Below are 57,671 nucleotides of genomic sequence, written 5' to 3'. Positions count from 1 at the left end.
AGACCCGCGAGGACATCGTCACCGCCTGGAGCCGCACCCATGCGCTGCGCTCGCTGAAGTACACCCACACCGATTTCTCGCCCGAGGCCCCGACCGCCGACATCAAGGGCGATGCCGTCCGCGACCCCGGCTACCCGAAGCCCAATGACCTGGAGGTATTCGACTATCCCGGCGGCTATGACGACCTGACGATGACGGCCGGCAAGACCAGCGCCAACGTCGAAGAAGCCAAGCGTCTGGCCAAGCTGCGCGTCGAGGCCTTCGAGTCGGGCCATGTCATCGCCTCCGGCCTGACGCCCTGGCGCCATATGTCCACCGGCTACACCTTCAATCTGCTGGATCATCCGAACAAGGGTGGCTATCTGGTCACCCGCTCCGACTACGAACTGGAATTCGCCGGCTACGAGGCCAATGCCGACGACACGAGCCAGGGCTTCAGCTGCCGCTTCGACGCCGTGCCCAAGGCCACCGCCTTCCAGCCCCAACCCTCGGCCACCCGGCCTCGGGTCCATGGTCCGCAGACGGCCACCGTGGTGGGCCCCAAAGGCGACGAGATCCATACCGACAAGTTCGGCCGCGTCAAGGTCCAGTTCCGCTGGGACCGCATCGGCAAGAAGGACGAGAAGGCCTCCTGCTGGATACGGGTCAGCCACCCCTGGGCCAGCAAGCAGTTCGGCATGATCGCGCTGCCCCGCATCGGCGACGAGGTGGTGGTCGAGTTCCTCGAAGGCGACCCCGACCGCCCCCTGATCACCGGCCGCGTCTACAACGGCGACAATATGCCTCCCTACGAGCTGCCGACCCAGGCCACCGTCAGCGGCATCAAGAGCCAGTCCAGCAAGGGCGGCGCGCTGACCAATGCCAACGAGCTCCGCTTCGACGACAAGAAGGACAGCGAGTACATCTGGTTCCAGGCCGAGAAGGACTACCACCAACTGGTCAAGAACGACGCCTTCGCCACCGTCAAGAACGATCTGTGGGTCGACGTGGTCAAGAACGTCGCGCACAAGATCGGCGAGAACTTCACAATGGACATCGGCAAGGTCACGACCATCGCCGTCAAGGAAGACACCCATGTCAAGCTTGGCGCCGACCTGAACATGGAAGTCACCGGCGCACTGAACCTGAAAGTCACCGATGCGGTGGCCTTCAAGGGCGCCGCGGCCATGGCCATCACCGCGGGTCAGGGCCTGGACATCTCGGCCGGTCAGGCGCTGAACATGGCCGCCACCTCGACCCTGCACATCAAGGGCATGGGCATCGTCATCGACGGTGGCACCCAGCTGTGCATCAAGGCCGGTGGCGCCTTCATCACGCTGGGCCCGGAGGGCGTGACGATCCAGGGCACGATGACCAAGATCAACTCCGGCGGCGGCGCCGGCAGCGCCAACAGCGCTGCCCAGGCCAGCCCTGCCGCGCCCAAGGAACCCGCAGCGCCCAAGGAAAACAAGGATCCGCTGGCCAAGTAAGCCCGGTCCTGCGCAGCCCAAACCCCACACCGTGACCACCACCGAGCCGACCCTCATCCCCCTGCCCGCGCTGGCGCCCGCCCAGCACAAGGCGCAGTTGTGGGCCGACGACAGCCAGCAGGTGTTTGCGGTGGTCATGGGCGACCGCGTGCCGGATCTGTCGGCCAGGCTGGCCGAGGCCGATGTGATCGACCATGACTGCCTGCTGCCAGGTGCGCTGGAGCCCGACCTGCAGCGTCGCGCCCCCTATCTGGTGCATCTCAAGCGGGAGTCCGCGTTCACCGACTGGCTGCTGTTCGAGGCCAGCGCCGGCCTGGGGCCCTGGGGCGTGTTGGTCTGCAGCCCGGCCAAGCGTCTGTTCCTGCGCAGCCATCTGCGCGGCCTGTTGCAGGCCCGCATACCCGGGGGCCAGCAGATCGCGCTCGATTGGATGGACCCGCAGATACTGCAGATCCTGCTGCCCCTGTTCGATGCGGCGGCGCTGAGCGCCTTCATGGGCCCGGTGCAGTCCTACGTGATCGCCGGTACCGATCACTGGTTCACGGCCAGCCTGAACCTGGGGCAGCTGCAGTCGCGCAGCGTCCCTCTGGCCAAGGCAGCCTGAGCACCATGCTGCTGCTGAATGCCGAGCAAACCCAGGCGCTGCAAGCGCTGAAGCTGGAGCGCGACATCCGCCGGCTGTCCGAGGCGCTGGCCACCGGTTTTCCGGAGATTCCTGGCCGTCTGGCCGAGCGCTACGAACAGCTGGTGCGCCACGGCGTGCAGCGCGGCGCCGTCCATGGCTTGACGCACGCCGTCTGTGTGGCCCGCTACCTGGCCTGCTGGTTCATGCTCGGCGCCGAGTTCGAGACCCGGCCTGGCTTTGTCTGGGCCCAGGACCTGTTGACCGACGGCGGTCGCCCCGAGGGTGCCAAGGTGTTCCAGCTGTGCCGCCGCACCCGCGAGGAGCTGGCGCGCCTGGCCCTGCAGGCCGCCCCGCCGCAGGGCCTGATGCCCCCCGCCCTGTTCGACCAGGCGATCGCCGGTCTGGATGCCGCGCTGATGGAACGCGGCATGCTGGGCTCCCTGCTGCCCGGCAGTCCGGTCCAGCTCGGCGAGGCCTGCGACATCGACGCGCTGGACCTGCGCCTGCTCGAATCCGGCATGGGCCTGCAATACCGCGTCGAGCAGGGCCAGTGGCGCCGCCTGCCCGCCGAGGTCGATCGCAGCCCGATCACGCTCAGCGCCGGCGCCGGTCCGCGCCATCTGGTGCCGCAGAGCACCGCCCCGGATGCCGCCGCCGTCTCGGCCCTGCCGGCGCGGCTCAATGTGCTCAGCCAGCCAGCCGGGCGCGACGTCACCCGTTTGCGCCTTCGCACCCGGGCCGCCGCCTGCTGCGACCCCAAGGTCCATCCGCTGGCGGTACTCAACGGCCCCCGCGGTGTCAGCGACTGGCGTGGCCAGCATGCCAACGACGTGCTGCTCAACCTCTATGCCGACTCCCCGGCCCCACCGCCCGGCGACGCGCTGCAGCCGGTCATTGCCGCCGAGGGCCCGGCGCAGATCAGCGTGCTGGAGCTCAGCTCCTGCGGCCTGCGCGATGCCGGCCAGTCGCTGGGTACCCTGAGCACACAGATCGCCGTCTATCCGGCCGAGCAGCACTTGATGGCCTGGAAGCGCGAGCCCGGCCCGGCGATGACCTGGCCCGAGACCCACGCCACGCCAACCACCACCCCGCCGTCGCGCTTGCGCATCGAGCGGGACGGCCTGGCGCTGGAGGCCTCGCGCTGGCAGGCCGGCCTGGAAGACCTGGACCGCCAGCTGATCGAAGGCCTGGGGCGCCTGGCCACCGCCTGGGAGCGCGAAAGCGGCGTCAGCCGTGGCAGCCTGCAGGCCCAGCCCATGCTGCTCAGTGGCACCGCCGGCCTCAGCTGGGGCTGGGCCGAGGGCGAGCAGGGCATGCGCTCGATGCCCTTCTACCGCGTCGCCGGCCTGATGGATCTGGTGGCCTGCCAGCTCAATCTGCGCATGAGTGGAGACCTGGCCCTGCATGGCTCGCTTAGCCGGCTGACCCTGCACTGCGCCGGTTCGGCGCCGCTGCAGCTGAGCTGGCAGCGCGGCGCCAAGGATGCCGATCTGATGGCCACGCTGGCGCCGGCACAGACCCAGTTCCGCCACCCCTTCGTCCTGCAGCTCGAGGCGACGGCCCGTGACGAGCTGGCCGTGCTGGACATCGGCTGCCCGGTGGTCGGCGCCCTGGTCGGCAGCTGCGGCCTGCGGCCCAAGGCCGAGGGCCCGGGCCTGCAATGGTTCGCCAAGCTGGAGATCGCACCGGCCAGCGTGATCCTGCTGCTGCACGACCCGCTGCTGGGCCACCGCGAGCTGGTGCGACCGCTGCTGCCGGCGATGAAGCTGCTCGACTGGAGTCTGGGCTGATGGAGCGCTTGCTCGTACTCAAACTCGACGCGCAGGCCTGCGAGGCCGAGGCGCGGCTCAATGGCATCCCGGTGGCGCGGGTCAACCCCGCCCGCCCCAGCGCCATCGTGCCGGTGCACGAATACACGCTGGCCGGCACCAACCGGCTGGAACTGGTGTTGTGGCCGCGTCCGCCCCAGGCGCCGGACCAGCCGGTCGAGCCACCGCTGCCCCTGGTCGCCAACGGACTGATGCGCGCCCATGCCCGCGTCATGCTGCCGCGGGTGGGTAACGTCATCGATGAGGCCAGTGCGCGCACCCTGGCCCAGCTGGACTGGGCACCGGCCGCCGGTCTGGCCTACGAGGCGCCGCTGACACTCAGCGAGGACGTGACCCTGCCGGTCAGCTTTCCGCGCTGGCGCTGGATGGACGCACCGCTGACCGCCATCACCCCCGCCCTGCTGCAACAGGCACTGGCCTTTGTGCAGCGCCTGGCCACCGACCTGGCCGCCGGCGAGACCGACAGTTTCATCGCCGCCACCCGTCTGCGCACCGAGGAGCTGGCGGTGGCCTACCAGCGCCAGCCCGCCGATGAGGCAGCCCGCCTGCGCGAGCACCTCCTGACCCTGCATGCCGCCAAGCGCCTGCTCTGGCAGCCGCTGGTGGCCGAGGGCTTTGTGCTGCGCAGCCTGGCCGGCGGGCGCCTGCTGGAGTGCCTGGATGCCGCCGGCCTGCCCGCCCTGCGCACCCTGCCCGACGAGCTCGGCCAGACCCTTTCTTTTCCGCTGCGCCTGACCGCCGTTGAGGGCAAACTGTATGTCCTACGCTGAGTACATCCAGCAAGACCCGTATCTGTTCGAGGACCCCAGCCCGTGATCACCCTGACCGTTACCTCCTTCAACGGCGCCCCCAGCGACATTCCCTTGAGTGCCAGCTTCGACGAGCTCGGCGGCACCATAGGCCGTGCCGACACCAATCAGCTGGTGCTGCCCGACCCGGACCGGGCGATCTCGCGCGTACATGCACAGATCGTGTTCCGCGCCGGCGGCTTTGCCGTCGTTGACCGCGGCAGCAATCCCATCCTCGTCAATGGCAAGGCCGTGGGCAGCGGCCGCGAGGCACCGGTGGCCGATGGGGATCAACTGCAGATCGGCGGCTATGTGCTGGCCATCAAGCGCAGCGCCACTACAGCCAAGTCCACGCCCGACGACCCCTTTGCCGATCTGCTGGGCCCGGCGGCTGGTGCCCGCGGGCCGGCCGCGGCCCAGGCCCCCGCAGCCCGCACACCTGGCCTTGTCGATCCGCTGGCCGCCTTCGGCTTCGAGCCGACACCGCAGACCAGCCCCGGCATCTACTCGCGGCCGCCGACGGCACCGCCTCCGGCCGCACCATCGGCCGGAGGCATCCCCGACGACTGGGATCCGTTCGCGCCCGACCCCGTGGCCGCCAGGCCCGCCGCCCAGGACCTGGCCCGCTCCTTGGGCAGCGGCGGCAATTTCGGCCTCGATGCCGGCTCCGCCGCGCCGTCGGCGCTGATTCCCGATCTGCCCTCCTCCGGCCCCGGCAATGACAACTCGCTGGACAATCTGTTCGGCCTCAAGCCCGGCATGGGCGGCGACCCGCTGGCCAATTCGGCGCTGGACGCGCCGATGGCCAAGCCGAATATGGCCGCCAGCCACGACCCGCTGGCCTCGCTGAACAGCGCGCCCAAGGCGAGTGCGGCCAGCGCCTCGGACGCTTTCTCCGATCTGAACCGGCCCTTTGTGCCGCCGCCGGCCATTGGCGCCAAGCCGGTGGCTCCACCGCTGCCTCCCGTCGAACTGATACCGCCGCTGACCGATATCAAGCCGGCCCTGCCATCGGGCGCCGTGCTGTCCTGGGACGCTCCCAGTGGCGACGGCCACACGGTGATACGGCCCTCGGCCAAGATGACGACCGAGGCACGCATCGCCCCACCAGCGGCGGCCAAGCCGGCTGCGCCACCACCCGCCCCGGCCCAACCCGACTACCCGCCCACCGGCATGGCACGGCCACCGGCGACCGCCCCTGCAACGCCGCCTGCGCGCGCACCGGTGGCCGCTGGCAGTGCCGATACCGAAGCCCTGCTGGCCGCATTCCGCGAAGGCCTGGCCACGCCGACGGTGCAGATCGACACGCTGACGCCCGAGCTGATGAAGCTGATCGGCCAGCTGGTCCACGAGTCGGCCAAGGGCACGGTCGATCTGCTGGTCGCCCGTGCGGCGCTGAAGCGCGAGGTGCGCGCCGAGGCGACGATGATCGTCGCGCGTGAAAACAATCCGCTGAAGTTCTCGCCGAGTGTCGAGGCCGCTCTGCAGCATCTGCTCAGCCCGCCGACGCGCGGCTTCATGCCGGCCGCACCGGCGATGCGCGACGCCTACGATGATTTGCGAGCCCACCAGTTCGGCTTCATTGCCGGCATGCGCGCAGCGCTCGAGGGCGTGCTGGCCCGCTTCGACCCGGCCGAGCTGGAGGGTCGCCTGAGCCAGCGCTCGGGCCTGATGTCCATCCTGCCCGGCAGCCGCAAGGCACGCATGTGGGAGGTCTTCATCGAGCACTATGCGCAGATTCGAAGCGATGCCTCGGACGACTTCCACACGCTGTTCGGCAAGGCCTTCCTGGAGGCCTACGAAGAGCATATCGACCAGCTCAAAGGAGATTCGCCTTGAGTGACGCCGGATCCGAGCTTCAAGCGCTGCTGTCCGATTCGGTCGGCACCCATGGTGCCCTGCCGCAGATCGAGCTGGCCATCCTGTCGCGCCGGGGCGGCCGCGACTACAACGAGGATGCCTGCGGCCACTGGCACTCGGACAGCCATCTGTGCGTCGTCGTGGCCGACGGCGCCGGTGGCCATGGCGGCGGCGACATTGCCTCGCGCCTGGCCGTCAGCCACATCATCGAGCAGTTCGCTGCGGCGCCGCTGTCCGAGGCCGAGGAGGTGAATGACCTGCTGGTCGACACCAATGCCAATGTGATACGCCACCGCGCCGATGGCGAGGCCCAGGCGAATATGCACAGCACCGTGGTCAGCCTGTTCATCGACCTCGATCGCGGCGAGGCGCTGTGGGGCCATGCCGGCGATTCGCGCCTCTACGTGTTCCGTAACGGCCAGATGCTGGCTCACACGCGCGACCACAGCCTGGTGCAGTCGCTGGTCGAGGCCGGCATCCTGACCACCGAGCAGATGCGCACCCACCCCAAGCGCAGCGAGCTGCATTCGGCCCTGGGCACCGACCCGGCCGATCTGCGCGTGACCACGGCCACAAGGCCCTGGGTGCTGCATCCCGGCGATGTGTTCCTGCTCTGCACCGACGGCCTCTGGGAATACGTGAACGAGGCCGAGATGTGCGCGGCGCTGAGCCGGGCCCATGATCCGGTGGCCTGGTTGTCCAGCCTCGAACAGCTGGTATTGCGCAATGCCAGGGAAGCGCAGAAACCCGGCCACGACAACTTCAGCGGTGTCGCGGTCTGGATCGGCCCGCCCTCTCGCTGAAAAGCCCCAGCAAAGGAACACACCATGCCCCAACAAGTCTGTACCGGCGCGATGATGATGTGCACCTTCGGCGCCGCACCGTCGACCTTCAATGCCACGCCCCGCCCGGTCATGACCAGCAATATGGTGGCCGGCGTGATCACCGACAACATACCGATGATGAATGTGCCGCCGTTCGGCGTGTGCATGTCGCTGGCCAACCCGCAGGTGGCCGCTGCCACCGCCGCCGCGCTGGGCGTCTTGACGCCCATGCCCTGCGTGCCGGTGCTGCCCGCGCCCTGGGTGCCCGGTGCGCCGACGGTGCTGATCGCCAACATACCCGCGCTGGACAATACCTGTAAGCTCATGTGTGCCTGGGCGGGGGTGATCAGCATCAGCTTCCCCGGGCAAGTCACCCACCAGATTCCCTGATCCGTAGATCGCTAGATCGGCAACTATGACCTGGTACAACAAAGTCATCTGGACGGAGGGAATGTTCCTCCAGCCCCAGCACTTCCAACAGCACGATCGCTTTCTGGCCCTGCAGGCGCACAGCCGCTTTGGCATGACGGCGGGCTATGGCTGGGGCTATATGAGCCTGGCGCTGGACAGCGCCGCGCTGAACCTGGGCAAGATCGCCGTCAGCGGCGCCCAGGGTGTGTTGCCCGACGGCCTGGTGTTCGACGTGCCCGGGCAAGACGCGGCCCCGGCCGCCTTCGATGTGCCCGCCGATGTGCGCGACGAGCTGGTGGTGCTGGCCGCCGTGCTGCAGCGCCCCGGCGTGGCCGAGAGCGATGCCGAGTCCGACGCCGGCTCGATGCCGCCGCGCTTTCGCTCGGCCGAGGTCGATGTGGGCGACACCAATGTCACCGGCGAGCGCGCCGCGCCGATCCAGGTCGGCCGCCTGAACCTGCGCGTGATGCTGGCCCGCGACGCGCAGGAGGGCTATGCCACCTTGGGCCTGTGCCGCGTGATCGAGCGCCGCGCCGACAACAAGCTGGTGCTGGACACGCAGTACGTGCCCCCGACCCTGCATGCCAGCGGCAATGACATCCTGGCCTCCTATGTGCGCGAGCTGCACGGCCTCTTGCACCAGCGCGGCGAGGCGCTGGCCTCCCGACTGGCCCAGCCGGGCCGCGCCGGCGTGGGCGAGATCGCCGACTTCCTGCTGCTGGAGGCCATCAACCGCACTGAGCCCTTGTTCGCGCAGCTGCGCCAGACCTCGGTGCTGCATCCCAAGGACCTGTATTTTTGCTGCGTGCAGCTGGCCGGCGAGCTGGGCACCTTCCGCGAGAAGCGCCGGCCGACACCGATGCCCGCCTATCTGCATGACGACCCGGTGCGCTGCTTCAAGCCGCTGATGGACGATCTGCGCCAGTCGCTGTCGATGGTGATGGAACAGACCGCGATTCCGATCGAGCTGCAGGACCGCAAGTACGGCATTCGCGTGGCCATCATTGCCGACGTCGAACTGCAGCGCAACGCCCAGTTCGTGCTGGCCGTGGCCTCGCAGATGCCCGGCGACGCGCTGCGTGCGCGCTTTCCGACCCAGGTCAAGATCGGCACCGTCGAGCGCATCCGCGACCTCGTCAATCTGCAACTGCCCGGCGTCACGCTGAGGCCGCTGCCGGTGGCGCCGCGCCAGATTCCCTACCACGCCGGCTACACCTATTTCGAGCTGGAAACGCGGGGCAACGAGATGTGGAAACAACTGGAAAGCTCGGGCGGACTGGCGATGCACATTGCCGGCGACTTCCCTGGCTTGGAGCTTGAATTCTGGGCGGTACGAGCATGAGTGATCCCAACGACCCGTTTGCCGCGTTCAATTCGGACCGGACCGTCATCAAGCCCAGCGCGGGCCGTGGCCCCAGGCCCGGCGCGCCCGAGGGCATGGCACCACCTGGCCCCGGCGGCGGTGGCGGTGGCGGCATGGCGCCGCCAGCCGCCTCCAGCAAGGATGCCCCGCTGGCCATGGACGCGCTGATGACGGCCAGCCTGAACCCCCTGGTCTCGGCCGCCGCGCCGCTGCTGGCCGCCGCACCGCGCGTGCGCACCACGGCCCGCCATCCGAACCCGGCCGGGCTGAAGGAGGCGCTGGCCGAGGGCATCCGCAAGTTCGAGGCCCAGGCCCGCGCGCAGGGCCTGCCCAATGAACAGGTGATTGCCGCCCGCTACATCCTGTGCACCCTGCTCGACGAATCGGCCGCCAGCACGCCCTGGGGCGGCTCGGGGGTCTGGTCGGCGCAAAGCCTGCTGGTGCAGTTCCACAACGAGACCTGGGGTGGCGAGAAGGTCTTCCAGCTGATGTCCAAGCTGGCCGAGAACGTCGAGGCCAACCGCAGCCTGCTGGAGCTGCTCTACGTCGTGCTGGCCTTCGGCTTCGAGGGCCGCTACCGCGTCATCGACAACGGCCGCGCCCAGCTCGACAGCGTGCGTGAGCGCCTGGTGCAGCTGCTGCGCCAGGGCCGGCCCACGCCCGAGAAGGCGCTGTCGCCGCGCTGGAAGGGTGTCGAGCAACAGGTCGCCAAAATCCGCGACGGCCTGCCGATGTGGGTCATCGCCTCGGTCACCGCGCTGATACTGGCCCTGGTCTTCATGGGCCTGCGCTTCAAGCTCGGTGACAACGCCGAGAGCGTGTTCAACACGCTGCAGTCCTTGGACGCCAAGGCCGCCACGGTGGCCGCCGCCAGTCCACCGCCTCCGCCGCCACCGGCGGCCTCGGCGCCGCGGCTGGCCGGCTTCCTGAAGCCCGAGATCCAGGCCGGCCTGGTACAGGTGCAGGACTTCGCCGACCGCTCGGTGGTGACGATCAAGGGCGACGGCTTTTTCGAGCCCGGCAGCGCCGTGATCTCATCCGAGGTCAGGCCGCTGCTGCCGCGCATCGCCCAGGCCTTGAGCGACACGCCCGGCTCGGTGCTGATCACCGGCCACACCGACAACCAGCCGATACGCACCCTGCGCTATCCGTCGAACTGGCATCTGTCGCAGGACCGTGCCGACACCGTCAAGGCCGAACTGGCCAAGACGGTCAAGGTGGCTCGGCTGCGCGCCGAGGGTCGGGCCGATGCCGAGTCGCTGGCCGACAACAGCACGCCTGCCGGCCGGGCCAAGAACCGCCGCGTTGAAGTCACGCTGTTCGTGCAGCAGGCTGCTGGCTCATGAGTGCCGCCTGCCCGCCGCCGACAACCCGATGCCTCTTGACTGACTCGCCCGCAGCATGAAGAAATTTCTGTCTGTCATCTTTTCCCCGCTCGCGCTGACCCTCTACGGTCTGCTCGCGCTGGCGGCCCTGATCTGGTGGATAGGCCCCTTGATCGCGATCGGCGAAAGCCGGCCGCTCGATGGCGTCTGGACCCGCGTGATCGTCATCCTCGCCATCTTCGGCATCTTCGCGCTGATCAAGGGCATTGGCGCCTGGAAGCGCAAACGCGCCAATGCCGAGATGGTGGCCGGCATGAGCGGCGGGGCCAGCGCCAGCGACCGCGAGGCCGAGGTGCTCAGCAAGCGCTTCACCGAGGCGCTGCAGGTGCTGGAAGACAGCGCCCGCCAGTCGGGCAAGCGCAGCTTCTTCAAGCGCGGCCAGTATCTGTACGAGCTGCCCTGGTACATCTTCATCGGCGCCCCGGGCTCGGGCAAGACCACGGCGCTGATGAACGCCGGCCTGACCTTCCCGCTGGCCGGCAAGATGGGCCAGGCCTCGATCAAGGGCGTGGGTGGCACGCGCAACTGCGACTGGTGGTTCACCGACGAGGCCGTGCTGATCGACACCGCCGGCCGCTACACCTTGCAGCAGTCCGACGAGCAGGCCGATGCCGGCGCCTGGGACAAGTTCCTGGACCTGCTGAAAAAGACCCGCCCGCGCCGCCCCATCAATGGCGTGCTGTTGACGATCAATATCCAGGACCTGCTGCAGCAAAGCCCGGGCGACCGCAAGGAGCATGCGTCCAAGCTGCGCCTGCGTCTGCAGGAGCTGCATGCCCGGCTGGGTGTGCGCCCGCCGGTCTATGTGCTGGTCACCAAATGCGACCTGATCGCCGGCTTCAACGAGAGCTTCGGCGAGCTGGGCAAGGAAGAGCGCGACCAGGTCTGGGGCTTTTCCTTCCCATACGATCCTCGTGGCCAGGACACACCGGTGCAGGAGTTCGGCAGCGAGTTCGCCGCGCTCGAGAAGCGCCTGCGCGACCGCCTGCTGGACCGCCTGGAAGCCGAGCGCGACACGCTCAAGCGCGCCGCCATCTTCTCGTTCCCGCAGCAGTTCGGCGGCATCAAGGGCCTGCTGGGCGGCTTCCTAGAACAGGTGTTCGGCGACGGGGGCTCGCTGGAAGAGCGCAGCCTGCTGCGCGGTGTCTATTTCACCAGCGGCACCCAGGAGGGCACGCCTATCGACCGCGTGCTGGGCACGCTGGCCCGCACCTTCGGCGTGGACAACCGCGCCGCCTCGGTGGCCTCGTCGCGGGGCAAGAGCTTCTTCCTGTCGCGGCTGCTGAAGGAGGTGGTGTTCAGCGAGCAGGGCCTGGTCGGCGAGAACCGCCAGGCCGAGGCCTCGCGCCGCCGCTGGCGGCTGATCGGCATGGCCACCCTGGGTCTGGCCAGCGTCGCCCTGCTGGCCGGCTGGACCATCAGCTTCATGCGCAACCAGGCCTATATCGCCGAGGTCGAAGCCCGTCTGCCCGAGGTCAAGACCGCCGTCGAGGCGCTGCCCCCGGCCAACAACACCGAGGTCGCCGCCCTGCCCCAGGTGCTGGATAAGGTTGTCGCTGCGCCCAAGCCCACCGCCTTCGAGCTGGAGCATCCGCCGCTGCTGAATGCGCTGGGCCTGTACCAGGGCGACTTTGTGAAGGCCGGCGCCGACATCGGCTACCAGCACCTGCTGGACCGGGCGTTGCTGCCGCGCGTGGCCAAGCGGCTGGAGGAGCGGCTGCGCGCCGTCAACCGCGAGAACCTGGAGCTGGCCTACGAGGCGCTGAAGGGCTATCTGATGCTCTACACGCCCGAGCATTTCGATGCCGAGGCGCTGAAGAACTGGGTCACCCTGGACTGGGACGTCAATCTGGCCGGCACCCTGAACGCCGAGCAGCGCGCAGCGCTCGCCGCCCATCTGGAGGCGGCACTGGCCAAGGGCGCGCCGGCCGCGCTGGCGCCGATGGACAAGGCCCTCGTCGCCCAGGTGCGCGAGATGCTGATCGCCTACCCGCTGGAGTACCGGGTGTTCAGTCGCTTGAAGCGGGCCCAGGTGGGCTCCGAGTTCCCCGAGTTCTCGGTCGCTTCGTCCGGCGGGCCCAATGCCATCCAGGTGTTCGAGCGGGCCAGCGGCCAGCCGCTGACCAAGGGCATACAGGGCCTGTTCACCCGCGACGCCTATTTCAAGGCCTTCAAGGGCGCGGTCACCAAGGTGGCCAAGCAGCTCGAAGACGAGCAGCGCTGGGTGCTGGGCACCGGTGTTCAGGGCAGCGCCGCCGACAAGGCCCGCGCGCTGGCCACCAATGCCCCCGACGAGATGGACCTGCGCGTGCGCCGGCTCTACCTGCAGGAGTACATCAAGGTCTGGGATGCCTATCTGGCCGATGTGCGCCTGGTCAAGCTGGGCGGTCTGGACCGCAGCCTGGCCGTGGCCCGCGTGCTGGCTGCACCCGACTCGCCGCTGGCCGCCTATCTGCGCGCCGTAGCCAGAGAGACCCAGCTCGCCGCAGCGGCGGCCGAGGCCAACACCTCGGGCCTGCCCGGCGGCAAGCTCGGCGAGAAGGCGGACAAGGCGAAGAAGGACCTGGCCGCGCTGATGGGCAAGCAGGCCGAGCCGGCCGGAAAAGCCGCCGCCGGTGCACCGCTGGAGACCCTGGTCGACGAGCACTTCGCCTATCTGCACCGCCTGGTGGCCGGCCAGCCCGCGCCCATCGACGAGGTGATGAAGATGTTCAACGAGGTGTTCGTGCAGCTCAGCGCCATCGATTCGGCGCAGAAGAGCAAGACCGCACCACCGCCCCCGCCGCCCGGTGGCGGCGCCAAGGCCGCCGCGGCCATGCAGCCCGAGCCGATCAAGTCGATGCTGGAAACGCTCAGCGACGCGGGCGCCAGCCAGAGCCGCACGGCCGAGCGCCAGGGCCTGACCTCGGAGCTGAAGCCGATCTCGGACTTCTGCGCCCGCACGATCTCGGGCCGCTATCCCTTTGCCCAGGGTTCCAAGTCCGACGTGCTGCCGGACGACTTCGGCCAGCTGTTCGGCGTCGGCGGCATGCTGGACGACTTCTACCAGCGCCGCCTCAGCGCGCTGGTGGACATAGGCGCCACGCCCTGGGTCTACAAGCCCCTGACCGACGGCACCAAGCCGCCGGGCGGCGCGGCGCTGGCCGATTTCCAGCGTGCCTCGCGCATCAAGGAGGCCTTCTTCCGCAGCGGCGGCAAGACGCCCAGCTTCAAGGTCGACGTGCGCGTGCTGGAGATGCTGGACGGCCTGAAGGAGCTGACCCTGGACCTGGACGGCACGGCGCTGAAGTTCACCGCCGGCAATACTGCGGCGCAGACCATCACCTGGCCCAGCGCCCGCGTGGCCGCGCAGATCAAGCTCAGCGCGCCCGGTGGCGCGGTGCAGCTGTTCGAGGGCCCCTGGGCACTGTTCCGCATGTTCGGTCAGTTCGAGATCCAGCCCTCGGCCCAGCCGGAGCGCTTCACCGTGCTCTTGAACCTGGACGGCAAGAAGGCCAGGCTGGAGGTCATCTCCAGCAGCGCCATCAACCCGCTGCGTATGCGCGAGGTGCAGACGTTCAGGTGTCCTGACGCGCTCTGACCGGTAGCCCCAAAGCACAGCGCCCGGTGCCGATCTGATCGGCACCGGGCGCTTTCACATTCCAGGCTCGGTTTCAGCCGCCGCGCGTCAACCTCAGCACATCGACAAACAGCCCGGCCGTGATCTGCTCGCGAAGCGGCTGCCAGTCCTCGGGTTCGGCCAGGATCTCGTCGTAGATGGCGCGCGGCACGCTCAGCTCCTCCAGCTCGCCGTCGGGATCGTCGGGCACAAGCAGCAGCACCAGCGCCGCATCATCGCCCTCGCCGGTGGCCTGCGTCAGGCGCAGTTCCTGGCCCGGCGGCAGATCATCCATGCCACGCATCAGGGCGATCTTGGTCAGCTCCAGCCCCGTGTCGTCCAGGCCCGCATCGGCGGCGACCAGCTTCTCGCGCAGGCCGCCCCAACCGAACACCAGGCGGGGCTTCAGCTCGGCGCCGATCTCGCGAGCGGCCGTGCCGGCCTGGGCCCCGAACGCCTTGTCAAAGGCCTGCTGCGCCGCGGCCTCCAGCTCGGCCCATCGGTCTACCCAGGCGCCGGGATAGGCGGCAATCCACTGGCCGCGGCCGACATCCAGATAGTTCAGCTGCGGGTCCAGCCGCAGGCCGGTGCCGCAATGCGGGCAGCTCTCGCGCTGGAAGCTGCCGTCGAGTATGGCCTCGCGCAGCTCGGGTGCGCGGTCGGCATTGACGCTGACGCTGGCCGAAAACTCCAGCGCCTTGCCGCAATGCGGGCAGTTCAGATTGACGGGATGGTAGAGAGACATGGCCTGACCTCAGGTTGGGTGCAGCAGCTTAGGTGCAGCGCAAGTTAGACGCCGAAAAGATTGTCCAGCCAGGTCTTGGCCGGATGAGCGGGTTTCATCTGCTCGGACTTGTAGGCCGCGTACAGCTCGGAAAACCATTCGCCAGGGGCGCGGAACTGGTAGCCGGTGATGCCTTCCGCACGTGCCGTCGCCTTGTAGCTGACCCAGCGATTGGCATAGGCCTCATGGTAGATGCAATCGCCGATGATGAAGCCACCGGCCTGGATCGTCTGGGTGCATTTGGCGCCGGCCTTCCAGGGGATCTGGCCATGGCGTATCGCATCGGCCCAGGTCGTCATCGTCGCCCAGTCGGTCGGCTCCGGCGAGGGAATGGTGCCGCCGTCCAGGTATTTGGCAATCGCCGCCTGGTCAATGCCTTCCAGGTTGAGTGCATCGGCGGCGGCCTTGGCCACCGCCGAGACGTTGCCGCCATGGTTGACCCAGGCCCCGTACTTGTCGACATTCTCGTTGCTGGCCATGAACTTCTTCTTGTCGTCCAGCGCATGGGCGATCTCGTGCTGCACATTCCAGTCGAAGAAGACAGGCGCCTCCTTGCCCTCCGGCGGCTTGCATCTGTCTTCGACGCCGGGCAGCTCGGTGGTGATCACCAGGCCGCGCTTGGAACCCTCGTTCAGCGCATCGCCCAGCACCACATTGCCACCGCCATAGGATGAGCCCCCGGCCGGCTTGCGCGTGACCTGGCGCATGCGCGGGTTCTCCTTGGTGTGCTTGTCCGGCACTTCGGCCATCAGCTTGTAGACACGCTTGAGCACCGCCACGGTGGATTTTTGCGCCCCGGTGCCCTCGTCCTGGGCACCCTGCTTCAGGTTGAAGCGCACGGCCAACGCGGCCAGCACATGGTCGGGCGAATCGGTGGGGCCGAGGCCGGCGATCAGCGCGTCCAGCAGCTGCGGGCCACCAGGCTGCTTGTTCAGCGTCTCCATCTGGTTCTTGAGCACCACCGGGTCAGGCGAAGGGGCCTTCAGCAGCTTCTTCACCTCCACTGATTTGCACTGCGCCTTGGCGCTGGCCAGCGCGGTGTCGGCGGCCTTGAAATCGAACAGCAGCGCCTTGGCCTTGGCCTCGGCCAGGGCGGTGTCCACCTTGGCCACATCGGCGCCTATGCCCGGCGCACCGGCCCGCGGCGAGACGTTGGTCAGGCCGGTCACATCGAGCTCGACCAGCAGCAGGCGCGCGTTGAAATCCTCGCTGGTCTTCTTCAGCGCGGCGGCGTCGGCGATGGCCAGCAGCGCCGCATCGAGGGCGGCCTGAGCGGCCACATAGTCCTGCTTGGCCGCCTGCTCCTCGGCCTTGCGCTTGGCCTCGGTCACCGCCGGCAGCCTGTGCTTGACGGCGGGATGCTCGGCATCAAGCAGGGCCTGCTGCTGCGCCACCTCGCCATCGCGACGCTTCTCGTAGGCCGCGTGGCGGTCGGCCAGCTGGGCGGCGAGCAGGCATTGATTCGCTGCGTCGGTGATCAGCTTCTTGGCCTTGACCAGATCGGGCATGGTGTGTTCCTCCTGTACTAGAGCGGAGCGTCAGGCGCTCAGCGCCGTGCCGGCCTCACCCAGCAGCTTCTCGATATCGGCCAGCTGCTTGGCAATGCCGGTATGGCCCTCGCGGACTTTCAGCGCCTCGAGCAGCTTGCGCACCTCGGCCAGCGCGGTGGCCGGCTCGCCATCCAGGCCGGTCAGCGCGGTGTCGCGGGCCAGTTCGTCCTTCTCGGCCGTGGTGGCCAGGGCCTTGCAACCATCGCAGTCGCCGCCGATGCGCTTGAGCAGCGCTGTGGCGCCCTTGAAGTCGCGACCGGGATCGGCCAGTGCCTTGGCCTGCTTCAGGCGCTCGCGCAGCGAGGCGGCCTCGGCGGCGCTGGGGGTGTCCGGCTCGTCGGGCACGGTGCTGACCAGGGGCTCCACTCGCGCCAGCTCGACGACATAGGCGGCGTGCTCCTGCTTCAAGGTCGTGACCGCGGCGCATTCGAGCTCCAGTGCCGCCAGCGTAGCCAGCGCCGGATCGTAGAAGCGCTTGGCCGCCTGCTTCTCGGCCTTGTCCAGCATCGTCTTCAATTTCGCCAGCTCGGCCGTCAGCACGGTATTGGACGTCACGGGCACGGCCTTCTCGACCTGCTCGACCTTGGGCTTGACGATGTCCAGGCGCAGCGCATAGCCGGTGTGCTCGTTGGCATATGCCAGCTGCTGCTGCGCATCGAAGTACAGCAGCGTCATGTCCATCTTCGCGCCTTCGATCGTGCCGGCCGTGACGCTGGCCTTGGCCGTGTCCATGCGCTTGCGCAGCGCGGCGACCTCGGGCGCGAAGGCGGCCACATGGGCATGATTCAGCAGCTGGACAAAGGTGTCGGTGGCGTTGCTGAAGGTCCGCGTCAGCAGGGTCGAGCCGCTGGTGTTGTCGCAATGGGGCTTGACCTGGGCCAGCAGGTCCAGCGCCGCCTGGCGCTTGCCGGCGGCGGCCTGCCGCTCGGCCGGCGCGATCATCTGCGTCTCGGCGATCTTCACGTCCACCGCCAGCATATTCGTCTTGGCCGTGTTCAGCGCCAGCTTGGCGGCGGCCAGGGCATCGGTGTAGGCCTTGGCCAGCAGTTGGGCCTTGGCGCATTCGGCATCGACCTTGCCCAGCAGGACGGTGGCCTCATCGCGCTTGTCCTCCTTGTGCAGCTTGACTGCGGCAGCTATGAAGTCTTTCTGGATCAAAGCCGCCTCGTCCTTGACCACCGCAGGCAGCTTGGCCAGCGCCGTCTGGGCTTTGAGCAGCGCATCGGCATAGGCCTTGGCCTTGGCCTTCTCGGCGCGTATTGGCAGCACGACCTTGTTGATATCGACGCGCAGCGCCTGGGCCGGCCCCAGCAGCTTGGCCAGGGCCTCCAGATTCTTCAAACTGGGGCCGGCGACGGCCAGGCCAAGCCCCTTCTCAAGCGTCGCCAGTTTCAGCGCCAGCGGGCCACTCAAGCCCTCATCGCTGATCTCGCTGATGTCCTTCTTCGCCTCGGCCAGCTCACGGCTCAGCGTCTGATGATCGGGCACCATGGTCTGGGCCTGGCCCAGGCGCTGCTCGACTTCGTCGACGCTGCCTATCAGCGACATCAGCCGGGACGATCGGGCCTCGATATCGGGCAGGCCGTCCAGGCCGGCTTCACCACGGAGCACCTCGTCCAGCGAGCCGATCAACAGCCCCTTCAAGCCGGTGAAGGGCAAGGCATTGACGTCGTTGCGCAGGGCAGCGACCCGATTGCGCAGCCGCTCACGCTCGGGGTTGACGATGTCGCGGGTGTTGCTGCCGTCGCGGATATAGCGCAGCAGACGACCAAACAGGGAACGTGGACCGGCCATAGTGCTGCTCCGAATCAGTTGCTCATCGCGCGCTGCATCGCCTGCAGTGCGTTGACCATGGGCGTGCGGATGTCACCATCGATATCGCACACATCGAGCACGATGTCGTCCTCGCTGACATAACGCATCAGCTCGTTCACCTGCTGGGCGGTGCGCGGCTCGGCCGTCAGGTTCTTCAGCACGGCGCTCATCTGGATGATGGCGGTGGCCGAGTCGGGCAGCTTGGCATCGGCCACCTCCTTGGCCAGGGCCTTGAGCTTGGTGACGGCGGCGCCGCGGGCGCTGCGCCAGCCTTCCAGCGCCAGCTCGAAGGCTGCATCGCCGGCCTCGCCTGGTGCCACCGGCGGCGCGCTACCCGGACCGGGCTCGGCCGGCTCGCCATCGTCATCGATGTCGTTCGGGTCTTCGCCACGCACGCGGATCTTGTAGCGCTGCTCGGTCTGCTTGAGCAGCGCCTCCTTGATCTTCTTGGCCATGCCGGCGGCCTGCGTCAGCAGCACAAAGGTGTGCGCGTTCTGCTCGAAGATGCATTCACCCGTCACGAACTTGACCCCGCTGGTCGTGCCCAGCTCGGCAGTCAGCAGCTTGCGCCGCGGCGAGCCTATGGGCTTGCGCGAAACCAGCACCACGCAGTCATTGCCGACCGTGGCGACCATCGCCTGCAGCACTGTGCCCTTGCGCACGTCGCGCAGCAGGGGCACCATCTTGGTCGTCAGCAGGGTCGGGCTTTCTTCTTCCTCGTCCCCCACCTGCTCGGCGGCCGCCTTCCTGGCCTCGGCCTCGGCGAGCTTGCGCTCCTTCACCAGGGCCTTGTCCAGATCGTCCAGATAGCCGGTGACTTCCTTGTCGGCCTTGTTGGCCTTGCGCAGCTGCTCGGACTGTTTCTCGATGTCGTCCAGGGCCGCCAGCTGGTCCTCGGGCGTCTTGGCCTTGTCAAGCTCGCCCATCGCCTTCAGCAGGGCCGCATCCTTGAGGCCGCGCCCCTTGGCAAACTTCTTCCATTCCGCTTCGGTCAGGGTCTTGTCGCTCACCTTGCGCCTCCATCACGCCTTGCAAAGCAGGCGATAGCTCGCCGGATCATAAGGTCGAGCGGACGCGGTGAAGCTCCGGGGAACCACCCAGCCGCCGCCGTGGCCTAAACTCCAGCGCCAAAACCTCGAACGGGATATGAAGAGCACCAAGAGCGCACGCAAGACCCCGGCCGCTGCGGCGGGCACGCAGGGCAAGAAGGTCACGCTGGAGATGGTGGCGGCGGCCTGTGGCGTGTCGCCGAGCACGGTATCGCGCATCCTCAATGGCACGGCCATCGTCAGCCCCGAGAAGCGCGAGGCGGTGGACCGCGCGATTGCCGAACTGGGCTTCATACCGAACCCTATCGCCCGCGGCCTGGCCGGCGGGCGCACCCTGAGCGTGGGCGTGGTCACCCAGGCGATCGACAGCCCCTTCTACGGCGTGGCGCTGCGTGGCATCGAGGAGGAGCTTAGCCAGGCCGGCTACAGCCCGCTGTTCGTCAGCGGCCACTGGAATGCCGAGGAGGAGCGCCGCTGCATCGAGGTGCTGCGCTCGCGCCGCGTGGACGGCATGATCATCCTGACCGGCCGCCTCAGCGACGACTCGCTGCGCAACCTGGCCAAGACCATGCCGGTGGTGATCACCGGCCGTACCTTGACGGCACCTGGCCTGTACGCGCTGGACTTCAACAACTTCGAGGGGGCAAGACTTGCCACCCACCACCTGCTGAGCCTGGGCCATCGCAAGATTGCCTTCATCTCGGGCGACCCCATACACCCCGACGCCGCCGAACGCCTGCGCGGCTACCGCGCGGCGCTGGAGGCCGCCGGCGTGCGCTACAAGCCTGCGCTGGTGATGCCGGGCAAGTACTTCGAGGAAAGCGGGCTGATGGCCGTCGAACGCTTGATCGACAGCCGCGAGCCCTTCACCGCCATCTTCTCCGCCAACGACCAGATGGCCTTTGGCGCCGCGCTGGCCCTGCACCGGCGCGGCCTGCGCGTGCCCGATGACATCTCGCTGGTCGGCTTCGATGACCTGGCCGGCGCCGAGCATTCGATCCCGCCGCTGACGACCATCCACCAGGCCGCCCATGAGCTGGGCCGGCTGGCGGCCGTGTCGCTGCTGCAGCTGCTGGCCGGCCAGACGCCCACCGGCACGCTGCCCGAGCCGCGGCTGATCGCCCGCGCCTCAACCCGCGCGCTCGCCTGAGGGCCCCCCGGCACTTACCCTCGATTGACAGCAAAACCGGGGCTGGCTACATTATGAAAGCGCTTTCAAGAATGCGAGAGCGGCCAAGATAATCGAGCCGCTTGCTACGGAGACATGGATGAGGGTTGGTGCGAGAACAGGGATGGAATTGAGCCGGCGGGGCGGGTTGCTGCTGTGCCTGGGATTGCTGGCCATGCAGGGCGCTAGCGCGCAGCGGCAGCAGCTGACCGTGGCCGCCTTCCCCGCAGTCGACGAGATCGTCAAGGCTGCGATTCCGGCCTGGAACAGGCTGCACCCCGATGTCGAAATCAAGTTGGTGAGCCGAGCACTGACCGACCATCACACGGCGATGACCACGGCCCTGTCCACCTCGGCCCATCTGCCCGATGTGATGGCGGTCGAGGTCGGCTACCTGGGCCGCTTTGCCCAGGGCGGCGGACTGGAGGATCTGTCGCGCGCTCCCTACTCGATAGCCCAGTACCAAAGCCGCTTCGTCGCCTATGCCTACCAGCAGGCGACCAACCGTCGGGGTCAGGTCGTGGCCGCGCCGACCGATATCGGTCCCGGCACCCTGCTCTACCGCAGCGACCTGCTGGCCAAAGCCGGTGTCGGCGAGGCCGAGCTGACCCGCACCTGGGAAAGCTATGTGGCCGCCGGTGTGAAGATCAAGGCCGCCACCGGCGCCTATCTGATGGCCCATGCGCGCGACATGAAGGACATCGTCATCCGCACCGGCATCCAGCCAGGCGAGGGGCTGTTCTTCGACAGCCGCTCGAATGTGCTGGTCAACACGCCGCGCTTTGCACGGGCCTTCGAACTGGCCCGCCAGGTGCGGCGCAACAAGCTCGATGCCAAGGTCAATGCCTGGTCCTCCGACTGGACCGAGGGCTTCAAGCGGGGCGGCATTGCCACGCAGATGATGGGCGCCTGGCTGGCCGGCCATCTGAACACCTGGCTCGCGCCCGACACGCGAGGCCTGTGGCGTGCCGCCCAGTTGCCCGAGGGCGCGTTCGCGGCCTATGGCGGCACCTTCTATGCCATCCCTCGCGCCGCCTCGGCCGCGCAGAAGCCCATGGCCTGGGAGTTCATCAAGCTAATGACCTTGACGCGCGAGCTGCAGCTCGGCGCCTTCAAGGCGCAGGACGCCTTCCCGGCCCTGCTGGAGACCTTCGACGACCCCTTCTTCGACCAGCCGATCGCCTTTCTGGGCGGCCAGCAGGCTCGCGTGGGCTGGCGTACGGCCGCGCGGCGCATCACCGCCGTCGACGTGCACAAGCAGGACGCCTTTGCCGACGAAGTCATCAACACCGAGCTCGACAAGGTGCTGGTGCGCGGCAAGGACATTGCCACCGCCCTGGCCGACGCCGAGCGGCTGCTGCGCCAGCGCGCCTTTCGTTGATCAAGGCTGACAGACAACACCCATGAAGCTGCCCCGCCTGTCACCCCGCCAGACCCCATACGTGTTGCTGCTGCCCTTTGTGCTGCTGTTCATCGTCTTCGGCCTGTTCCCGCTGGCCTTCTCGCTGTTCCTCGCCTTCCAGACCTGGGAGCCGACCAGCGGCCTGGGGGCAATGAGCTTTGTCGGCGCCGACAACTTCCTGTTCGCGCTGCAGGACGAATGGTTCTGGAAGTCGCTGAAGAACACCGGCTGGCTGGCCCTGGTCTCGGGCGTGCCTCAGCACCTGGTGGCATTGCCGCTGGCGGCCTTCATCCACGCCTCGTTCAAGCGTCTGCGCAATGGCGTGGTCGGCGCCTATTTCATGCCCTATATCACCTCGACCGTGGCCATCGCCATCCTGTTCAGCTCGCTGTTCTCGACCGACTACGGGCTGATCAATGTCGGCCTGCAGCTGCTGCGTGAACTGCCGCTGATCGGTGTCCTGGTGCCGGCACAGACGGTGGACTGGCTCAACGACCCCGACTACATCAAGCCGGCCATCGCCACGCTGGTGTTCTGGCGCTATGTCGGCTTCAACGTGGTGCTGTATCTGGCCGCGATGCAGACCATCCCGCGCGATCTGTACGAGGCCGCTCGCATGGACGGTGCCGGCCGGCTGCAGCAGTTCTTCTACATCACCCTGCCCAGCCTGAAGCCGATGATCTATTTCGGCGTCACCTTGAGCGTGGTCGGCGGCCTGCAGCTGTTCGAGGAGGCCTTCATCCTGACCCAGGGCCGAGGCGGCTCTGACCAGGCCGGCATGACGACGGCCGTCTATCTGTACCGCATGGCCTTCGACTTCAATGACTTCGGCGCCGCCAGCGCGATGTCCTGGCTGCTGTTCATCGTCGTGGGCCTGCTGACCTGGCTGACCAACCGGGCCTTCCGCCCAAGCAAGGCCTGACCCCATGAGAACCGACCGTCTCGAGACCTGGACCGCCTACTGCCTCGTCGGCATCGGCATGCTGATCATGCTGGCGCCGTTCTACTTCATGTTCGTGTTCGCCACGCACTCGCGCACCGAGATCTTCAGCCTGCCGCCGCCGATGTGGTTCGGCGACGACTTCCTGAACAACCTGGCCATCCTGAGCAAGAAGATCCCGTTCTGGCGCAACCTCGGCTGGAGCGTCTATGTGGCGCTGGCCTCGACGGCCCTGACCCTGCTGTTCTGCGCGATGGGCGGCTATGCCTTTGCCCTCTTTGAGTTCCGCTACAAGAAGGCCTTCTTCGGCCTGGTGATGGGCACGATGCTGCTGCCCTCCTTCATGAACATGATTCCGACCTTCATGATCATGGACCTGCTGGGCTGGATAGACCAGCCGCGCGCGCTCTACATTCCCGGCGCGGCCAGCGCCTTCGGCATCTTCCTGATGCGCCAGTTCTGCCTCAGCGCGATCCCGCGCGAGCTGGTCGAGGCGGCGCGCATGGACGGTTGCAGCGAGCTGGGCATCTTCGCCCGCATCGTGCTGCCACTGCTCAAGCCCGCGCTGGGCACCCTGGGGCTGATCACCTTCATCGCCTCGTGGAACAACTTTATCGGCCCGCTGGTCGTGATGCGCTCGCCCGATATGTACACCCTGCCGCTGGCGCTGCGCAGCCTGCAAAGCCCGGTGGACACCGAGTGGGGCGCGCTGATGGCCGGCTCGGCCATTGCCACCCTGCCGCTGATCGTGCTCTTCGTGCTGTCGTCCCGGCAGCTGATCTCCGGCCTGACCACGGGCGCGGTCAAGTAAACCCTATGAATACAAAAAGCATGCACTTCCCTCCGAACTTCGTCTGGGGCGTGGCCACCAGCGCCTTCCAGATCGAGGGCGCAGCCGCCGAAGACGGCAAGGGCCTGTCGATCTGGGACACCTTCTGCCGCCAGCCCGGCGTGATCGCCGATGGCAGCAATGGCGACATAGCCTGCGACCACTACCACCGCTGGGAAGCCGACCTGGACATGATTGCCGGCCTGGGTGTGGATGCCTATCGCTTCTCGGTCTCCTGGCCGCGCGTACGGCCCACCGGCAGTGGCGCCTGGAACGAGGCCGGCCTGGCCTTCTACGAGCGCCTGGTCGACGGCCTGCTGGCGCGCGGCATCAAGCCCTATCTGACGCTCAACCACTGGGACCTGCCCGAGGCACTGCAGGCCGGCGGCGGCTGGGCGAATCGCGACACGGTGGCCCGCTTCGTCGAGTACGCCTTGGGCATCCATGCCCGCCTGGGTGACCGCGTGGTCTCGATCGCCACCCACAACGAACCCTGGGTGATGGCCCATCTGGGGCATGAGGCCGGCGTGTTCGCGCCCGGCATCAAGAATCGCCGCACAGCCATGCAGGTCTCGCACCACCTGCTGCTGAGCCACGGACTGGCACTGCAGGCGCTGCGCGCCGCCGGCTGCAAGGCGCGGCTGGGCATCGTGCTGAACCTGTCGCCGATGCATGCCGCCACCGACTCTGCCGCCGACCGGGCCAAGATGACACTGGAAGACGGCCAACTGCTGCGCTGGTATCTGGACCCGCTGTTCAAGGCCAGCTATCCGCAGGATGTGCTGGAGGTGCTGGGCGCCGATGCACCGGCGGTCGAGGCCGGCGACATGGCCCACATAGCCACCGCGATGGACTTCATGGGCGTCAACTACTACTCGCGCTCTGTCGTCAGCGCCGGCGAGCCCTGGGACGTCATGAGCAGCGGCCGCGAGATCACCGACATGGGCTGGGAGGTCTATCCCGAGGGCCTGACCGAGCTGCTGGTGCGCCTGCACCGCGACTATCCCGTACCGCCGCTGTTCGTGACCGAGAACGGCGGCGCCTTTAAGGATGAACTGGTCGATGGCCGCGTGCACGACGAGGGCCGCACCCGCTACATTGAGCAGCATATCGAGGCCGTGGCCGAGGCGATGCGCCAGGGTGTGAACATGGGCGGCTATATGGTCTGGAGCCTGATGGACAACTTCGAATGGGCCTCGGGCTACGAGAAGCGCTTCGGCATCGTTCATGTGGACTACACCACCCAGCAGCGCACCCTGAAGGACAGCGCCCGCTGGTACCAGGGCTTTCTGCAGCAACAAAAGCAAGGCGGTTGAGCATGGGCCAGGTATCACTGTGCGGTCTGCGCAAGAGCTACGACAAGGCCGAGGTCATCAAGGGCGTGGACCTGGAGGTGCGCGACGGAGAGTTCATGGTCTTCGTCGGCCCATCCGGCTGCGGCAAGTCCACCACGCTGCGGATGATCGCCGGGCTGGAAGACATCACCAGCGGCGAAATCCTGATCGACGGCGTGCGCGCCAACGACCAGCACCCCGCCCAGCGCGGCGCAGCCATGGTGTTCCAGAGCTATGCCCTCTACCCGCACATGACCGTGGCCGAGAACATGGGCTTTGCGCTGAAGATGGCCGGCCAGTCACGGGCCCAGCGCGACGAGCAGGTCGGCCGCGCGGCCGAGATCCTGCGCATCACCGATCTGCTGGGCCGCTACCCCAAGGAGCTGTCCGGCGGCCAGCGCCAGCGCGTGGCCATAGGCCGGGCCATCGTGCGCAAGCCCAAGGTGTTCCTGTTCGATGAGCCGCTGTCCAACCTTGATGCGGCGCTGCGCGTGAACATGCGCATCGAGCTGACCAAGCTGCACGAGCAGCTGGGCACGACGATGATCTACGTCACCCACGATCAGGTCGAGGCCATGACCATGGGCGACCGCATCGCCGTGTTCAACCAAGGGCGCATCGAGCAGCTGGGCGCGCCGATGGCGCTCTACAACCGCCCAGCCAATGAGTTCGTTGCCGCCTTCATCGGCGCGCCGCGCATCAACTTCATCGACAAGCCCGCGGTCAATGCCTCGGCCGAGCACCAGGCGCTGTGGCAACTGCTGAGCCAGGCGCCCGGCGAGCGCGCCCAGCGCATCGGCCTGCGCGCCGAGCATCTGCATCTGGCACCTAGCGGCCAGGGCATTGCCGCCACCGTGGAACTGGCCGAGCATCTGGGCGACACGTCCATCATCTATCTGCGCCTGGCCGGCGTGGCCGAGCTGCTGACGGCCAAGGTGGGCAACGGCGGCTCGCTGCATGTCGGCAATGCTGTCGGCCTCGCGCCCGATCCGGCCTGGGCGCTGGGTTTTGACGCCAGCGGATGCTTGATCGGATGAAGAAGCTTGTTGCCCTGCTGTTGGCCTTGGGTATGGCTCAAGCCAGCCACGCCGATACCTTCAAATGGCCCGGCGGCGCCAAGGCCGCCGTCAGCCTGTCCTACGACGACGCGCTGAACTCGCAGCTGGACAACGCGCTGCCGGCGCTGAACGCCCATGGCCTGAGGGCCACCTTCTACCTGACCCTGGCCAGTGAGGTGGTCGCCAAGCGCCTGCCCGAATGGCGCCGCGCCGCAGCCCAGGGCCACGAGCTGGGCAACCACACGCTCTACCACCCCTGCTCGCGCTCGAAGCCCGGCCGCGACTGGGTTGCGCCGCACCGCGACTTGGACAAGATCGGCGTGGCCCAGCTGCGCGAGGAAATCCTGCTCGCCAATGCCTATCTGCAGGCCATAGACGGCCGGACCGAACGTACCTTCACCGCCCCCTGCGGTGATCTGCTGGCAGCCGGCCAGCCCTATCTGCCGGCGATCCGTTCCGGGTTCGTGGCCATCAAGTCACGCGCCGGCGGCGTCGCCCCCGATATGGCCGGTCTGGACCCCTACGACGTCGGCACCGCCGGCCCGGACGGCGCCAGCGGCGAGGCCCTGATCGCCATCGTCAAGGAAGCCGCCGCCAAGGGCACGCTGGCCAGCATCACCTTCCATGGCATTGGTGGCGACCATCTGGCGGTGTCAACAGAAGCGCATGAGGCGTTGCTGAAGCACCTGGCGGCAAACCCTGAGGTCTATTGGGTGGACAGCTTTGTCAACATCATGGGCTACCTGGCATCCACGCGCAAACGCTGAGTCGCAGCAGGCAATGACTGGGCGAAAATAGGCCTATGCCGTATGCAGAGCAGCCGCCATGAGTGTCAACTCGCCCGAACACCTCTTGAGCCTGGACCGCAGGCAGGTGCTTCGCGGAGCCATTGCCACTGCGCTGCCGGTCTTGGGCCTGCCCCTGGCCGGCGCTGCGCCCGCGCCGCTGCTCGTCGGCGGCCTGCCCGTGACCTGCAATCTGACCCTGCCGGTGGCCTGCATGGCCCGGGCCACGGCCAATGCGGCCGACAAGAGCGGCGGGCCCAAGTTCGAGTACGAATACAGCAAGTACAACGGCTGGCCGGAGATCAAGGAGTCCTTGATGACCGGCCGCATCCAGGCCGCCTACATGCTGGCGCCGCTGGTGATGGACCTGGCGGACAAGAAGATCCCGGTCAAGATCGTCTCGCTGGGCCACCGCTCGGGCGCGGTGATCATGGTGCGCACCGACTCGCCCTACAAGAAGTTCAAGGACCTGACCGGCAAACGGATCGCCATCCCCAGCCGCTTTGCGGTGGACTTTCTGTTCCTGCGCAAGATGCTGGCCCAGGAGGGCATGACGCCCAAGGACATACAGATCGTCGAGATGCCGCCGCCCGACATGCCGGCCGCCTTGTATGCCAAGGCGGTGGACGCTTATTGCACCGGCGAGCCCTTTGGCGCAGCCGCCCAGCGCGCCGGCTATGCGCGGGCGCTGCGCATGACGCGCGACGAATGGCGCAACTACATCTGCTGTGTGCTGACCGTGCGCGAAGAGCTGATCAAAAGCAACCGGCCCCTGGTGCAGGACCTGGTCAACCATGTGATGGGCGCCGGCCACTGGCTGGACGAGAAGCAAGACAACCGCGACAAGGCGGTGACCATTGCCGCCGGGCGCAAGTTCTTCAATCAGGACCCCAACATCATCAAGTTCGTGATGGAGAACCCGACCGACCGTGTGACCTATGGCGATCTGCGCATGATACGCACCGAGTTTGAGGAGCTGATGCAGTTGTCCATTGATGCCGGCACGATCAAGGCCCCGGTGGCCTACGAGAAATACATGGACGAAAGCTTTGCCAAGGCCGCCCGCGCGGCCACCATTGCGCTGTGAAACGCCTGCTCGCCCTGCTGCTGTCGCTGTGCCTGGCCGGCCTTGCCGCGGCAACCCCAGCGCCAAAGCTCAAGGCCGGCGTGTTCGAGCCCCCCTACCCGGCGCCCGAGTTCGCCCTGCAGGGCTCGGACGGCGCCGAGCTGAAGCTGGCCCGCTACCGCGGCAAGCTGGTGCTGCTGGTGTTCGGCTTCACCCAGTGCCCCGAGGTCTGCCCCACCACCCTTGCCACGCTGGCCCAGGCGCGCAAGGGCCTGGGGCCCGACGCCGCAGCCGTGCAGGTGGTGTATGTGACGGTGGACCCCGAGCGCGACAACGCCGCTCGCATCAAGAGCTATCTGGCCGCCTTCGACCCCAGCTTCATCGGCGGCACGGCCAAGCCGGACACCCTGGCCGGCGTGCGCAAGAGCTACGGCGTGATCGCCACCAGGCTGGCCCATCCAGCCGGCGACCCCAGCGGCTATGGCATGAACCACTCGACCTCGGTCTATCTGATCGACCGCGAGGGCCGGCTGCGCGCGATGATGCTCTACGGTCGCGAGGCCAAAGACTTCGTCCACGACCTCAAGCTCCTGTTGGCCGCGAAGTGAAGCGCGGTCTGAAGCTCCTGGCCGCGGGGCTGGGCCTGCTGATCACGGCGGCCCTGGCCTGGGCCGCACTGGCACCCATCGAGGTGGACTCGCGTGACGAGCTGTTCGAGATTCCGGCCGGCACCTACGCACGCCGCATGGCGGGCGACAGGGTCGAGATCCTGCCCGACACGATACGGCTGACCCTGGGACTGAGGGACACGCTGCTGCTGAAGAACCTCGACGCCGTGCCCCAGCAGTTCGGCCCGGTGCTGATCATGCCCGGCCAGAGTTTCCGCCTGCCGTTCGAGGTGGCCTCGACCTACAGTTTTGCCTGCACCGCTCACGCCAGCGGGCAGATGAGCGTGATCGTCGATCCCCGTCCGGCACCGGGCTGGCCCGCGCTGTCCTGGCGCCTGCAGCAATTGAAGAAAACGAGCTTGTAGTGAACGAGAGACTGAGCAGGATACTGCCGCCGCTGGCGGTGATGGCCGCTGTCATCGCCCTCTGGTGGGTGGTGGTGGTGAAAACCGAGAGTCCGATCTTCCCGACGCCCTGGCAGGTCGTCACCGGCACGCTGGAGCTGGCCGAGGACGGCACCCTGTGGGAGCACATCACCGCCTCGCTGTTCCGCGTCGGCATGGGCTTCGGCCTGGCCCTGCTGGTGGCCGTGCCGCTGGGTCTGTGGATGGGCTGGGTGAGCGGAGCCTACCGCACCCTGAACCCGATCTTCCAGATGCTGCGGCCGATCTCGCCCATCGCCTGGATACCGCTAGCCATACTCTGGTTTGGCATGGACGACATCTCGCCGATCTTCCTGATCTTCATCTCCTCGGTGTTCCCTATGATTGTGCAGACGACCTCGGGCGTGCACACCATCGAGCGCCGCTATCTGCGCGCGGCGACCAACTTCGGCGTGTCGCGCAGCGTGCTGTTCCGCCAGGTGGTGATTCCTGCCGTGCTGCCCGAGATCATCGTCGGCATGCGCATAGGCATAGGCGTTGCCTGGCTGGTGGTGGTGGCGGCCGAGATGATCGCGCTGCGCTCGGGCCTGGGCTATCTGATCATGGACTCGCGCAATGCCGGCAACCGCTACGACCTGGTCATCGCCAGCATGATCATCATCGGCCTCATCGGCCTGCTGCTCGACGGCATCACCCGCTTGCTGGAACGACTCAAGACCGTGAAGTGGCGCTATGTCCGATAAGAAGATCGTCGTCACCGACATCAGAAAGGGCTTCGCCGCCAGCAAGGGTGCCACGCTGCCCGTGGTCGGCGGCATCAGCTTCACCGTGGCCGACGGTGAGTTCGTCGCCATCGTCGGCCCCTCGGGCTGCGGCAAGTCCACCCTGATGAACATCATCGCCGGCTTCGAGCGACCGGACTCGGGCTCGGTCCAGGTCGACGGCGCGGAGCAGATGGGACCGAGCCCCAAGGGCATCGTGATCTCGCAGCACGGCTCGGTTTTCCCGTGGCTGACCGTGCGGCAGAACCTGATGTTCGGCTTGAATGGAAACGACCATGGCGACAAGGCTGCGCTGGCGGACCACTATGCCGCGATGGTCGGACTCAAGGGCTTCGAGTCAGCCTATCCGCATGAGTTGTCAGGCGGCATGTTGAAGCGCGCCGAGCTGGCGCGGGCCTTTGTCGTCAAGCCCGAAATCCTCTACATGGACGAGCCCTTCTCGGCGCTGGACGCGCTGATGAATATGCGCATGCGCACCGAACTCTTGCGCATCCTCGGCGAGGAGCGGCACACGGTGCTCTTGATCACCCACGACGTCGAGGAGGCGATCTATATGGCCGACCGCGTGCTGGTGCTGTCGCCCCGGCCGACGACGATACAAGCCAGCTTCCGGGTCGACATGCCGCATCCGCGCAAGCTGTCCAGCCCGGAACTGCAAACCCTGCGCGAGGCGATATTGAAGGAACTGGGGCTTCAGGCCTGACCGCTGTCACAAAATGGCGACGTCAAACGTCTAAAGGCCATGAACGACAGCACCGACACCTTCAAGCGCCTGCGCCCCCGGCTGCAGGCCATCGCCTACCGCATGCTGGGCTCCTCGGCCGAGGCCGAGGAAGTGGTCCAGGACGCCTGGCTGCGCTGGCACGAGACCGATCAGGCCCGCGTGGAGAACAGCGAGGCCTGGCTGGTGTCGGTCACCACGCGCATTGCCATCGACCGGCTGCGCTCGGCCAAGATACAGCGCGAGCACTATGTCGGCACCTGGCTGCCCGAGCCGCTGATGAGCGATTCGCCTGTCTCGCCCGAGCAACTGCTGGAGCGGGCCGATGATGTGTCGGTGGCCTTCCTGACGCTGCTGGAGCGCCTGGCGCCCGAGGCCCGCGCCGCCTATCTGCTGCGCGAGGTCTTCGATGCCGACTACGGCGAGGTGGCCGAGGCGCTGGGCAAGACCGAGCCGGCCTGCCGCCAGATCGTGCACCGCGCCAAGACCCAGTTGCAGGACCAGCGGCCGCGCCATACGGTGGCCCGCGAAACCCAGCTGCGCCTGCTGCGCGGCTTTGCCGACGCCGCCGTGCGCGGCGAGTTCGGAGCACTGAAGTCCATGCTGGCCGAGGACGCGCAGCTGATCGGCGACGGCGGCGGAATCGTGCCCAGCTTCGGGGTGCCCCTGGTCGGTGGCCAGCGCATTGCCCAGCTCTATCTGGCCACCCATCTGCGCTTTCCGGGCAGGGTGCGCTTCGAGGTCGTGGTGCTCAACGGCCAATGGGGCCTGCTGCGCTTTATTGACGACACCCTTGAGTCGGCGCAGTCGCTCGAAACCGATGGCGAGCGCATCGTCTGCATCCACTCGCAGCGCAATCCGCACAAGCTGGCACGCATTGCCGCCGCGCTTGGCCGCGAGCTTAACGTCGCCGAGACTGTCACAAGCGCGCCGCCTCAAACGTCTTGAGTCTGTGTATCCCGCACAGCAACTCAACAAGGTATCAAGATGAATGAAGCTCGCCTCCCCTGGACCCAGATCTCGTCCAAGTCCTATCAAGCGATGGCCAGCGTCAACGCAACGCTGGCCAAATCAACGCTGGGCCCGCAACTGGTGGAACTGGTGCAGTCGCGCGTGTCGCAGCTCAACGGCTGCGCCTTCTGCCTGGACATGCATACCCGCATCCTGCGCGAATCCGGCGAGGGCTGGCAGCGCATCAACAGCCTGTCCACCTGGCGCGAGACCGGCCTGTACAGCGCCCGCGAACGCGCCGCGCTGAACTGGGCCGAGACCATGACCCGCTTGAGCGACCACAGCGGCCAGGACGCCGCCTTCGGGGCGCTGAAGCTGCAGTTCAGCGATCAGGAGATCGTCGAGCTGAGCTGGACGATCGCGCTGATCAATGGCTGGAACCGCATGGCCATAGGCATGCGCGCGCCGGTGATCGAAAAACCCATTGCCTAAGCCAATCAGCCGTACTTGCTACCCACCTGGGCCCGCACCGGGTGGGTGTCGTACATGATGGTCATGCAGTCGATCAGCCCGTCGGCGTCGAAGTCGAACACGTCCACGCAGTTGAAGTGCACGTCGCCGCCGTCCTTCAGCTGCCAGTGGTAGATGAAGTAGGCAATCGCCCGCGGGCCGCCATGGGCGCTGACCAGGATGTCCAAGGTCTCGATGCGGCTTTGCCCCGAGGCCTCGCGCACCTTGATGAAGAAGGGCCTGGGGTCCATCCAGCCCAGAAAGGGCGAGTAGATCTTGGCCTTGGGCGAGAACAGCGCGGTGATGGCCTCCACATCGGAGGCCTCCAGTCGCGACAGATAGCGTTGGACCACCTCGACGTGGCGGTCGGTTTGCGAGATCGGTTTCATCATTCGTGATCAAAACTCGGCGGCTGCTGCAGATCGGCATCGAAATTCATCAGCACGCTGGCCAGCTCCAGCGAGCGCCACAGCGGCGCGGGCATCTGCATGATGGCCTCGGGCGTGCGGGCGTGGGCCACCCAGGCGCCGATGTCGGCATGCTGGTCGGGGGTGAGCAGCTTGAGGCTCAGCATTTCGTCTATCGTTTTCATCTGCGGCCTCGTTGGCAGGTTGGGGACGAAGGGATAGGCAGGCAGATCATGACACGAGGTCGGCGGGGGATTGGCCCCCACTCACGGGGATGCCCTGACAAAACGCAACCGGGTGATCTCTGAAGGCGCACCGAGGCGCAGCGGTGGCCCCCAGTAGCCGGTACCGCGGCTGGTGTAGACCCACAGCCGGCGCAGCCGGTGCAGGCCGGCGGTGAACGGTTGCTGCAGCGGCACGAACAGGTTCCAGGGCCAGAACTGGCCGCCATGGGTGTGGCCCGACAGCTGCACATCAAAACCCGCATCGGCGGCGGCCGGCGCGCTGCGTGGCTGGTGCGCCAGCAAGACGCGCAGGCCGGCGCCCGGTGGCGCGCCTGCCATCGCCCGCTGCGGATCGCTGCGCTGGCCAGGATCGAAGTGATGCGCGGTGAAGTCGGCCACGCCGGCCATCACCAGCTGGGCACCATCGTGCAGCAGCACCACGTGCTCGTTGGTCAGCACGCGCAGGCCCAGGCTGCCGAGCAGGGCCGACCATTCATCGGCACCGCTGTAGTACTCATGGTTGCCGGTGACGAAGAAGGTGCCATGTCTTGACCTCAGGCCGGCCAGTGGCGCCACGTCATGCCGCAGGTCCACCACCCGCCCATCGACCAGATCGCCGGTGACGGCCACCGCATCGGCCTGCAGCCGGTTGACCGACTCGACAATGGCCTGCACATAGCCACGCTTGACGGTCGGCCCGACGTGAACATCAGTGATCTGCGCAATGGTGAAGCCCTGCAACGCAGCCGGCAGGCCTGCGATGGGCACCTCAACCTCGCGCACACGGGCGGTGCGCCGCGCGCCGACCAGGCCCCACAGCGCCGCCAGCAGGGCCAGGGTAGGCACGGCGATGGCGCTGGGCATGGCCAGCGGTGGCAGGTTGAATGGCAAGGCCGCCAGCAGCAACAGATCGCGCAGCAGGGTCAGCACCAGCAGCATAGAGAACAGGCCCAGGGCCAGCATGCCGGCCCAGGTCCAACGGTCGGCGGTGGCGCGCTTGCGCGCCTTTCGCCCCAGCAGCGCCGCCGGTATCAAGGCCAGCGACAGCAGCAACAGCGCGATGAAGGCGCCCGCCGCCAGCGGGCCCGGCAACTGCGGCGCCACACGCCAACCAATGTAGAGGTGCAGCAGGGCCAACAGCCAGATTCCGGTCATCGCTGCCAGATGGGGGCAGCGGGGCCGGGTTCAAGCTGCGGCCTCCATCGGCCTCGGTTGCAGCTCGATGGACCCACACTCCCGTTCGTCGCAAGGCGCTGCCCGCGGCCAGCGGGCGCCCCTAGAGTGAGCGGCAACCCGCTGCTGACCCAGGAGACAGACATGTTTGAGATGACCCATACCCCGGCCAGGGTGACAGCCCGCTGGTTGATCACAGCGCTGGTTGCGCTCGCCGAACTGGTCCATCTCGCATGGCAGGTCTTTCATGGCGGTATCCAGCGCCACCACCTGCTCAATCAAGCCGATCTGCCCGCCATCTCCAATGCCTGGGGCGCCGTATTTCTGCCCCTGCTGGCCTGGTTTCTTGCGGGCAGAATGCTGAGGCGGGCCAACGGCCCGCTGGCCGCAAAAGCCTTGGCCGTTGCCGCGTTCGGTTCGCTTGTCGCCGGCATCGCCTTGTCGCTGGCCTTTGTGAGCGGCAATGCGGACGCTCCGGCCTACGTCCTGCTCGGCATCATTCTTGTCAGCTTGGTCCTGCCGACCTGTCGAAGCGAGTATGTGCTGGGCTTCGTGCTGGGCATGTGCATCACCTTCGGCCCCATCCTGCCTGCTCTGGTGGCAACGGTCATTGCTGCGGTATCAGCGATCGCCCACTACCTGGTGCGTCCAGCCCTTGGATGGGCGCTGGCCAGGGTCAGAGCCTGACATCCAAGCCTCACTTGGCCGGCTGGTACACCCTCACATACTCCACCTCCATGCGCACCGGGAAGATGCTGTCGTCTACATCGCCGCCCAGATCACCGCCGATGGCGATATTGAGTATCAGGAACTGCGGCGCATCGAAGGGCCATTGGGCCTTGCCGGTGCCTGCGTTCTTGTAGGTGAAGTGGGTCTTGCCGTCGATGCCGAAGCTGACCTGCTGTGCCGTCCACAGCATCTGATAGGTGTGGAAGGCCGTGCAGGCATCGCTCACCTGGGTGGCCGCGCCCGAGCCATTGCCGCCGCTGCCCGAGGTGGTGTGCGTGGTGCTGAAGACCTTGGTCGGCTCCTTGCCGGTCTGCTCCATGATGTCCAGCTCGCCGCCGGCCGGCCAGTCGCCCTGGCTGCCCAGCATCCAGATCGCCGGCCAGGTGCCCTTGCCGCAGGGTAGCTTGGCGCGGATCTCGAAGAAGCCATAGGTCCAGTCCTGCTTGCCGGCGGTCAGCAGACGAGTCGAGGTATAGGCCTGGCCGCCCCAGTCGGCGGCCGCCGTCATCTGCTCCTTGCGGGCGGTGATGACCAGGCGGCCGTCGCGCACCTCGGCGTTCTCGGCGCGGGGGCCGCTGTAGTACTGCTTCTCACGGTTGTGCCAGCCCTGCTTGTTCATGCCGGTGTCATGGGCCCATTTTGCGGGGTCCGGCAGGCCGGGCTTGTCGAACTCGTCGGACCAGACCAGGGCATAGCCCGGTGGCGGGGCCAGCGCGTCGGTGCTTGGGATGGGCGGCGCTATCGCCTCGGCCGCACCGCCGGAGCCGCAGCCGCCCAGGCACAGGGCGGCAAGCAGCGAGGTGAAGGGCCAGCGCCGGGTCAACACATGGTTCATTTCAACAGTCTCCCTGAGCAAATCGATTCATCGGTGGGCACGCCGTTCGAGCAGCCGTGCGGCGTCTTGCAGCGCTGTGCGTATAGGTTTGCCGCGCTTGAGCACCTGGTCAAGCTCGCTGCCGACCACCTCGTCGGCAAAGCCGTTCTGCTTGTGCACGCGGGCAGCCGAGATGCGTCGCGCGGCCACGCGCCACAGCAGCCGCGCCTTCTGGCCGCCCAGAAAGGCCACGGGCTCCTCGAAGAAGGCGTCGTCATGCGTCTCCAGCAGAGCCGGAAAGGCGTCGTGCGTCTTGAAAGCTGCAAGCTGGCGCTCGCGGTCCAGTGTCATCAGCTGGATGAACTGCCAGGCCAGCGCCTTGCGCTCGGGCGCGGCACGCCGCGGCATCGCGTAAAAGGCGCCGCCGTAGCCGGCATTGGCGCCCTCGGGCAGTTGGGCCGCGCGCCACAGGCCGGCGGTCTGCTGCGCCACCCAGTTGCTCAACTGACCCACAAGCCAGGCGCCACCCAGCTCGGTGGCCAGGCTGCCGCGCTTGAAGCCCTCGGCCCATTCGTTGGACCAGGCGTTGACGCGGGCATCGAGCCCCAGCCGGCGCACCTGCAGCGCCAGCTCGAAGGCGCGCACAAAGCGCTCGGACTGCACCAGCACCCGTGAGTCCTGATCGAAGTACATACCCTCGCCCGGCTGGATGCCGGTGCGCAGCAGGATGTCCTTGATCTCGCTGACATGGGCGATCAGGTAGGCCCCGGTGCTGCGCTTGATGAGCTGCCCGGCGGCGATATAGCTGGCCCATGAACGAGTCAGGTCTTCGGGATCGACACCGGCGCGCGCGACGATGTCCTGCCGGTACAGCATCGTGCCCGGGCCGATGTCGGTGGGCACGGCCACCACCGCGCCGTTGCGGCCCAGCGCCTGGTCATAGGCATAGGGCACCAGGCGCGAGCGAAAGCGGCCGATGTCGTAACGCGGCTGGGCCAAGTCTTCGAGCCCCCCGCCCTGGGCAAAGCGACCGACGAAGCTGGACTCCAGCGCCATCACGTCGGGCAGCAGTGAGGAGGTCGACAGGGCAGTGGTCATGGCCGTGTGATGGTCGGCGTACTGGCGGGAGACGATCTGGATGTCCACACCGGGGTGCATCTGCCGCCAAACCGGCAGCGCCGCGCGGGCGATCTCGTCCACCAGCGGAAAGGCCGCCAGCTGCAGCACCGTGCGCTCAGCCCCGTGCACCGCGGTGGCGCCCAGCAGCCCGCAGGCCAGCAGGCCGCGCCGCGTCAGGCGCTTCATGGGCACCATGGGCTCAGCCCAGGTCGGCCGCGCAATGCTTGGCGATGAACTCGGCATGCGTGGGCATCACCCCCACGCACTTGGCGACGACCTGCTCGACATTGCGCACATAGGCCTGCACCTCGGCCTCGGGCAACAGGTCGGCGAACGGGTGATGGCCGCGCGGCATCAGCCTTTGACCGATCATCACCTGCAGCCAGCTAGTCTCGGCGAACAGCTCGTCGTCATAGCGGTAGATGCGGCCGTTGCTGGCGAAAAGGTCAATCTTGCGTTGTAAGGTCTCCGGTATCGCCATCGTCCGGCAGTGGTTCCAGAAGGCCGAGTCGTCGCGGGTGGTGAGCTTGTAGTGCAGTATCAGGAAGTCGCGCACCCGCTCGAATTCGAGCCGCGTCAGTGCGTTGTACTCGGCGATGTCGGCGGCATCGAAGCCGGCGTGCGGGAAGAAGCTCAGGATGCGCGCCACCGCCATATGGATCAGGTGGATGCTGGTCGACTCCAGCGGCTCCAGAAAACCGCTGGACAGGCCCACGGCCACGCAGTTGCGATCCCAGAAGGTCCTGGCCCGGCCGGTGCGGAAGCTCAGGTGGCGGGGCGGCGCCAGCGCCTTGCCGTCCAGCTTGTTCATCAGGATGGCCTCGGCCTCGTCCTTGTCCATGAAGGCGCTGCTGTAGACATGGCCGTTGCCGATGCGGTGCTGCAGCGGAATGCGCCATTGCCAGCCGGCCGCATGTGCGGTGGAGCGGGTCAGCGGCAGCAGCGGACTGACCGATTCGCAGGGCACGGCGATCGCGCGGTCGCAGGGCAGCCAGTGGGTCCAGTCCTCGTAGCCGGCCTTGAGGGTCTGCTCGATCAAGAGCGCCCGCATCCCCGAGCAGTCGATGAAGAAGTCGCCCTCGACCCGCTCGCCGCTCTCCATCACGACGGCCTCGATGAAACCATCCTCGGCGCCTTGCAAGACCTGCTGGACCTTGCCCTCCAGCCGCCTGACGCCGCGCTGCTCGGCATAGCCGCGCAGGAATTTGGCGTACAGGCCGGCGTCGAAATGGTAGGCATGGGCGATCTCGCCCAGCGGTGAGCCGGCCATATCGGCCCGCGCCCGCATGAACCTGGCCTGGCGCGGTGCCACCGTGTTGATCGAATAGTCGCCCAGCGGCCCGGCCTTGCCCTGCTGCGCCATGCGCAGCCAGAAGTGGTGGAAGGGCACGGTGTCGGCCATCTGCCCGACCTTGCCGAAACCGTGGGTGTAGCGGTCGCCCAGGGCCCCCCAGTTGACGAACTCGATGCCCATCTTGAACGAGCCCCGCGTGGCGCGCAGGAACTCGTCTTCGTCTATGCCCAGTGCCCGATTGAACTCGGTCAAGTTCGGGATCGAGGCCTCGCCGACGCCGATGATGCCGATCTCGTCGGACTCGATCAGCCGTATCGAATAGGCCTGACCGAGTGCCTTGGAGAAGGCGGCGGCCGTCATCCAGCCGGCGGTGCCGCCGCCGACGATGACGATGTTGCGGAGGGGCTTGGGACTCATGCTGGTGATTAGAACTTGTAGTTCATCCCCACCAGCGTGGTGCGGCCGAAATAGCGGATCAGGTTCGGCGTCAGCTGCGTGCCATCCGGTGCGTTCGCCCCCACGTTCTTGTAGTTCAGCGTCGGCTTGTCCAGCACATTGCCGACCTGCAGCAGCAGCGATAGCCCCTTGAACGTGCCGCTCTCGAAGGCATAGCCAAGCTGCAGGTCCATCACCTTGTCCGCGGCATACTGCAGCGTCGTCGAGTTGAAGTAGATGTCGCGGGTCGTGGCGGTGAACGGTGCGCGGTAGCGCTGGCTGACCCGTGCCGACAGGCCATGGTTCTCATAGTAGAAGGTCAGGCTGTTCGAGCGGCCCGACAGGCCGTTCAGCGGGATGGACTTGGCCAGCTGATCGGGCAGTTGTTCGAGGATGGAGCTGCTGAGCTTGGAGGCGCTGACCACCGCGCCGAAGCCGTCGAGTGACGGATGCAGCAGGCCGCCTTCGAGCGCGGCCGCGAACTCGAGGCCCTCGACCTTGCCGCCGCTGCCATTGGTCGGCGTGACCAGCGGGCCGAACTTCTTGGGCGTCACGCCGGGCGGGATGTTCGATTGCGGCGGCACGCCGGAGTTGTCGACCTCCGTCTGCGCATTCTGGATATAGCTCAGCAGGTTCTTTCGGAAGGCGGCCGCCGAGACATAGCTGCGCTTGCCGAAGTACTTTTCGACCGACAGGTCGATGCCGACCGCGCGCCAGGGCTTGAGCGCGGGGTTGCCCGCGTAGGCCACGGTCCAGTTGCCGGCGTTCGGTGTGCCGGCCTGGTCCTGCACCACCTCGGGCGTGCTGATGCCGGCGCGCATTTCGTTGATGCCCGGGCGCACGATGGCCGTGGCCAGGCCGAAACGGGCAAGCCAGTTGTTCTTGAAGTCGGCGACGAGGTTCAGGCTGGGCAGCACGTCGGTGTAGCTGGTGCCCCCCTGCAGCTTGCGCAGCAGGCTCGGATCCGGGAAGTCTTCGTTGCGGCCCAGATAGGCCCAGCCTTCCGAGCTCTGCTTGGCATGCACGATCTGCAGACCGAGATTGCCGCGCAAGCCCACACCGGCGATATCGGTGTCGATGTCGAGTTTGCCGAATCCGGTCGTGACCGTCTCGTCCACGCTGGACACATTGCCGGCCCATTTGTGGAACTGGCCCTGCTCCAGGGTCACGGCGCCGCTGGCCACCAGCGCCGGCACATCGACGCGCAGCAGCTGCGGAATGCCGGCCCAGCTCATGTCGAACGGCGTGCCGACGACGGACGTCGGTATGGTGCGGATGAAGTTGCCCTGGGCATCCTTCTTCATCAGGATGCGGTCCTCGTTGCGCTCGACGTCCTTGCTGCGATGGGTCACGTTCAGGCCGGTCGAGAAGCTGCTGAAGAAGCCGTCCAGCTCACGCTTGACCGACAGGCGCAGGCTCTTGATCTCGTCCTTGACGGCGGGTGAGCGGATCGCGCCTATCCAGGCGTCGTTGCCGACCCAGTCCATGCCCTGCACATCGCCGAAGGCCATATTGGCCGGGTTGGACAGATAGCCCGGCTGCACCGGAGTGAAGGTCTGGGCGCCACCGGTGGCCGGCACATTCCAGTTGTAGGCGCCATAGGTCCACTGCTTGTTGGCGTTGTCGTAGGGGCCGCCATAGGCCTCGGCATAGCGCTCGTTGCGCTTGTCGCGGGAGTAGCTGAGATCGGCAACGCCCCTCCATTTGTCCGCCAGCTTCATCTCGGTGTTCCAGCCGACAGCCACGATGTCGTCGGTGCGGCGCGTGTCCATATTGCCGACATTGGCCACCAGCTGCGAGGTGGTGGCGCTGGTCGCATAGGTGTTGTTGCCGATCTGCGTCGTGCCGACATTGCTCAGCGCCGGCGCAATGCCGGCCGACCAGTTGCCGAACAGGCTCTGTGCAAACTTGCCGCCGACCTCGTGGGTATTGAACTTCGAGTAATAGAGGTCGACCATGCTGTGCAGGTCGTCATTGGGCTTGTACTCGAGCACGGCCATCAGGCCATCACGAAGATTCTTCTTGGTCGAGGTGGTGGCGGTCCAGAACATCGGCAACATGGCCTGGCCCGTGTTGCCATCGGCCATCGGCTTCAGCGAGGGCTTGTTGCCACTCAACGGCAGGCCGAAGGGCGTGAAGTCGCTGTACTCCACCAGCTCGGTCAGCTTGACCTGGCTGGGCGCATCGAGGCGGGCAAAGCCCAGCGCCACGCCAATGGTCTTGTTGGCGAACTGGTCGACATAGGACGCGCTGACACGCATGCCCGTGGGGCTGGTGACGCCGGACACCAGATTGCCATTCGAGTTGCGCTCGCCGCGCGCATTCAGCACCACCTGCCGGCCGGTGACGGACAGCGGGCGCAGGGTGCGGATGTCGACCGTGCCCGACAGGCCCTGGCCCACCAGCGCGGCATCCGGCGTCTTGTAGACGATGGCCGAACCCACCAGCTCAGACGGGAACTGGTCATATTCAACCGCGCGGCTGTCGCCGGAGCTGACCATCTCGCGGCCGTTCAGCAGCACGCCCGAGAACTCGGGCGACAGGCCGCGGATCGAGATCCGGTCAACCCGCCCGTCCGGGCCGCGCTGGCCGGTCAGACCGGGCAGACGCGCCAGCGACTCGGCGATGCTGGCGTCGGGCAGCTTGCCGATATCTTCGGACGAAATCACTTCAATGATGGAGTCGGAGTTGCGCTTTGCCGTCACCGAGGACTCGATGCTGCGCCGTATGCCGGTGACGACCACCGTGTCCAGCTGGCTGGCCTGCTGGGCCGTCTGCTGAGCTTCGACGGCCACCGAGGCCAGCATCAACAGGCCGCAGGCCGCGGCCACCGGCTTGACGCGAAACACCGGCGGATAGCTGCGCTGAAGGCGCGGGGAGGTTGAGCACTGCATGTTTTGTCTCCAGCTGTTTTTTGGGAAATCTAGCGTCAACGGCGAGCTTGAACACAACCGTTGAAAGCGCTTTCATGATGTTGCTCAACCCCTCGGGGTGTCAACTCCAGGCTAACCCTAGGTGTGTGCCGGAGGCCACTGCGCCGCCTGCTCCAGCGGTCTGCTCAGACGGCCGCGATATACGTGGCCATCGAGCGTGCCGGCAGCTCGGCCACGCCAAAGGCATCGTCCAGCCGCAGTGCGAAACGGATGGGCGCGTCGGTGCGGTTCAGCGCGACGATGGCGATGCTGCCGTCCGGGTTGGCGAAGGCGGTGGTCTCGATGTCCTGCCGCGTCGCCGCGCACAGCAGGCGCTGCGCGCCCGGTTGGATGAAACGGGCGAAGTGCCCGAGCGCATGGAAGGAGCTCTGGTGCAGCAGCCGGCCTTCCGCCCGGTCGGCAAGCACCGGCGCGCTGCACAGATTGCCCACGTGGTTGGGGCCGCCGGTCTCGTCGAGCAGCAGGTTCCAGTCGATCCAGCCCACCGTCCAGCGGTTCAGGTCGTTGATGATGTTGCGGCCATAGCGCTCGGCCAGTTCCCATTCGCCGGTGTGCGGCCCGCCCTCCTGACAGCCCTCGGTGAACAGCAGGGCCTTGTCGGGCCAGGCGTCGTGGACCAGTTGCACATGCTCGAAGTGGTCCTCGCCATACCAGTGGAAGCCGCAGCCCCAGACATATTGCGCCGCCCGCGGGTCCGAATAGACGACGCTGGCGCGGCCCACCATCTGGTCGCGGTTGTGGTCCCACACGACGATCTTGATGCGCGAGAGCCCCGCCCCGGCCAGCGCCGGGCCCAGATGGTCGCGCACGAAGTCGCGCTCCTCTTCGGCGCTGTAGATGCAGGAGTCCCAGCGCTGGGTGGCGTCGGGCTCGTTCTGTACCGACACCCCCCAGACCGGCACGCCCTCGGCCTCGTAGGCCTCGATGAAGCGCACATAGCAGCGCGCCCAGGCAGCGGCGTACTCGGGCAGCAGCCTGCCGCCCTGGTTCATCTGGCCATTGCTCTTCATCCAGGCCGGCGGGCTCCAGGGCGAGACCAGCAGCTTGATAGGACTTGCCGCCAGCCGCTGCGCCGCCTTGATCATGGGCAGCAGGGCCTGGCGGTCGCGATCGATATTGAAGTGCTCCAGCGCCACATCGCCCGGCATCTCGGCATGGGCGTAGTTGCCCAGCGCGAAGTCGCAGCTGTTCATATGCACGCGGCACAGCGTGTAGCCATGGCCCGTTTCGGTATCGAAGTAGCCCTGCAGCAGTTCGGCCGCGGCTTGCGGGGGCAGCGCCTGCCAGGTCACCGCCGCCGCCTCGGTGAAGGCGCCGCCAAAGCCTTCCAGCGTCTGGAAGCGGCGGCCGCTGTTGACCATCAGCTGGGGCAGACCCTTCGTGGCGCCGGCGTCGGCGACGCAGGCCAGCGGCGCCAGCTCGGACAGACGCTCCGGACCATCGCGCCGGCTCAGGATGCAGCGCAGGCTGCGGGTAGGGTTCAGATCGCTCATGACCGGGCCTCGATGCGGGGAGTGAACAGGCGCCGGGAAAACCAGCGCTTGCGCTTTGAAAGCGCTTTCATTAGCATGATACATCGCTCAAGCACGCCGCCGAACGCAGCCCTGACTCCCGCCAGAACATGCCCACGCCCGCCCCCGTCTATCCCCGTCTGCTCGCCGATGTCGGCGGTACCAACGCGCGCTTTGCCTGGGCCAGCACAGCCGATGCGCCGCTCAGCGTGATCGCGAACTACCGCTGCGCCGACCACGGCTCGCTGCATGCGGCGATCAGCCAGTACCTGCGCGACCATGACCGGCCTGCACCCCAGGCCTGCGCCATCGGCATCGCCAATCCGGTGCTCGGCGACGAGGTGCGCATGACCAACCACCACTGGTCGTTCTCGATCTCGCAGCTGAAGACCCATCTGGCTGTGGCGCGTCTGGCCGTCGTCAATGACTTCACAGCGCTCGCCCTGTCGCTGCCGGCCCTGCCTGCCGCCCAACTGCGCCAGATCGGCGGCGGCCAGGCGAGCATCGGCGAGCCGCTGGCCGTGCTGGGCCCGGGCACCGGCCTGGGGGTGTCGGGCCTGCTGGCGCTGGCCGACGGGCACTATGTACCGGTGGCCGGTGAGGGCGGCCACACCACGCTGGCCCCCAATGACGAGCAGGAGGCGGCGGTGATCGCCCTGCTGCGCCAGCGTTTCGGCCACGCCTCGGCCGAGCGGGCGCTGTCGGGGCCCGGCCTGGTGAATCTGCATGCCGCCGCGGCCGGCCTGGCGGGTCGTCCCGCGCAAGACCTGACACCGGCCGAGGTGATCACCCGTGCCCGCGAGCAGGACGACCCGCTGTGCCGCACCGCCATCGATCTGTTCTGCCGCTTCCTGGGCAGCGTGGCCGGCAATCTGGCGCTGACGCTGGGCGCCCGAGGCGGCGTCTATGTGGGCGGCGGCATCGCACCGCGCCTGCTGCCCGAGCTGACCAGTTCGCGCTTTCGCGAGCGCTTCGAGGGCAAGGGCCGCTTCAAGGGTTATCTGGGCGCAATCCCGACCTTGGTCATAGACGCGGCGGAGTCGCCGGCCCTGATCGGCGCCTCACGAGCACTGGATATCGACAGATTCTGCGCGCCCGCGCTCAGGGCGTAAGCGCGGCCACCAGGGCGATCGGGCAGGGGGCGCCGCAGCTGCCGGGCGGCATCAGCAGGAAGCTGGCATTGGCCATCAGGCTCATCATCAGCGACAGCTGCGCCGCCGCCGACAGATTGGCGCTGGCCACCGCCGACAGATTCAGCGCCGCCACCGCCGAGGCGCTGGCCGAGGCGCTGAGATTGGCGCTGGCCATCGCACTGGCCGTCGCACTGACGCGCAGGCTGGCCAGTGCCGACAGCGGCAGGCCCCCCAGCGCCAGCCTGAGGTTGACCATGGCGTTGGCGGCGAGCAGATCGACCCCCAGCGCGGCCTTGATCGCTGCAATCAGGGCCATCAGGGCTGACAGATCGGCCAGCGCGGCCAGGTTCACATTGATCTGCGGCAGGCCCAGCATCAGCTTGGCCATGGCCTGGGCCGAGGCGTTCAGCGAGGCCGCCGCCGAGGCATTCACGCCAAGGCCCATCGAGGCCATCAGCGAGGCGATGGCCGAGGCGCTGGCGTTGGCCGAGGCCATGGCCGAGACCTTGGCAGTGGCCGAGGCATGGGCATCCAGCCGCGCCTGCAAGGCCGCGATCGCACCGCTGGCGCGCAGGTCTATGCCCAGCGCCACGCGCACAGCGATGATCAGATTGGCAAGATGCAGCAGGTTCAGCAGCGCATTCAGCAGGGCTGACAGACTGGGCCCGCTGATATTTAGCATGCCGGCGTTGGCATTCAGCGAATTGATCTGGGCCGACAGATTGGCCTGCAGGCTGGCCATCGCCGACACCGACAGCGGCGCCGCCAGGTTCACGCCCATGGCCGCCTTCAGCGCCGCCGTCAGGCTGGCCATCAGCGAAAGATTGGCCATCAGCGCGGCGCTGGCGCTGGCCGAGGCCGAGGCGGACACCGCCAGGCCGGCGCCGGGCGCCATGGCACTGACCGAGGCGATCAGGCTGATCGGGAACGACGGTACCAGACCGACGAAGGAAGGCATGGCCGACAGCGAGCCGAGCAGCGAACGCAGTTGCAGCGAACACAAACAGGTCATGGGCTTATCGGCTTCCAAGGCGGCGGGTGCGAGTGAGGGTGCACGAATCATCATAACGGCATGCCCCGCCTGCCGGGGTGCGGGCAAGCCCGGCGCCGACTGCATTTCTGGGGGGGCAAAGTCGCGCCGGGCCGGGGGCTTGCCTGCTAAAGTCTGCGCTGTTTCAGCCACGCAGGAGGCACGATGTTCGACCCCGCAACGCCCGAGCAGGCAGCCGCCCTGGCGAGCTGACCGCCGCCCATGGAGCAAGCACCCGTCGTCGGTTGGTATGGCAAGCTGCCCAGCCTGGGCGACTTTGCCTCGCGCCGGCTGCCGCCCGACTTCATCGAAGCCTGGGACGACTGGCTGGCCGCGGGCCTGTCCGACTGGCGCGAGCGGGAGCCCGACGCCTGGCTGGAGCACTATCTGGCCGGCCCGAGCTGGCGCTTTCTGCTGATGCCGGGCGTGCTCGCCTCGGGCAGCTGGACCGGCGTACTGATGCCCTCGGTCGATCGTGTCGGCCGCTACTTTCCGCTGACGCTGGCCCAGCCCCTTGCCCTGCTGCCGCCCGACGCGGAGCAGACCGCCAGGCTGCTGGCCTGGCTGCAGCAACTCGATGACCTGGCGCTGGACGCACTGCAGGACGACTGGACCCTGGATCAGCTCGAGGCCGAGCTGCAGCGCCTAGGCGCCCTGCCGGTGCCCGACGTGCCGCAAGACCTGACACCCTCACTTGATGCCGAAGTGATGCTGGAGCTGCACCCGCGCGCCGACGTAGCCTCGCTGCTAGCGGCGATGGCCCGCAGCGACCTGTTGCACAGCCTGCAGGGCAAGGTGCTGTGGCTGTGCTCCGACGCGCTGGGCCAGCCGCTGCTGCGCGTCACCGACGGCCTGCCCCGCGCCCAGGCCTTCAGCGAGCTGCTGACCCGCCCTGTTCCGGCCCCCACTCCGACCGATTCCCCTCCTTCTCTTTCATCAGCGAGCCTCCCATGAGCAATGACTGGACCCCCGACTTTGGCGGCATCAGCGTCAACCCGCCCGCCTGGAATGCCAAGCGCCCGGTGCGCATCGCCATTCTTGGCGACTTCAGCGCGGGGGCCCTGTCCGGGCGCCTGGACACCGGCGCGGCGCTGGCCAAGCGCAAGCCGCTGAAGGTCGAGTTCGACACCCTGGAAGACGCGCTGGCGCGGCTCAAGCTCAAGCTGAACCTTCCGCTGGGCTCGGATGGCGCGCCGGTGGAGGTCGAGATCAGCGAGCTGGAGTCCTTCCACCCGGACGAGCTGTACCGCAATCTGGAAATCTTCTCGGCCCTGGCCTCGCTGCGCAAGCGGCTGAACACGCCGTCCAGCTTTGCCGCTGCGGCCGCCGAGGTGCAGGGCTGGGGCGAGGATGCCGGCGTGCGCGCCTCGACCATCAGCAACCGTGCCCGGGCGCGCGGCGCGACGCCGTCCAGCGGCGCCAGCCTGGACGACTTCGCCCGCCTGACCGGCCGCCCCTCGGTCAATGCCAAGGCGGACGACTCGATCGACGCGCTGCTGCGCAGCCTGGTCGGCCCCTTCGTCGTGCCCGCGCCGAACCCGAACAAGGACGCGCTGGTCGCCACCGTGGATCGGGCGCTGGGCGACACCATGCGCGCCGTGCTGCACCAGCCCGACTTCCAGAATGCCGAATCGCTGTGGCGCGGCGTGGACTTTCTGCTGCGCCGACTGGAGACCAGCCACCAGCTCCAGGTGCACCTGATCGACATCAGCGCCGAGGAGTTCGCCGCCGACCTGAGCAGCAGCTCGGACCTGTCGGAGAGCGGGCTTTACAAGCTGCTGGTCGAGCAGCCCTCCCAGGATGCCGACGGTGGCTACAGCTATCTGTGCGGCTGCTACCAGTTCGACGCCACCCCGACGCACGCCGAGCTGCTGGGCCGCGCCACCCTGGTGGCCGCGCACGCCGGCGCGCCGCTGATCACATCAATAGCCACCGCACCGTTCACCGACCGCCGCGAACCACCTCACCGCCTGGTGCAGGAGGCCTTCAAGGCGCTGAAGGCCATGCCCGACGCCTCCTACCTGAGCCTGATGGGCCCGCGCTTCCTGCTGCGCCATCCCTACGGCAAGCGCAGCGACCCCATCTCCAGCTTCGCGCTGGAGGAATTCACCCGCGAGGACGGCCTGCGCGGCATGCTGTGGGGCCATCCGGGCCTGCTGGCCCTGTGCGTGCTGGGCGTGCGCGGCGGCCAGCTGACGATCAACGACCTGCCCTTCCACCACTACGTCGATGCCGACGGCGACAGCGTCGCCTTGCCCTGCACCGAGCGCCTGGTCAACACCAATGCCGCCACCCTGCTGCGCGACTACGGCATCAGCGCCGTGATGGCGCACAAGGGCGAGGCGCTGGTGCGGCTGTCCGGCGTCGAGGCCATCAATGGCGATGGCCTGGCCACGTCCAACACCGCAGGCCGCAAGGCGCCCAGCGACAGCCGCTTCGCGCTGCGCTCCAAGCCCGAGGGCGACGACAAGGTGGCGGTGGACTGGACACCGGCCCAGCGCAGCGGCGGCACCGTCAGCGTCAGTGCGCCAATGCAGCGCCTGGCCCAGGACGATGAAGCGCCAGCGGCCGAGGCAGCCGCCGCGGCAGCCCCGGCGGAAGACAGCGGCAGCGGTGACGCCGAGCTTGATGCCCTGCTCGCCAGCCTGGGTGCCGACGAGGCCGCCGCCGAGGCGCCGCCCGAGCCGGCCCCCGCCGGTGAGGAGCCGGCGATGGATCCGGACCTGGAGGCCCTGCTCGCGTCCCTAGGGTGACACGGCTTCGGCGTGCGCTTTGCACGCAGCCAGGGCTGGCACAGGGGCAAGGCGCGGCCATAATCGCCGGATGTTCGCCAAGCCCCTGATTTCCGCCACCCGACTGGCCGCCCTCTCCCTGCTGCTCGGCAGCCTGGTCGCCACGGCCAGTGCCGCACCGCTGGGCGTGGTCACCATGCTCGAAGGCGAGGCCACGCTGCTGCGCGACAACGCGCGGCTGGCACTGGCCGAGGGCGTGCGCGTGGGCAGCGACGACATCATCGAGCTGGGCGCCAAGGGTCGATTCTTGCGCGTCGAGTTCGACGATGGCGCCAGCCTGGCCCTGGGCCCCGAGACGCGCGCCCAGCTGGCACCGGCGTTGAAGGGCACCCCCAGGGCCTATCTGTTGCGCGGCTGGGCCAAGCTCAGCGCCGCCAAGGGCAAGCCGGCCGCACTGGCCAGCCCCTGGTTCGAATTGAGCGGGCTGACGCGCGACGCGGTGATCTCGGCCCAGGCCGAGGGCGCCCAGGTGTTTGCCGAGGCCGGCGAGCTGAGCCTGCGCCCGCTGAAACCCGCCGGCGCCGCCGTCACGATGAAAAGCGGCGAGCTGCTCAGCCAGCTGGGCAGTGCCAAGCCCGAGACCGCTTCGCGGCCCACGCCGGCCTTTGTGCAGGCCGCGCCGCGTGCCTTTCTGGACAGCCTGCCGCCGCGCGCCGACAAGTTCAAGGGCAAGGACGTGGCGCCCAAGCGCCTGGCGGACATCGCCTATGCCGACGCCCAGCCCTGGATAGACGCCGAGCCGGCGCTGCGCCGCGCCAATCTGGCGCGCTGGAAGCCGCTGGCCCGCAATCCCGAGTTCCGCAAAGGCCTAGCGGCCGATCTGAAAGCCCACCCCGAGTGGGAACCCGTGCTGTTCCCGCCTCCGCCCGCCTCGACACCCAAATACTGATAAGAGGTCTCTGTCATGAAACTGCTCGTCAAATTCAACCTGATCTTTCTGCTCGTCTTCCTGCTCGGGCTGACGGTGTCCAGCATCGTCGCCCGCGGCCTGCTGCAGCGCGCCGCCCAGGACGAGGTCACCGACCGCGCCCGGCTGCTGATGGAAAAGGCCAATGTGGTCAGCGCCTACACCGCAACCCAGATCAAGCCGCTGCTGGAAACGCAGATGAAGTACACCTTCCTGCCCCAGTCGGTGCCGGCCTATTCCTCGGCCGAGGTGCTGATCGGGCTGCAGAAGTCCTACCCCGACTACAGCTTCAAATCGGCGATGCTGAACCCGACCAACCCGCGCGACCGCGCCGTGGCCTGGGAAGAGGACGTGATCAAGCAGTTCGGCAGCAACCCCGAGATGAAGGAGTTCGTCGGCCAGCGCGACACGCCGTCCGGCGCCTCGCTCTACATCGCCCGCCCGATCCGCATCAGCAACCCCGCCTGCCTGGCCTGCCACAGCACGCCCGACGCGGCGCCGCAGACGCTGGTGGACCGCTACGGCCCGTCCAACGGCTTCGGCTGGAAGCTCAATGAAACGCTGGGGGTGCAGGTCGTCTCGGTGCCGATGACGGTGCCGCTGCAACGCGCCGACCAGGCGCTGATGGTGGTCATTGGTGTGCTGTCGGCGGTGTTCCTGCTGGTCGGCGCCACATTGAACTTCATGCTATGGAAGCTGGTCATCCAGCCGGTCAGCCAGCTGTCGGCACTGGCCGACAAGGTCAGCCTCGGCGAGGAGGCACCCGAGTTCGTGGTCAAGTCCAAGGACGAGATTGGCGTGCTGGCCGAGTCCTTCGGCCGCATGCGCAAGAGCCTGGCCCATGCGATGAAGATGCTGGAGGGTTGAGCACGTGGCGATGAAAGTTCCCGAGCGCATCGGCAAGTACGCCATCTCCGCCGTGCTCGGTCAGGGCGCGATGGGGGTCGTCTACAAGGGCTTCGATCCGCACATCCACCGGCCGGTGGCGATCAAGACCATACACCGCGAGCTGCTGGGGGATGACGACGCCCATGCCTCGATCGCCGCACGCTTTCGCAACGAGGCCCAGGCGGTGGGCCGGCTGCAGCATCCGGGCATCGTCGCCATCTATGAGTTCGGCGAGGACGAGAACACCGCCTACATCGCGATGGAGTTCGTCGAGGGCAAGAACCTCGACCAGATATTGGCCGCCACGCCGCAGCTGCCCGAGGGCCAGGCGCGCCGCATCATGGAGCAGGTGCTCGACGCACTCGAGTGCGCGCACAAGGCCGGCGTCTGGCACCGCGACATCAAGCCCGCCAATCTGCTGCTGACGGCCAGCGGCCAGGTCAAGTTGACCGACTTCGGCATCGCCCGCATCGAACACCAGGGCCTGACCCAGGTCGCCTCGATGATTGGCACACCCGGCTTCATGGCCCCCGAGCAATACATCGGCGAGGGCATAGACCACCGCGCCGACCTGTTCGCCGCCGGCGTCGTGCTCTACCGCCTGCTGACCGGTGTGCAACCCTTCACCGGCGCGGCCGAGACGGTGATGTACAAGATCATGAACGAGCACCCGAAGCCGCCCAGCCAGGTCAGCCCCACGCCGCTGTCCGGGGCCTATGACGGGGTGATCAATCGGGCATTGGCCAAGAAGGCCGAGAACCGCTTCCAGAGCGCCCAGGCCTTTCGTCAGGCGCTGCTGGCCTCGGCCGTCCAGGCGGCCGATCCGGGTGGCGCCAATGACGCCACAGTGATCGTGCCGCCATCACACTGGGCGCGCACCGTCGAGGCCGCCGAAGCGCCTCCGCCGGCAAGCCCCTCGGGCGCCCGGCCGACGACATTTGCGCCCACCTCGATGTCCACCGCCATGCTGCCCACCGGCTGGGAGGCGGAGGCCCTGAGCCGCATCGAGCGGCTGCTGGCCCCCCATGTCGGGCCTATGGCCAAGCTGATGGTGCGCCAGGCGGCGCACAAGAATCAGGAGGTGGTGGGCCTGGCGATGGAGCTGTCGCAGCACATCGGCCAAGAGACCCAGCGTCAGCGCTTCATCAGCGAGGCGCTGGCCGGCTCGCAGGCCGCACCGCGCAGTGGCACCCAGGCCATCGCCGGGGGCACAGCGGCCAGTGGCGCGCGCCCTGCGGCGGGGACTGGCTCGGGCTCCGGTTCAAGTGCCGCGGCAGCGGAACCGGTGACCGAGGCCATCAAGGCCCATGCGGTGACGGTGTTGACCCGTCACCTGGGGCCGATCGCCAAGATCGTCGTCAAGCGGGCTGCCGACAAGGCGACGAGCAAGGCGCAGCTGTATCAGCTGCTGCTGGAGGCCGCCAGCGAGGTCGATCCGGCCAAGCTGCTGAACGATTTGCGGGCGATGTAGTCCCGGATTGCATCCGGGCTACGGGAGACTTGTAGCCCGGATGCAATCCGGGGCCGGCCCCGACCTCAGCGCAGGGCCCCCCACACCACATACGCGGCCCAACCGTAGAACGCCACCGGGAACAGCACCACGCAGTAGTGGTCGATGCGGAAGGCCAGTTCCTCCCGGCCGGTGACCTCCAGCTTCAGGCACACCGCCGAGACCAGCAGCGAGGCGAAGATGAAGGCCAGCGCGATCATGTGCACCATATCGGCCACAGTCATCACACCCGAGTCGGGCACCGAGGAAGCGGCGATGAAGGCGCTGGCCGCCACCGCAAACAGCGCGCCCACGCCCATGCCGAAGCGGGCATCCAGATCTGAGGGCTTGACCATGAAGGCAACGAAGGCCACCGCCGTGGCCAGCAGCACGGTGCTCAGCAGCTTCAGCGCCGAGCCATAGCCGCCGCGGTTGATGTCCATGGCGAAGGTGAAGCGCGAATACTCCGAGCGCGCATCACTGGGCAGCGAGATATCGCCGTAATTGGTGCGATAGACCTTGGCCTTGATCTCGGCGGCGAAGTTGGAGGCATTCCAGCCCGCCATGTCGATCTCGTCGCCGAGCCGCGAGTTGGTCTTGTCGGCGACGAACACCATGTCCTTGCTGGTGAAACGGCTGTCCTCGATATTGACCTTCATGCTGTGCGCATCGAAGGGGTACTGTGCGAGCTGCCAGTTTTCCGCCATCGTTGCCGAGACGCGCACGGCGGCGTAGTTCATGTCGCCGATCTTCTTCTCGTCGACGCTGCTCTTGTTCTCGATCTTGCCGTTGATGATCTCGAAGCTGTCCAGCGGCTTGTAGTCGGCCAGCGGCCCTTCGGCCTTCCAGCGGAACCACAGATAGAAGTCCAGCGCGTACTTGTTCTCCTTGAAGTTCAAGTCCTGGATCTTGTTGACATAGCTGCCGACCACGACCTGCTGTGGCTGGGCCTGTGCACCCACAGCCATCAGGACAAGCAGCAGCGTCGCACCCATCCGGCTCAGAAACTCGCGCATTGCATCCTCCCGCAGAGCTGACATCAGCCTGGCGCAGCGATTATGGCCAGACATGGTGAATCCGTGACTACGGATTTACGGCAGGCGGCGCATCTGATACCGGAGAACCATTCGGCAACGGGTTTGACCCTGTGAAACTGCCGCAAAACCGCGCCACAATGCACGCCATGAGCAGCCCGACGCCTGACGACGACCGCACCGTCATTCGCCCCATCAGCGCCAATGCGCCCGAGGCCCATCCCGAGGCACCAGCGCCTGGCGCCGGTGCCGACGGCGGCTTTGCCGCCACCGAATTCGCCAAGACCAAGATTGCACCGACCGAGTTCGCCTCCACCCAGGTCGCGGGCCGCGCAGCCCCTGGGCCCGGTGCGGCCAGCGCACATTCGAGCGCCGGCGACAGCGGCAACGCACTGCCGGTGGGCACCTATCTGGGCGAGTTCGAACTGACCAGTGTGCTCGGCGAGGGGGGCTTCGGCATCGTCTATCTGGCCTGGGACCACTCGCTGGAGCGCCGCGTGGCGCTGAAGGAGTACATGCCGGCGGCGCTGGCCGCGCGAACCGGCGACACCCAGGTGCAGGTCAAATCGCAACGCCACCGCGACACCTTCGAGGCGGGGCGCAAGAGCTTCGTCAACGAGGCCAAGCTGCTGGCCTCGTTCGACCACCCGTCCCTGGTCAAGGTCTACCGCTTCTGGGAGGCCAATGGCACGGCCTATATGGTGATGCCCTTCTACGAGGGCATCACGCTGAAAGACAAGCTGCGCGAGCTCGGCGCCCCGCCCGACGAGGCATGGCTGATGACCCTGCTGGCGCCGCTGACCGAAGCGCTGGCGGTGATACATGCCGAGAGCTGCTTCCACCGCGACATTGCCCCCGACAACGTGATACTGCTGAACAGCACCGGCAAGCCGCTGCTGCTGGACTTCGGCGCCGCGCGCCGCGTCATCGGTGACATGACGCAGGCGCTGACGGTGATCTTGAAGCCCGGCTATGCGCCGGTCGAGCAGTACGCCGAGGCGCCGAACATGAAGCAGGGGGCATGGACCGATGTCTACGCACTGGCTGCCTCGGTGCACTTCGCCATCCTGGGCCGCACCCCGCCGACCTCGGTCGGCCGCCTGATGAGCGACAGCTATGTGCCGCTGGAAGAGGCCGCGGAAGGCCGCTACAGCCGGCAGTTCCTGCAGGCCATGGACAAGGCCCTGCGCGTGCGCCCCGAGGAGCGCACCCAGACGATTGCCGCACTGCGCGCCGACCTGGGCCTGGGCACGGTGACCGTAGAGCCACCGACGGTCAACACCCGACCCGCCGGCATTGCCGCACCGCCCCCGCCAGTCCCCAAGGCCGCGCGCACGCAGATGCCCAGCCAGGACACGACGCAGTATGTCGGCCCGTCCGGCGGCGCCAAGAGCAGCAGCAAGAGCCTGTGGATGGGCCTGGGCGTGCTGGCCCTGGCGGCGGCCGGTGCTGGCACCTATTTCGCGCTGGCACCGCGCAAGGCGGCCACACCGCCGGTGGTGACGCAGGCGGCCCCGGCGCCCGTGGCCGCCGCGCCGGCACCGGTGACGCCGCCGGCACCGGCACGCTTTGACATCCGCGACGAGTTCGCCAAGGTCATGAGCGCCCAGACGCCCGGCTTCGGTGTCGAGGCGGCCGCCACCAAGCCGCAGCTGCGCATCGGCAAGGACTCGCTGGGCTTCACCGTCAAATCGGCGCGTGACGGCTTTGTCCAGGTGCTGGTGCTGGGCCCCGACGGCGCCGCGGCGCTGCTGTTCCCGAATGCCCAGGCCAGCGATAACCGCATCAAGGCCGGCGAGACCCTGCTGCTGCCCAAGGCGAGCTGGAAGCTCGACACCGTGGAGCCCGCCGGGGCCGAGCACTTCCTGATCATCGTCAGCGCCCAGCCGCGCGACTACAGCGAGCTCAGCAAGGAGCGCGACTACATCTTCCTGAAGCTGCCCACTCAGGAACAGGGCCAGGCCCTGGCCGCCAGCTGGACACGCAGCACGCCGCTGCTGCTGGGCGGACTGAAGAGCTGCGCCACGCCCGATTGCGACGCCTATGGTGCGGCCCGCTTCTCGGTGGATATTGTTCCTTGACTTCCTGAATGCCCCTGCCCGACGCCGCGCCGTGCAGGGCGCGGTGGGTACCACGATCCGATCGGAGATCCGCCCGTGACTGATACCGCCAAAATCCCGCCCGACACGACGGACGTCGCCGTCCAGTGGTGCATACAAGCCCGCAAGCTTCTGAAGCTCGGCGTGTTCGAGCGCGACAAGCTCGACCTGAAGAAGCGGGCGACCGCGGTCAAGGATCAGTTGCAGGCGCTGCGCGCCAAGTTCGGCGACACCCTGGCCAAGACGATGGAGGCCGAGTTCATCACCCTGGCCAAGCGCATCGACGCGGCGGCCCAGGGACAAAACCTGGCCCAGGTCGAGATCGAGGCCGAGCGGCTGAATGTGCTGAACAAGCAGATGCTGCTGAAGCTGGCCGAGAAGGACAAGGACCCGGTCAAGGCCAAGGGCAAGGCCCAGATCGAGCTGGACAAGGCCATCGAGTCCCTGAACGGCAAGCAGGAAGGGGTCAAGGCCAAGTACCAGAAGCTGTTGCTGGAGTCGCAGAACAAGCTGAACCTGCTGCGGGCGATGAAGTACGCCACACCCGCCGTGATGGAGGCACGCATCAACGCCGCCGCGCTCAAGGTCGCCACCGTCGGTTCGGAAGACTGGGCTGGCGGTTTGGATCTGCTGAACTCGGTGGCCGGCCTGTATGAAACCGGCAAGTCCGAAGCCGAGGGATGGCAAGCCAAGGACTTGCTGCATGCGAAGCAGCAGCCGCACTATGAGAGCAAGCAGGTCAAGCTGCAGGAGGTGCTGGATGAGCTGGGCAGCCTGCCCGGCGTCGACAGCTACCGCGAGCTGATCAAGCGTGCGCAGAAGGAAGGCGCCGCCGCGATCAAGCGGCCCGAGGGCAATCCGCTGGAAATCGCCCTCTTTGACGAAGGCTACAAGGCCATCGCGGCGCTGGTGCCCTCGACCAGCGACCTGCTCAACAAGGCCCTGCAGGCCGCCGCCAAAGCGCAGAAGCTGATCAGCAAGGACACCGACATACAGAACGCCGAGGAGGCGGCCCGTGCGGTGCTGACCCGGCTGCGGGTGAGCGGCGCCGAGCTGGTAGGCGAGGCCACCGAGAGCCTGCACGACACCCAGATCGCCAAGGCCGTGCTGCTGTGCGGAGAGACCGGCAAGAAACCCTTCGGCATCCAGCGGCTGAACGAAATCAAGGGCCAGCTCGAGGCCCTGGAGCTGGACCGCAAGAAGGTGCGCGACGGCTGCAAAACCCTGCTGGACGCCGCCGAGGCAAGCATCGTGGCACTGCTCTACGCGCCCACCGACGACGAACGCCTGGCGCTGCGCGAACCGCTGGCCCTGATGCAGGCTGCCCGCACGCTGAGCGCGGCGCTGGAGTTCGACGAGGCCAACGAAATCCTCGTGCCGCTGCAGAAGACGCTCGACGACTTCACTGCCGCCAGCGACCACACGCCGGACAAGATGGAGGCGCAATGGACCGAGATCGCCAAGCCCAAGGGCCGGCTGGCCAAGGCCCGCACGGAGGTGGCGGAGCTGGGCAAGCTGATGGCCAAGGCGGCGATCCCGGGCAATATGGAAGGCCTCGGTGATCCGATGGCCGATCGCTACAACGGCTACCTGGACAAGATCGTGCAGGCGGCGGCCGACAAGGACTGGACCAAGGCGCTGAAGGATTTCGAGGGCCTCAGCCGCCAGATCACCAGCGACCTGGAGCGCCACGCCAATCTGGACAAGTTCCTGGTAGAGCGCAACCGTCTGGCGGAGCCGGTGGCGGCCGAGATCACCCGCGCCGAGCTGGCGCTGAAAGCGCTGGAAGACACCCTGGCCCAGGAGCCCGATCCCGGCAACACCCTGGCGCTGGCCAAGGCCGAGCTGGACAACGCCAAGCGCCTGTGGGTGCACCGCGCGTCCCGCGCGATGACCGAGGGCGAACTCGATGCCGGCAAGGCCTTGAACACGTTCAAGGCACTGGCCACCCGGCTGGAGAAGCAGACCCAATCGCCCCAGGCCCTGAAACGCGCGCTCACGGCGGGCCGCGACGATGCGGCCAAGAAGGCCTTCGACACCGCGTCCGCCGAGGTCAAGCTCAGCCTGGAGGAACTGCGCACGCTGGACAACGACCTGTACAACCAGCATGCCAAGACCTGGACCGAACTCGGCTACGCCATCTTCAAGGAAGACCTGCACGCCCCGGGCAACCCGAAGGAGCGGATGGCCGCGCTGAAGGCCACCGTGCTGCAGGCCATCACCGATGCGAAGAAGCTGTTGACCGCGGCGCAGACCGCAGCCCAGAACAAATTCAAGGAAGTGGCCCTGCAGCTGAAAGAGCTGCGCAAGCAGGCCGACCAGTCGCTGCGCCACCGGCACCGCAAGATTTTTGCGCCCTTTTTCGACGGCCTCGACCAGGACTTGAAGGACTTGAGCGGCATGGTCGCCAGCCAGAGCATCAAGACCGCCGAGGCGGCGCTGCTCGAACTGACGGCGCTGGCGGCCCGCGCCACCAAGCTCAGGAACGAGATCGAGGCGCAGCCCAAGGAGGGCTCGGATCAGGTCGCCAAATCGCTGCTGGACGCGCCCGAGGAGCCAGGTCTCGACCTCGACGAGATGAACCTGGACTGGCTGTTCAGCGAGGCGCCGGACCAACCCGATCAGCCCGAGAAGCCCGCGGCCAACTTCCGCATGGTCATGGAGGCCGTCACTGCCATTCAGAAGAGTCTGACGGACAAGATCCTGAAGCGCTGCCTGCCGGTGCAGCAGCTGATGCTGGAGGAAGACTTCAAGACCGCACAGCAGGACATCTACAGCCTCGAGCCGCAGGCCGCCTTCGACTCGCTGCGCGCGCTCAATCTGCGCGTCAACGAGGCGATTGCGCGGGCCGCCACGGCCAACGAGTTGCGCACGCGTTTCAAGGATGTGGACCTGCCAGCGGTCGAGCAGCGCTTCCTGGCCCTCAGTGGCTTCAAGGCCGACACCCTGCGCGGCAAGCTCAGCAAGCTGCGCAAGGAGCCCGGCGCCTATCTGAAGGAGCTGGAGGCACGCATCAAGTCGGCCAAGACCCTGGTCAAGGAGCCGCAGAAGGAACAGAAGGCGCTCGATGAACTGAAGAAGATCCTGGACGAGATCAACGCCGTCATCGACAACAACAATGTGCTGCAGCCCGAGCAGCTGGTCGAGCAGGAAAAGGCCGCCCAGGCCCGCGCCTTCCAGAAGGAAAAGGAAACCACGCAGTGGGCCGCCCTGGTCAAGGACTTCAAGCGCATGGGGCTGGCGCGCGCCACCACGGCCGTCAACGAGGCCGATGGCGGCGACAAGAGTCAGCTCACCGACCTGAACAAGATGCTCAAGCAGGCCGAGGACATCTTCAATGACACCGGCAACTTCATCGGCGCGGTCGAGCTGCTGAACAACGCCAAGCAATACGCCGAACGCGTGATCGGCCACCCGATGGGCCTGAAGGCGGCCGCGCGCGACGAGCTGCCCAAGGTCAAGGCGCACTGGAAGGAGGCCGTGGCGGCCTTCAACAGCAGCGTCGACGCGGTGGTCAGCAGCATCAACTCGGCCGATGACGGTGTCGATGTGTCGGGCCTGTTCGACGATGAGTCCGACGAGGGCGCGCAGGCAAAGAAACGCCTGGACGAGGCGATTGCCAAGTCGATCGCCATGCTGAACAGCCTGAAGACGCTGTTCAACGCCAACATCATGGACGCCCCGATCGCCGTGCTGACATCGAAGCAGGCGGC

The 57,671-nt window shown here is 67.4% G+C and carries 47 protein-coding genes (2 of these 47 cut by a window edge); 33 read left to right on the top strand and 14 right to left on the bottom strand.

All coding sequences use genetic code 11. The features are described from left to right. The 10 genes in view from DES47_RS21800 to tssM are tightly spaced (at most 55 nt apart) and all read left to right on the top strand, a layout consistent with a single transcriptional unit that may run on beyond the window. Nucleotides 1–1,469, top strand: partial view of a type VI secretion system Vgr family protein gene (locus tag DES47_RS21800; protein ID WP_166652115.1) — the 3' portion only. 613 nt of this gene lie to the left of the window's left edge; the window shows 1,469 of its 2,082 coding nt (coding positions 614–2,082); the start codon falls outside the window, past its left edge; it ends in the stop codon at nucleotides 1,467–1,469. 31 nt (nucleotides 1,470–1,500) lie between these two features. Continuing rightward, a complete protein-coding gene (locus DES47_RS21795; protein ID WP_133702868.1) occupies nucleotides 1,501–2,073 on the top strand; it encodes a DUF4123 domain-containing protein in 573 nt (190 codons plus the stop codon). 5 nt (nucleotides 2,074–2,078) lie between these two features. Further along, entirely contained in the window at nucleotides 2,079–3,884 is a 1,806-nt protein-coding gene (locus tag DES47_RS21790; protein ID WP_133702867.1) for a hypothetical protein, read from the top strand. Further along, entirely contained in the window at nucleotides 3,884–4,693 is an 810-nt protein-coding gene (locus tag DES47_RS21785) for a hypothetical protein (protein WP_133702866.1), read from the top strand. Before DES47_RS21790 ends, DES47_RS21785 begins: the two co-directional genes overlap by 1 nt. Nucleotides 4,694–4,735: 42 nt before the next feature. Beyond that, a complete protein-coding gene (gene tagH, locus DES47_RS21780) occupies nucleotides 4,736–6,550 on the top strand; it encodes a type VI secretion system-associated FHA domain protein TagH (protein ID WP_133702865.1) in 1,815 nt (604 codons plus the stop codon). Further along, on the top strand, nucleotides 6,547–7,374 hold the full coding sequence (locus tag DES47_RS21775; RefSeq protein WP_133702864.1) for a PP2C family protein-serine/threonine phosphatase: 828 nt from the start codon (nucleotides 6,547–6,549) through the stop codon (nucleotides 7,372–7,374). The genes tagH and DES47_RS21775 overlap by 4 nt, the downstream gene beginning before the upstream one ends. A 24-nt stretch (nucleotides 7,375–7,398) precedes the next feature. Then, nucleotides 7,399–7,785, top strand: coding sequence for a DUF4280 domain-containing protein (locus DES47_RS21770; RefSeq protein WP_133702863.1), 387 nt, complete (start codon nucleotides 7,399–7,401; stop codon nucleotides 7,783–7,785). 25 nt (nucleotides 7,786–7,810) lie between these two features. After that, a complete protein-coding gene (gene tssK / locus DES47_RS21765; protein ID WP_133702862.1) occupies nucleotides 7,811–9,148 on the top strand; it encodes a type VI secretion system baseplate subunit TssK in 1,338 nt (445 codons plus the stop codon). After that, complete coding sequence (locus DES47_RS21760; RefSeq protein ID WP_133702861.1) at nucleotides 9,145–10,515, top strand: DotU family type VI secretion system protein; 1,371 nt, start codon at nucleotides 9,145–9,147, stop codon at nucleotides 10,513–10,515. The genes tssK and DES47_RS21760 overlap by 4 nt, the downstream gene beginning before the upstream one ends. A 55-nt stretch (nucleotides 10,516–10,570) precedes the next feature. Further along, complete coding sequence (tssM, locus tag DES47_RS21755; RefSeq protein ID WP_133702860.1) at nucleotides 10,571–14,134, top strand: type VI secretion system membrane subunit TssM; 3,564 nt, start codon at nucleotides 10,571–10,573, stop codon at nucleotides 14,132–14,134. A gap of 73 nt (nucleotides 14,135–14,207) precedes the next feature. Here tssM and DES47_RS21750 read toward each other — a convergent pair whose 3' ends face one another. From DES47_RS21750 to DES47_RS21735, 4 genes are read right to left on the bottom strand one after another with little or no spacing between them, the layout of a single operon-like run. Then, the gene (locus DES47_RS21750) at nucleotides 14,208–14,897 is read right to left on the bottom strand and encodes a CpXC domain-containing protein (protein ID WP_133702859.1); all 690 of its coding nucleotides are present in this window, start codon (nucleotides 14,895–14,897) and stop codon (nucleotides 14,208–14,210) included. A gap of 44 nt (nucleotides 14,898–14,941) precedes the next feature. Beyond that, the gene (locus DES47_RS21745) at nucleotides 14,942–16,444 is read right to left on the bottom strand and encodes a hypothetical protein (RefSeq protein WP_133702858.1); all 1,503 of its coding nucleotides are present in this window, start codon (nucleotides 16,442–16,444) and stop codon (nucleotides 14,942–14,944) included. 30 nt (nucleotides 16,445–16,474) lie between these two features. Beyond that, nucleotides 16,475–18,280: a hypothetical protein gene (locus tag DES47_RS21740; protein ID WP_133702857.1), complete on the bottom strand. Its 1,806-nt coding sequence runs from the start codon at nucleotides 18,278–18,280 to the stop codon at nucleotides 16,475–16,477. A gap of 14 nt (nucleotides 18,281–18,294) precedes the next feature. Continuing rightward, the gene (locus DES47_RS21735; protein WP_133702856.1) at nucleotides 18,295–19,311 is read right to left on the bottom strand and encodes a hypothetical protein; all 1,017 of its coding nucleotides are present in this window, start codon (nucleotides 19,309–19,311) and stop codon (nucleotides 18,295–18,297) included. Between the two features lie 136 nt (nucleotides 19,312–19,447). Here DES47_RS21735 and DES47_RS21730 point away from each other — a divergent pair, with 136 nt between their 5' ends. The 14 genes from DES47_RS21730 to DES47_RS21665 all read left to right on the top strand — a co-directional run bounded on the left by DES47_RS21730 (nucleotide 19,448) and on the right by DES47_RS21665 (nucleotide 31,929). Beyond that, nucleotides 19,448–20,500 carry a LacI family DNA-binding transcriptional regulator gene (locus DES47_RS21730; protein ID WP_133702855.1) on the top strand — a complete coding sequence of 351 codons (1,053 nt, stop codon included), beginning with the start codon at nucleotides 19,448–19,450 and terminating at the stop codon, nucleotides 20,498–20,500. 142 nt (nucleotides 20,501–20,642) lie between these two features. Then, nucleotides 20,643–21,899: an ABC transporter substrate-binding protein gene (locus tag DES47_RS21725; RefSeq protein ID WP_133702854.1), complete on the top strand. Its 1,257-nt coding sequence runs from the start codon at nucleotides 20,643–20,645 to the stop codon at nucleotides 21,897–21,899. A gap of 22 nt (nucleotides 21,900–21,921) precedes the next feature. Further along, entirely contained in the window at nucleotides 21,922–22,842 is a 921-nt protein-coding gene (locus tag DES47_RS21720) for a carbohydrate ABC transporter permease (RefSeq protein ID WP_133702853.1), read from the top strand. 4 nt (nucleotides 22,843–22,846) lie between these two features. Then, nucleotides 22,847–23,671 carry a carbohydrate ABC transporter permease gene (locus DES47_RS21715; RefSeq protein WP_133702852.1) on the top strand — a complete coding sequence of 275 codons (825 nt, stop codon included), beginning with the start codon at nucleotides 22,847–22,849 and terminating at the stop codon, nucleotides 23,669–23,671. A 5-nt stretch (nucleotides 23,672–23,676) separates the two neighbouring features. Then, nucleotides 23,677–25,005: a GH1 family beta-glucosidase gene (locus DES47_RS21710; RefSeq protein ID WP_133702851.1), complete on the top strand. Its 1,329-nt coding sequence runs from the start codon at nucleotides 23,677–23,679 to the stop codon at nucleotides 25,003–25,005. 2 nt (nucleotides 25,006–25,007) lie between these two features. Beyond that, the gene (locus tag DES47_RS21705; RefSeq protein WP_133702850.1) at nucleotides 25,008–26,060 is read left to right on the top strand and encodes an ABC transporter ATP-binding protein; all 1,053 of its coding nucleotides are present in this window, start codon (nucleotides 25,008–25,010) and stop codon (nucleotides 26,058–26,060) included. Then, nucleotides 26,057–26,848: a polysaccharide deacetylase family protein gene (locus tag DES47_RS21700; RefSeq protein ID WP_133702849.1), complete on the top strand. Its 792-nt coding sequence runs from the start codon at nucleotides 26,057–26,059 to the stop codon at nucleotides 26,846–26,848. The genes DES47_RS21705 and DES47_RS21700 overlap by 4 nt, the downstream gene beginning before the upstream one ends. Nucleotides 26,849–26,906: 58 nt before the next feature. Next, complete coding sequence (locus tag DES47_RS21695) at nucleotides 26,907–27,953, top strand: ABC transporter substrate-binding protein (RefSeq protein WP_133702848.1); 1,047 nt, start codon at nucleotides 26,907–26,909, stop codon at nucleotides 27,951–27,953. Beyond that, nucleotides 27,950–28,540 (top strand): SCO family protein, encoded by a 591-nt coding sequence (locus DES47_RS21690; protein ID WP_243748421.1) that lies wholly within the window; start codon nucleotides 27,950–27,952, stop codon nucleotides 28,538–28,540. Before DES47_RS21695 ends, DES47_RS21690 begins: the two co-directional genes overlap by 4 nt. Then, nucleotides 28,537–28,965, top strand: a complete 429-nt coding sequence (locus tag DES47_RS21685) for a cupredoxin domain-containing protein (RefSeq protein WP_243748420.1) — start codon at nucleotides 28,537–28,539, stop codon at nucleotides 28,963–28,965. The genes DES47_RS21690 and DES47_RS21685 overlap by 4 nt, the downstream gene beginning before the upstream one ends. Beyond that, complete coding sequence (locus tag DES47_RS21680; protein ID WP_243748419.1) at nucleotides 28,965–29,726, top strand: ABC transporter permease; 762 nt, start codon at nucleotides 28,965–28,967, stop codon at nucleotides 29,724–29,726. Before DES47_RS21685 ends, DES47_RS21680 begins: the two co-directional genes overlap by 1 nt. Then, nucleotides 29,716–30,468 carry an ABC transporter ATP-binding protein gene (locus tag DES47_RS21675; RefSeq protein ID WP_133702847.1) on the top strand — a complete coding sequence of 251 codons (753 nt, stop codon included), beginning with the start codon at nucleotides 29,716–29,718 and terminating at the stop codon, nucleotides 30,466–30,468. The genes DES47_RS21680 and DES47_RS21675 overlap by 11 nt, the downstream gene beginning before the upstream one ends. A 39-nt stretch (nucleotides 30,469–30,507) precedes the next feature. Next, on the top strand, nucleotides 30,508–31,434 hold the full coding sequence (locus DES47_RS21670; RefSeq protein WP_133702846.1) for an RNA polymerase sigma-70 factor: 927 nt from the start codon (nucleotides 30,508–30,510) through the stop codon (nucleotides 31,432–31,434). A 39-nt stretch (nucleotides 31,435–31,473) separates the two neighbouring features. Next, entirely contained in the window at nucleotides 31,474–31,929 is a 456-nt protein-coding gene (locus DES47_RS21665; protein ID WP_133702845.1) for a carboxymuconolactone decarboxylase family protein, read from the top strand. A gap of 5 nt (nucleotides 31,930–31,934) precedes the next feature. Here DES47_RS21665 and DES47_RS21660 read toward each other — a convergent pair whose 3' ends face one another. From DES47_RS21660 to DES47_RS21650, 3 genes are all read right to left on the bottom strand, one after another. After that, complete coding sequence (locus DES47_RS21660) at nucleotides 31,935–32,339, bottom strand: nuclear transport factor 2 family protein (RefSeq protein ID WP_425057475.1); 405 nt, start codon at nucleotides 32,337–32,339, stop codon at nucleotides 31,935–31,937. Continuing rightward, nucleotides 32,336–32,539 carry a hypothetical protein gene (locus tag DES47_RS21655; RefSeq protein WP_133702844.1) on the bottom strand — a complete coding sequence of 68 codons (204 nt, stop codon included), beginning with the start codon at nucleotides 32,537–32,539 and terminating at the stop codon, nucleotides 32,336–32,338. The genes DES47_RS21660 and DES47_RS21655 overlap by 4 nt, the downstream gene beginning before the upstream one ends. Before the next feature lie 81 nt (nucleotides 32,540–32,620). Continuing rightward, nucleotides 32,621–33,733 carry a metallophosphoesterase gene (locus tag DES47_RS21650; RefSeq protein WP_133702843.1) on the bottom strand — a complete coding sequence of 371 codons (1,113 nt, stop codon included), beginning with the start codon at nucleotides 33,731–33,733 and terminating at the stop codon, nucleotides 32,621–32,623. Between the two features lie 162 nt (nucleotides 33,734–33,895). Here DES47_RS21650 and DES47_RS21645 point away from each other — a divergent pair, with 162 nt between their 5' ends. Beyond that, complete coding sequence (locus tag DES47_RS21645) at nucleotides 33,896–34,438, top strand: hypothetical protein (RefSeq protein ID WP_133702842.1); 543 nt, start codon at nucleotides 33,896–33,898, stop codon at nucleotides 34,436–34,438. A gap of 10 nt (nucleotides 34,439–34,448) precedes the next feature. Here the strand turns inward: DES47_RS21645 and DES47_RS21640 are convergent, their stop codons facing one another. From DES47_RS21640 to DES47_RS21620, 5 genes are all read right to left on the bottom strand, one after another. Then, nucleotides 34,449–35,315, bottom strand: a complete 867-nt coding sequence (locus tag DES47_RS21640; RefSeq protein WP_133702841.1) for a glycoside hydrolase family 16 protein — start codon at nucleotides 35,313–35,315, stop codon at nucleotides 34,449–34,451. A gap of 27 nt (nucleotides 35,316–35,342) precedes the next feature. Further along, a complete protein-coding gene (locus DES47_RS21635; protein ID WP_133702840.1) occupies nucleotides 35,343–36,599 on the bottom strand; it encodes an ABC transporter substrate-binding protein in 1,257 nt (418 codons plus the stop codon). Nucleotides 36,600–36,612: 13 nt separating this feature from the next. Then, nucleotides 36,613–38,124, bottom strand: coding sequence for a tryptophan halogenase family protein (locus DES47_RS21630; protein WP_133702839.1), 1,512 nt, complete (start codon nucleotides 38,122–38,124; stop codon nucleotides 36,613–36,615). Between the two features lie 8 nt (nucleotides 38,125–38,132). Then, a complete protein-coding gene (locus DES47_RS21625; RefSeq protein WP_133702838.1) occupies nucleotides 38,133–41,036 on the bottom strand; it encodes a TonB-dependent receptor in 2,904 nt (967 codons plus the stop codon). 164 nt (nucleotides 41,037–41,200) lie between these two features. Then, entirely contained in the window at nucleotides 41,201–42,568 is a 1,368-nt protein-coding gene (locus tag DES47_RS21620) for a glycoside hydrolase family 30 protein (protein WP_133702837.1), read from the bottom strand. Between the two features lie 128 nt (nucleotides 42,569–42,696). Here DES47_RS21620 and DES47_RS21615 point away from each other — a divergent pair, with 128 nt between their 5' ends. Then, nucleotides 42,697–43,698: a glucokinase gene (locus DES47_RS21615; protein ID WP_133702836.1), complete on the top strand. Its 1,002-nt coding sequence runs from the start codon at nucleotides 42,697–42,699 to the stop codon at nucleotides 43,696–43,698. Here the strand turns inward: DES47_RS21615 and DES47_RS21610 are convergent. Then, nucleotides 43,688–44,731, bottom strand: a complete 1,044-nt coding sequence (locus DES47_RS21610) for a hypothetical protein (protein WP_133702835.1) — start codon at nucleotides 44,729–44,731, stop codon at nucleotides 43,688–43,690. The two genes, DES47_RS21615 and DES47_RS21610, sit on opposite strands and share 11 nt — an antisense overlap. Nucleotides 44,732–44,971: 240 nt before the next feature. Between DES47_RS21610 and tagF the strand changes: the two genes are divergently transcribed. From tagF to DES47_RS21585, 5 genes are all read left to right on the top strand, one after another. Then, on the top strand, nucleotides 44,972–45,703 hold the full coding sequence (gene tagF, locus DES47_RS21605) for a type VI secretion system-associated protein TagF (protein ID WP_133702834.1): 732 nt from the start codon (nucleotides 44,972–44,974) through the stop codon (nucleotides 45,701–45,703). After that, nucleotides 45,700–47,502 (top strand): type VI secretion system contractile sheath domain-containing protein, encoded by a 1,803-nt coding sequence (locus DES47_RS21600; protein WP_133702833.1) that lies wholly within the window; start codon nucleotides 45,700–45,702, stop codon nucleotides 47,500–47,502. The genes tagF and DES47_RS21600 overlap by 4 nt, the downstream gene beginning before the upstream one ends. 70 nt (nucleotides 47,503–47,572) lie before the next feature. Further along, nucleotides 47,573–48,430, top strand: a complete 858-nt coding sequence (locus tag DES47_RS21595; protein WP_133702832.1) for a FecR family protein — start codon at nucleotides 47,573–47,575, stop codon at nucleotides 48,428–48,430. A 15-nt stretch (nucleotides 48,431–48,445) separates the two neighbouring features. Then, a complete protein-coding gene (locus DES47_RS21590; RefSeq protein ID WP_133702831.1) occupies nucleotides 48,446–49,315 on the top strand; it encodes a c-type heme family protein in 870 nt (289 codons plus the stop codon). A 10-nt stretch (nucleotides 49,316–49,325) separates the two neighbouring features. Then, nucleotides 49,326–50,807 carry a serine/threonine-protein kinase gene (locus tag DES47_RS21585; RefSeq protein WP_133702830.1) on the top strand — a complete coding sequence of 494 codons (1,482 nt, stop codon included), beginning with the start codon at nucleotides 49,326–49,328 and terminating at the stop codon, nucleotides 50,805–50,807. Nucleotides 50,808–50,872: 65 nt separating this feature from the next. Here the strand turns inward: DES47_RS21585 and DES47_RS21580 are convergent, their stop codons facing one another. Next, the gene (locus DES47_RS21580; RefSeq protein WP_133702829.1) at nucleotides 50,873–51,841 is read right to left on the bottom strand and encodes a ligand-gated ion channel; all 969 of its coding nucleotides are present in this window, start codon (nucleotides 51,839–51,841) and stop codon (nucleotides 50,873–50,875) included. A gap of 167 nt (nucleotides 51,842–52,008) precedes the next feature. Here DES47_RS21580 and DES47_RS21575 point away from each other — a divergent pair, with 167 nt between their 5' ends. Further along, nucleotides 52,009–53,940: a serine/threonine protein kinase gene (locus DES47_RS21575; RefSeq protein WP_166652114.1), complete on the top strand. Its 1,932-nt coding sequence runs from the start codon at nucleotides 52,009–52,011 to the stop codon at nucleotides 53,938–53,940. A 75-nt stretch (nucleotides 53,941–54,015) separates the two neighbouring features. Continuing rightward, nucleotides 54,016–57,671 carry the 5' portion of a hypothetical protein gene (locus tag DES47_RS21570; RefSeq protein ID WP_133702827.1) on the top strand. 187 nt of this gene lie beyond the right edge of the window, so only the first 3,656 of its 3,843 coding nucleotides appear in the window; its start codon is at nucleotides 54,016–54,018; the stop codon falls past the right edge of the window.

The sequence above is a fragment of the Roseateles toxinivorans genome (assembly GCF_004362525.1).
GTDB classification, from domain to species: Bacteria; Pseudomonadota; Gammaproteobacteria; order Burkholderiales; family Burkholderiaceae_C; genus Paucibacter; species Paucibacter toxinivorans.
The sequence above is the reverse complement of the archived record's forward strand: the minus strand, read 5'-3'. Positions and strand labels throughout refer to the sequence as shown.

Coding starts and splice junctions, on each gene's coding strand:
- DES47_RS21710 (WP_133702851.1), top strand. CDS start 23,677: ATGAATACAAAAAGCATGCACTTCCCTCCGAACTTCGTCTGGGGCGTG.
- DES47_RS21650 (WP_133702843.1), bottom strand. CDS start 33,733: ATGACCGGAATCTGGCTGTTGGCCCTGCTGCACCTCTACATTGGTTGG.
- DES47_RS21590 (WP_133702831.1), top strand. CDS start 48,446: ATGAAACTGCTCGTCAAATTCAACCTGATCTTTCTGCTCGTCTTCCTG.
- DES47_RS21705 (WP_133702850.1), top strand. CDS start 25,008: ATGGGCCAGGTATCACTGTGCGGTCTGCGCAAGAGCTACGACAAGGCC.
- DES47_RS21730 (WP_133702855.1), top strand. CDS start 19,448: ATGAAGAGCACCAAGAGCGCACGCAAGACCCCGGCCGCTGCGGCGGGC.
- DES47_RS21615 (WP_133702836.1), top strand. CDS start 42,697: ATGCCCACGCCCGCCCCCGTCTATCCCCGTCTGCTCGCCGATGTCGGC.
- DES47_RS21715 (WP_133702852.1), top strand. CDS start 22,847: ATGAGAACCGACCGTCTCGAGACCTGGACCGCCTACTGCCTCGTCGGC.
- DES47_RS21630 (WP_133702839.1), bottom strand. CDS start 38,124: ATGAGTCCCAAGCCCCTCCGCAACATCGTCATCGTCGGCGGCGGCACC.
- DES47_RS21625 (WP_133702838.1), bottom strand. CDS start 41,036: ATGCAGTGCTCAACCTCCCCGCGCCTTCAGCGCAGCTATCCGCCGGTG.
- DES47_RS21675 (WP_133702847.1), top strand. CDS start 29,716: ATGTCCGATAAGAAGATCGTCGTCACCGACATCAGAAAGGGCTTCGCC.
- DES47_RS21620 (WP_133702837.1), bottom strand. CDS start 42,568: ATGAGCGATCTGAACCCTACCCGCAGCCTGCGCTGCATCCTGAGCCGG.
- DES47_RS21745 (WP_133702858.1), bottom strand. CDS start 16,444: ATGCCCGATCTGGTCAAGGCCAAGAAGCTGATCACCGACGCAGCGAAT.
- DES47_RS21700 (WP_133702849.1), top strand. CDS start 26,057: ATGAAGAAGCTTGTTGCCCTGCTGTTGGCCTTGGGTATGGCTCAAGCC.
- DES47_RS21585 (WP_133702830.1), top strand. CDS start 49,326: ATGAAAGTTCCCGAGCGCATCGGCAAGTACGCCATCTCCGCCGTGCTC.
- DES47_RS21670 (WP_133702846.1), top strand. CDS start 30,508: ATGAACGACAGCACCGACACCTTCAAGCGCCTGCGCCCCCGGCTGCAG.
- tssK (WP_133702862.1), top strand. CDS start 7,811: ATGACCTGGTACAACAAAGTCATCTGGACGGAGGGAATGTTCCTCCAG.
- DES47_RS21665 (WP_133702845.1), top strand. CDS start 31,474: ATGAATGAAGCTCGCCTCCCCTGGACCCAGATCTCGTCCAAGTCCTAT.
- DES47_RS21640 (WP_133702841.1), bottom strand. CDS start 35,315: ATGAACCATGTGTTGACCCGGCGCTGGCCCTTCACCTCGCTGCTTGCC.
- DES47_RS21660 (WP_425057475.1), bottom strand. CDS start 32,339: ATGATGAAACCGATCTCGCAAACCGACCGCCACGTCGAGGTGGTCCAA.
- DES47_RS21600 (WP_133702833.1), top strand. CDS start 45,700: ATGAGCAATGACTGGACCCCCGACTTTGGCGGCATCAGCGTCAACCCG.
- DES47_RS21725 (WP_133702854.1), top strand. CDS start 20,643: ATGGAATTGAGCCGGCGGGGCGGGTTGCTGCTGTGCCTGGGATTGCTG.
- DES47_RS21750 (WP_133702859.1), bottom strand. CDS start 14,897: ATGTCTCTCTACCATCCCGTCAATCTGAACTGCCCGCATTGCGGCAAG.
- DES47_RS21785 (WP_133702866.1), top strand. CDS start 3,884: ATGGAGCGCTTGCTCGTACTCAAACTCGACGCGCAGGCCTGCGAGGCC.
- DES47_RS21720 (WP_133702853.1), top strand. CDS start 21,922: ATGAAGCTGCCCCGCCTGTCACCCCGCCAGACCCCATACGTGTTGCTG.
- tssM (WP_133702860.1), top strand. CDS start 10,571: ATGAAGAAATTTCTGTCTGTCATCTTTTCCCCGCTCGCGCTGACCCTC.
- DES47_RS21655 (WP_133702844.1), bottom strand. CDS start 32,539: ATGAAAACGATAGACGAAATGCTGAGCCTCAAGCTGCTCACCCCCGAC.
- tagF (WP_133702834.1), top strand. CDS start 44,972: ATGGAGCAAGCACCCGTCGTCGGTTGGTATGGCAAGCTGCCCAGCCTG.
- DES47_RS21575 (WP_166652114.1), top strand. CDS start 52,009: ATGAGCAGCCCGACGCCTGACGACGACCGCACCGTCATTCGCCCCATC.
- DES47_RS21695 (WP_133702848.1), top strand. CDS start 26,907: ATGAGTGTCAACTCGCCCGAACACCTCTTGAGCCTGGACCGCAGGCAG.
- DES47_RS21740 (WP_133702857.1), bottom strand. CDS start 18,280: ATGGCCGGTCCACGTTCCCTGTTTGGTCGTCTGCTGCGCTATATCCGC.
- DES47_RS21635 (WP_133702840.1), bottom strand. CDS start 36,599: ATGAAGCGCCTGACGCGGCGCGGCCTGCTGGCCTGCGGGCTGCTGGGC.
- DES47_RS21770 (WP_133702863.1), top strand. CDS start 7,399: ATGCCCCAACAAGTCTGTACCGGCGCGATGATGATGTGCACCTTCGGC.
- DES47_RS21580 (WP_133702829.1), bottom strand. CDS start 51,841: ATGCGCGAGTTTCTGAGCCGGATGGGTGCGACGCTGCTGCTTGTCCTG.
- DES47_RS21595 (WP_133702832.1), top strand. CDS start 47,573: ATGTTCGCCAAGCCCCTGATTTCCGCCACCCGACTGGCCGCCCTCTCC.
- DES47_RS21790 (WP_133702867.1), top strand. CDS start 2,079: ATGCTGCTGCTGAATGCCGAGCAAACCCAGGCGCTGCAAGCGCTGAAG.
- DES47_RS21645 (WP_133702842.1), top strand. CDS start 33,896: ATGTTTGAGATGACCCATACCCCGGCCAGGGTGACAGCCCGCTGGTTG.
- DES47_RS21760 (WP_133702861.1), top strand. CDS start 9,145: ATGAGTGATCCCAACGACCCGTTTGCCGCGTTCAATTCGGACCGGACC.
- DES47_RS21610 (WP_133702835.1), bottom strand. CDS start 44,731: ATGACCTGTTTGTGTTCGCTGCAACTGCGTTCGCTGCTCGGCTCGCTG.